This is a genomic window from Myxococcus sp. CA033, from assembly GCF_013336625.1.
Taxonomy (GTDB): domain Bacteria; phylum Myxococcota; class Myxococcia; order Myxococcales; family Myxococcaceae; genus Myxococcus; species Myxococcus llanfairpwllgwyngyllgogerychwyrndrobwllllantysiliogogogochensis.
Genome location: NZ_JABUMU010000023.1, coordinates 1 through 57,671, shown reverse-complemented (window position 1 = coordinate 57,671; position 57,671 = coordinate 1). Strand labels below are relative to the sequence as shown.

Annotated in this window: 40 protein-coding genes (1 of these 40 running past the window's edge); 22 read left to right on the top strand and 18 right to left on the bottom strand. The window is 67.6% G+C overall.

Annotated features, from left to right (window positions below):
- A protein-coding gene (locus tag HUA78_RS35770; protein WP_174478224.1) for a hypothetical protein crosses the window boundary here: on the bottom strand, positions 1-1,642 show its 5' portion. It extends 1,253 nt beyond the left edge of the window; the window shows 1,642 of its 2,895 coding nt (coding positions 1-1,642); its start codon is at positions 1,640-1,642; the stop codon falls past the left edge of the window.
- A 55-nt stretch (positions 1,643-1,697) separates the two neighbouring features.
- Positions 1,698-2,948, bottom strand: a complete 1,251-nt coding sequence (locus HUA78_RS35765; protein WP_174458050.1) for a Tat pathway signal protein — start codon at positions 2,946-2,948, stop codon at positions 1,698-1,700.
- Positions 2,949-3,484: 536 nt separating this feature from the next.
- On the opposite strand from HUA78_RS35765, the gene HUA78_RS35760 reads away from it, so the two are divergent.
- Positions 3,485-5,305 carry a hypothetical protein gene (locus HUA78_RS35760; protein ID WP_174478223.1) on the top strand — a complete coding sequence of 607 codons (1,821 nt, stop codon included), beginning with the start codon at positions 3,485-3,487 and terminating at the stop codon, positions 5,303-5,305.
- A 25-nt stretch (positions 5,306-5,330) separates the two neighbouring features.
- On the opposite strand, the gene HUA78_RS35755 is transcribed toward HUA78_RS35760, so the two are convergent.
- Positions 5,331-5,723 carry a MazG nucleotide pyrophosphohydrolase domain-containing protein gene (locus HUA78_RS35755; protein ID WP_246137410.1) on the bottom strand — a complete coding sequence of 131 codons (393 nt, stop codon included), beginning with the start codon at positions 5,721-5,723 and terminating at the stop codon, positions 5,331-5,333.
- A 103-nt stretch (positions 5,724-5,826) separates the two neighbouring features.
- On the opposite strand from HUA78_RS35755, the gene HUA78_RS35750 reads away from it, so the two are divergent.
- Entirely contained in the window at positions 5,827-6,348 is a 522-nt protein-coding gene (locus tag HUA78_RS35750) for a hypothetical protein (RefSeq protein WP_174466090.1), read from the top strand.
- A gap of 146 nt (positions 6,349-6,494) precedes the next feature.
- On the opposite strand, the gene HUA78_RS35745 is transcribed toward HUA78_RS35750, so the two are convergent.
- The 5 genes from HUA78_RS35745 to HUA78_RS35725 all read right to left on the bottom strand — a co-directional run bounded on the left by HUA78_RS35745 (position 6,495) and on the right by HUA78_RS35725 (position 13,860).
- Positions 6,495-7,292 (bottom strand): zinc-dependent metalloprotease, encoded by a 798-nt coding sequence (locus HUA78_RS35745; RefSeq protein WP_254624091.1) that lies wholly within the window; start codon positions 7,290-7,292, stop codon positions 6,495-6,497.
- 351 nt (positions 7,293-7,643) lie between these two features.
- A complete protein-coding gene (locus HUA78_RS35740) occupies positions 7,644-8,300 on the bottom strand; it encodes a DUF2490 domain-containing protein (RefSeq protein WP_254624082.1) in 657 nt (218 codons plus the stop codon).
- Between the two features lie 207 nt (positions 8,301-8,507).
- On the bottom strand, positions 8,508-10,025 hold the full coding sequence (locus HUA78_RS35735; RefSeq protein WP_174478222.1) for a kelch repeat-containing protein: 1,518 nt from the start codon (positions 10,023-10,025) through the stop codon (positions 8,508-8,510).
- Positions 10,026-10,065: 40 nt separating this feature from the next.
- Positions 10,066-10,932, bottom strand: a complete 867-nt coding sequence (locus HUA78_RS35730; protein ID WP_174466088.1) for a hypothetical protein — start codon at positions 10,930-10,932, stop codon at positions 10,066-10,068.
- A 75-nt stretch (positions 10,933-11,007) separates the two neighbouring features.
- A complete protein-coding gene (locus HUA78_RS35725; protein WP_174463378.1) occupies positions 11,008-13,860 on the bottom strand; it encodes an SBBP repeat-containing protein in 2,853 nt (950 codons plus the stop codon).
- Between the two features lie 517 nt (positions 13,861-14,377).
- On the opposite strand from HUA78_RS35725, the gene HUA78_RS35720 reads away from it, so the two are divergent.
- Positions 14,378-14,647 carry a hypothetical protein gene (locus tag HUA78_RS35720; protein ID WP_246137408.1) on the top strand — a complete coding sequence of 90 codons (270 nt, stop codon included), beginning with the start codon at positions 14,378-14,380 and terminating at the stop codon, positions 14,645-14,647.
- 129 nt (positions 14,648-14,776) lie between these two features.
- On the opposite strand, the gene HUA78_RS35715 is transcribed toward HUA78_RS35720, so the two are convergent.
- Positions 14,777-15,511 (bottom strand): TetR/AcrR family transcriptional regulator, encoded by a 735-nt coding sequence (locus HUA78_RS35715; RefSeq protein ID WP_174478221.1) that lies wholly within the window; start codon positions 15,509-15,511, stop codon positions 14,777-14,779.
- 81 nt (positions 15,512-15,592) lie between these two features.
- Positions 15,593-17,053, bottom strand: a complete 1,461-nt coding sequence (locus HUA78_RS35710; RefSeq protein ID WP_174478220.1) for an amidohydrolase family protein — start codon at positions 17,051-17,053, stop codon at positions 15,593-15,595.
- 263 nt (positions 17,054-17,316) lie between these two features.
- Here HUA78_RS35710 and HUA78_RS35705 point away from each other — a divergent pair, with 263 nt between their 5' ends.
- Positions 17,317-18,780, top strand: a complete 1,464-nt coding sequence (locus HUA78_RS35705; RefSeq protein ID WP_254624081.1) for a hypothetical protein — start codon at positions 17,317-17,319, stop codon at positions 18,778-18,780.
- A 252-nt stretch (positions 18,781-19,032) separates the two neighbouring features.
- Entirely contained in the window at positions 19,033-20,676 is a 1,644-nt protein-coding gene (locus HUA78_RS35700; protein WP_174478219.1) for a serine hydrolase, read from the top strand.
- 33 nt (positions 20,677-20,709) lie between these two features.
- Here the strand turns inward: HUA78_RS35700 and HUA78_RS35695 are convergent, their stop codons facing one another.
- The 5 genes from HUA78_RS35695 to HUA78_RS35675 all read right to left on the bottom strand — a co-directional run bounded on the left by HUA78_RS35695 (position 20,710) and on the right by HUA78_RS35675 (position 27,485).
- Complete coding sequence (locus HUA78_RS35695; RefSeq protein WP_174478218.1) at positions 20,710-21,456, bottom strand: hypothetical protein; 747 nt, start codon at positions 21,454-21,456, stop codon at positions 20,710-20,712.
- Between the two features lie 105 nt (positions 21,457-21,561).
- Positions 21,562-22,515 carry an Ig-like domain-containing protein gene (locus HUA78_RS35690; protein WP_254624080.1) on the bottom strand — a complete coding sequence of 318 codons (954 nt, stop codon included), beginning with the start codon at positions 22,513-22,515 and terminating at the stop codon, positions 21,562-21,564.
- A 205-nt stretch (positions 22,516-22,720) separates the two neighbouring features.
- Complete coding sequence (locus HUA78_RS35685) at positions 22,721-23,560, bottom strand: hypothetical protein (protein ID WP_174478216.1); 840 nt, start codon at positions 23,558-23,560, stop codon at positions 22,721-22,723.
- The gene (locus HUA78_RS35680) at positions 23,557-26,151 is read right to left on the bottom strand and encodes a hypothetical protein (protein ID WP_174463371.1); all 2,595 of its coding nucleotides are present in this window, start codon (positions 26,149-26,151) and stop codon (positions 23,557-23,559) included. The genes HUA78_RS35685 and HUA78_RS35680 overlap by 4 nt, the downstream gene beginning before the upstream one ends.
- Positions 26,152-26,222: 71 nt before the next feature.
- Positions 26,223-27,485, bottom strand: coding sequence for a DEAD/DEAH box helicase (locus HUA78_RS35675; protein ID WP_174463370.1), 1,263 nt, complete (start codon positions 27,483-27,485; stop codon positions 26,223-26,225).
- A 217-nt stretch (positions 27,486-27,702) separates the two neighbouring features.
- Between HUA78_RS35675 and HUA78_RS35670 the strand changes: the two genes are divergently transcribed.
- The 10 genes from HUA78_RS35670 to HUA78_RS35625 all read left to right on the top strand — a co-directional run bounded on the left by HUA78_RS35670 (position 27,703) and on the right by HUA78_RS35625 (position 47,940).
- Positions 27,703-28,227: an RNA polymerase sigma factor gene (locus HUA78_RS35670; protein WP_174458034.1), complete on the top strand. Its 525-nt coding sequence runs from the start codon at positions 27,703-27,705 to the stop codon at positions 28,225-28,227.
- 2 nt (positions 28,228-28,229) lie between these two features.
- A complete protein-coding gene (locus HUA78_RS35665) occupies positions 28,230-28,913 on the top strand; it encodes a hypothetical protein (RefSeq protein ID WP_254624079.1) in 684 nt (227 codons plus the stop codon).
- Positions 28,914-29,036: 123 nt separating this feature from the next.
- On the top strand, positions 29,037-29,687 hold the full coding sequence (locus HUA78_RS35660) for a hypothetical protein (RefSeq protein ID WP_174478215.1): 651 nt from the start codon (positions 29,037-29,039) through the stop codon (positions 29,685-29,687).
- Between the two features lie 95 nt (positions 29,688-29,782).
- Positions 29,783-30,901: a hypothetical protein gene (locus HUA78_RS35655; RefSeq protein ID WP_217442722.1), complete on the top strand. Its 1,119-nt coding sequence runs from the start codon at positions 29,783-29,785 to the stop codon at positions 30,899-30,901.
- Between the two features lie 107 nt (positions 30,902-31,008).
- The gene (locus tag HUA78_RS35650) at positions 31,009-38,103 is read left to right on the top strand and encodes a polymorphic toxin-type HINT domain-containing protein (RefSeq protein ID WP_174478214.1); all 7,095 of its coding nucleotides are present in this window, start codon (positions 31,009-31,011) and stop codon (positions 38,101-38,103) included.
- The gene (locus HUA78_RS35645) at positions 38,096-38,725 is read left to right on the top strand and encodes a hypothetical protein (RefSeq protein WP_174463365.1); all 630 of its coding nucleotides are present in this window, start codon (positions 38,096-38,098) and stop codon (positions 38,723-38,725) included. The genes HUA78_RS35650 and HUA78_RS35645 overlap by 8 nt, the downstream gene beginning before the upstream one ends.
- A 187-nt stretch (positions 38,726-38,912) precedes the next feature.
- Positions 38,913-42,602, top strand: a complete 3,690-nt coding sequence (locus HUA78_RS35640) for a hypothetical protein (protein WP_174478213.1) — start codon at positions 38,913-38,915, stop codon at positions 42,600-42,602.
- Positions 42,599-43,138, top strand: coding sequence for a DUF1318 domain-containing protein (locus HUA78_RS35635; RefSeq protein ID WP_141641522.1), 540 nt, complete (start codon positions 42,599-42,601; stop codon positions 43,136-43,138). The genes HUA78_RS35640 and HUA78_RS35635 overlap by 4 nt, the downstream gene beginning before the upstream one ends.
- Entirely contained in the window at positions 43,132-46,602 is a 3,471-nt protein-coding gene (locus tag HUA78_RS35630; RefSeq protein ID WP_174478212.1) for a PD40 domain-containing protein, read from the top strand. Before HUA78_RS35635 ends, HUA78_RS35630 begins: the two co-directional genes overlap by 7 nt.
- Positions 46,603-46,698: 96 nt before the next feature.
- On the top strand, positions 46,699-47,940 hold the full coding sequence (locus tag HUA78_RS35625) for a hypothetical protein (RefSeq protein ID WP_174463362.1): 1,242 nt from the start codon (positions 46,699-46,701) through the stop codon (positions 47,938-47,940).
- A 46-nt stretch (positions 47,941-47,986) separates the two neighbouring features.
- Here HUA78_RS35625 and HUA78_RS35620 read toward each other — a convergent pair whose 3' ends face one another.
- Positions 47,987-49,600, bottom strand: a complete 1,614-nt coding sequence (locus HUA78_RS35620; protein ID WP_371745740.1) for a cell division protein FtsK — start codon at positions 49,598-49,600, stop codon at positions 47,987-47,989.
- A gap of 245 nt (positions 49,601-49,845) precedes the next feature.
- Positions 49,846-50,916, bottom strand: a complete 1,071-nt coding sequence (locus HUA78_RS35615) for a hypothetical protein (RefSeq protein WP_254624078.1) — start codon at positions 50,914-50,916, stop codon at positions 49,846-49,848.
- 106 nt (positions 50,917-51,022) lie between these two features.
- On the opposite strand from HUA78_RS35615, the gene HUA78_RS35610 reads away from it, so the two are divergent.
- The 7 genes from HUA78_RS35610 (at position 51,023) to HUA78_RS35580 (ending at position 56,943) form a co-directional block, all read left to right on the top strand.
- On the top strand, positions 51,023-51,871 hold the full coding sequence (locus tag HUA78_RS35610; protein WP_254624077.1) for a hypothetical protein: 849 nt from the start codon (positions 51,023-51,025) through the stop codon (positions 51,869-51,871).
- A gap of 20 nt (positions 51,872-51,891) precedes the next feature.
- Positions 51,892-53,151 carry a PKD domain-containing protein gene (locus HUA78_RS35605; protein ID WP_174478210.1) on the top strand — a complete coding sequence of 420 codons (1,260 nt, stop codon included), beginning with the start codon at positions 51,892-51,894 and terminating at the stop codon, positions 53,149-53,151.
- Between the two features lie 193 nt (positions 53,152-53,344).
- Entirely contained in the window at positions 53,345-54,187 is an 843-nt protein-coding gene (locus HUA78_RS35600) for a hypothetical protein (protein ID WP_174478209.1), read from the top strand.
- Between the two features lie 56 nt (positions 54,188-54,243).
- Positions 54,244-54,690, top strand: a complete 447-nt coding sequence (locus HUA78_RS35595) for a lipocalin-like domain-containing protein (protein WP_174478208.1) — start codon at positions 54,244-54,246, stop codon at positions 54,688-54,690.
- Between the two features lie 159 nt (positions 54,691-54,849).
- Entirely contained in the window at positions 54,850-55,131 is a 282-nt protein-coding gene (locus HUA78_RS35590) for a hypothetical protein (protein ID WP_174478207.1), read from the top strand.
- Complete coding sequence (locus tag HUA78_RS35585; protein WP_174478206.1) at positions 55,128-55,559, top strand: hypothetical protein; 432 nt, start codon at positions 55,128-55,130, stop codon at positions 55,557-55,559. The genes HUA78_RS35590 and HUA78_RS35585 overlap by 4 nt, the downstream gene beginning before the upstream one ends.
- Positions 55,560-55,629: 70 nt before the next feature.
- The gene (locus tag HUA78_RS35580) at positions 55,630-56,943 is read left to right on the top strand and encodes a M91 family zinc metallopeptidase (protein WP_254624076.1); all 1,314 of its coding nucleotides are present in this window, start codon (positions 55,630-55,632) and stop codon (positions 56,941-56,943) included.
- 32 nt (positions 56,944-56,975) lie between these two features.
- Here the strand turns inward: HUA78_RS35580 and HUA78_RS35575 are convergent, their stop codons facing one another.
- Positions 56,976-57,278, bottom strand: a complete 303-nt coding sequence (locus HUA78_RS35575; RefSeq protein WP_174478204.1) for a hypothetical protein — start codon at positions 57,276-57,278, stop codon at positions 56,976-56,978.
- Positions 57,279-57,671 lie beyond the last annotated feature (393 nt).

The following is a 57,671-nucleotide window of genomic DNA, read 5'->3' as shown; positions in this document are numbered from 1 at the left end:
CGCCCTTGACCGGTGGCACCGTGGCGAGCGAGGGTTGTTTCAGGGTCGCCGTCTTTCCCTCCTCCGTGAGCTTGGGCCAGAAATAGGTCTCACCTTCGGTGGTGCTCCCCTCGGGGACCTTGTCCGTGAAATAGAGCGGCGCGATGTGCAGTCGCTCCAACGCACGCTCCCGCACCTCCGCATCTGGCAGCCGGGTGTCGGTGTCCACGGCATGCGTCGCGTAGTACTGGAACAGCTCGAACGTCCGACACGCACCCGAGCCGAACGAATACTGGTCTCCCTCCGCGCCCGCGCCGGCGTCCAGGGGGGAAACCACGACCTGGACGACCAGCTTCTCGTTCTTGAGCAGCGCGTCCATGATCCAGTGGCAGACGACGTGGGAGGACCACTTCTTCTTCCACGCGCTCACCAGGTCCATCTGGGACAACCGCAGGATGCTCTTCGCGCCCTGGATCAACTCCTGCTTCATCAGCTCGGACGCCTTCTCGTAGTCCTCCTCCAGGTTCGAGCCCTTCCAGTACTTGCCGAGCGACAAGACGCGGGTCGCCTTCTTGTACTCACCGAGGCTGGCGTAGGAGCTGTACTTCTTCTCCTTGAACACCGGCAGCTCCAGGTCGGCGAGGGTCTGCAGGTCATCCCTCCGGATGTCGTCCTCGATGAGGTCCTCGTCCAGGTCCTCGTTCGACTCCGACAAGAGCTTCTTGCTGGAGTGGCTGGGAGAGGACTTGAAGTCCTCCACGCTTCCACCATGCAGCTGCGCGAGCGCCTCGAAACGCTCGGTCCGGTAATCAATGGCATCCTGCTCGTTCAGCGGGTCCTTGAGCTCCCAAGGCTTGCCGACGTGGTCATCGCCGTTCTTCCAGACGCCGGCATCGACATCCAGATACTCCTTCGTGAACACATCCGTTTTGCACGCCCACATCTGGTTCAAGTACAGCTGCGACCCCAGGGCCGCCTCACCATGCATGACGACCGACACGTCATGCACCGGCGGATAGCTGGTGAACAGGTCCATGTTGAGGTTGTGTCCCCCCACCAGGGACTCAATGCCATCCACGGCGATGATCTTCGAGTGATTCCACGTCATCTTCGTGAAGTCGTCATCACCCTCGGACACCATCCAGCTCGGCAGCGACTCCGCGAGGCGCGCGAGGAGCCCTGACTGGAGTCCTTCCCGGAGCCGGTAGAACTGGCCCATCCAGATCTCCGGCTTCATCTTCCAGTGGCGCGTCCGCGCCCTCACCAGTCGAATCAGCGCGCCCTGGAAGTCGATGAGCGGGGGCGCCGTGCCGTTCATGAGGAGCATGGGCGTCTGCCCGAACAGGAACCGGAACTGGGTCCGCTTCGTCCTGCCCATGTCCTCGCTCAGCGCGGCATCCATGGCCCCCAGAATCACCTTGGCCCATTCGGGGTCCGGGCTGTTGAGCGAGGCCACGTCACAGCGGAACTTCGACTTCTGGATGACCTCGACGAGCGCTCGTTCGAACTCCTTCGTGCGCTTCCGGGCCTGGTCCATGATGCCGGGACCAAAGTCGAGCCCCCAGATGCGAGGCGTGTCCATGATTCGCACATAGCTCGCACCGCTCAGGTGATTGAAATAGCGGGGTTCGACCTTGCTTCGCACCGCGTTGATCTGACTCATCTGCTCCGCACTCCTTGCCTGAGCTGTCCCTGCCCCTCGGAAGCCACGACCTGATTCACAGGAACGTCCAGTCCACCCAGCCACCACCGGTCTGCTCGATGGTGCAGGGATAGGCGAGCCTGTAGGGAGGCGTGCCCACCACGTCCTCGAAGTAGTATTTGTTCCAGCCCAGGACGCCGTGGATGGAGGACACCCGCCGGACGGACTGCCGCGACACATAACGAGACGTCCGGGTCTGCCCGCCCGCCATGGCGTCGAAATGAGAATGCGCTGTATGGATTCTCTTTCGCAGCTGCCTGACGGTATCGCGGACCTGACTTTTCGTGTGGAAGGTCGTTCCCCATCGGGTCAGGTATCCCCGCGCCATCTTGTAGATGAGCCTGGGAACCGCCGCGACGTCGTCGCTGAACTTCTTCGGGTCATACAGGCCATCGGTGGTGCCGATTCCCGCGACGGTGCTGTGGCGCCCTCGGGTCGCGTAGAGCCGATACCCTTCGGGCTTGGGGAGGTCGGAGGCGAGGAGGGGGTCCGCCAACTGGCGGTTGTTGGCGAGCGTCTGCCACGTGCTCCCCAGGCCCCGGCCCTCGATGGCCTCGTGTTCGCGTTGCTGGGTCATCCTCGCATTGGGCCGGGGAATCACCGCGCTGAAGCCCACGTCCAGGTGGTCCCAGGCGTAGACGCCGACGTAGTTGACGACATTGGGAGGCAGCTGGGTCTGGATGCCGTACCACTCGCCGGTGCCCGGAACGGGGTCGATGGCGAAGATGTTGATGGGGATGTTCCGACAGGCCTCGCCCCCATAGGCATACAGGAACCAGGCGGCCATGATGGATTCGACCGCGCCGCGGCTGTGCCCGACGAAGTTGTACTGTTCCGCCCCGCTGGCGGCGGCACGGCTCGCGGCATGCAGTGCGAGCGCCGCATCCGCCCAGCCCGCTATTTGTCCCCCCATGGTCCGCTGGTTGCCTTCCGAGTAGGCCCGCGCGTACTTGCGCAGCTCTTCCGGCGCGCCGGGCAGGGTGGCGTCCAGAGGGTCACACGTGTCCATCTGGTCGTACCAGTCGTTCTCGCCGACACCTCGAACGGTGACGCTCTTCTTCGTGTCCTGGAGGTGGGTGGAGATCTCCGTGTGAAGCCGTACCGGGATGTATCCGGTCCCCTTGTCGAAGATGTCTTTGTGGCTGATGAGGCGCTGGTCGTTCTTGGCGAAGAGGCCGAGAAGCTTGTAGTCCCAATATCGCGTGACTTCGCCCTCGTCTCGCGCGCAGGCGGTTCCACAGAAACACACGGTGTAGACACTCGGCATGCCGGCTTCATCCCAGTTGAATAGGTTCCTTGAGGAGACGCGCGAGCCCAGCCCCCCCGTGAACGGGCCAGCAGGCGGACGTCGCACGTGCCACCTGCCTGCAATCCACATTTCGTGCCGTGGACGCGGCGAGGGCTGATTCGCCCCATTCCATGGGCCCAGGAGGCGGCCCGCCTCGAGCGGCGGACGGACGCGCGACTGTGGCGGGGGGCCGTGACTGCTGCCGGGGCTCGGACCGCGCGCCGACGTGTCCCTTCCGACCCTGGGTGAGCGGCGGGATCGCAACCCGCGCTCAGGCGCGATGTCGGCACTGCGTTTCATGGGGACGCAGCCGCGTTCTTTCGGGCCGCGCGCGACGCTCGCCTCCTCGGTGTCTCTCCGCCGAGGGGCACCCGGCGGTCAGCGGCAGCGCGTCGTACTGACAGTGGAAGCGCGGGATGCTCACGAACTGCCCGGGTCGTCCCGCCCTCACCGACTCCGTGGGTGGAGGACAGACCCGAGTGGCAGGCTTGGGACTCCAGCGCGAGGAGTGTGTCGTGAAGAGCTTCGAGCCGCGGCGTGACGTGCCCATGGTCGAGCAGGTCACCTCTCGGGACGAGCGGATGGAGGGAGTGGCTCATCCCCGGGTGGCTGCCCTGCAAGCGCTCGGGGCGCGGCTCAATCAGGGCCCCCGCGTGGTGGCGCAGGCGAAGCTGGCGGCGAGCCTGGGAGGCCGCTCGCCGAATGCCCCCATCCAGCGCGTGGGCGGCGCGAAGTTCGGGCTCCGTGTGGCGGATGCGGCCCGCGAATCCGCGGGGCACCAGCGGCTCCGCGAAATCCATGCGGCGTACAAAGAGGAGGTCAAGGCTGGCAAGGCCGCCGCCGTCGCCGACTTCGACGGACACGAGGATGAGATTGAAGCCCAGACAGCCTACTCCCATGCGCTGGAGAACGCCGAGCTCACCCCTCAGGGACTGGTGACGCGTCTGGGCGGCGATGAGGACTTCAGCGTGGCGGGAGATGTCATCTCCTACCAGGGCGCTCCATTGGCAAACATCCTCAGGGGGAACGCGGCGTATCTGCTCGCGACTCCGGCCGCGCATGGCGTCGCCAACATCTACAAGAAACACACCCTGGAGGGGCCCAGCGACAGGGACTACGTGCGGGTCCGAGGGCGGATGCTTCGGCGCCAGGCCTGGCGCGGCATCACCCCTCCCGAGCGCAAGGCCCTCAAGGAAGGCCGGGCGCTCACGCCCATGAATCGGGGTCACCTCACGGAAGGGCGACTCGGTTACAACTTCGATGCGAGCACGGGAGCGCCGACGCCGCGGGTCCGGAACGTGGGGGAGGGCAAGGTGAGCGACCTGGAGTGGCTCAACACTCACGCGAACACGCAGTTGGACGAAATCCCCAACGAGCCCCGGTTGCTGTCCTTCCTCCAGACGCGCAAGGGCGTTGGAAAGCTGCTGTCGGCCCGGTCCACGCCTGGAGACATCACCTCCAATCATGGCGTGGGCTTCAGCGGCTATGGCGAGGTGGAGATCGATCTGGCCAGGGTTCCCGTGGCGAACTTCGTCCACCACTACAAGGACGAACCCTTCGATGCGGATGAGCTGGCCGGGCAGGTGGGGAGGAACCACCCATCCGGGCCCCTCAGGTGGGAGACAGACCGCGCCAACGAAACGGTCCTGCGCAACCGGGAGATTGTCCTGAGCGAGATTCCCCGCGCCGCGGTGACGAACCTCACGGATACGCCCGCCCGGCAGGCCTATGAGGCGGAGTTCGCCCTCACCTATACCCGATACTTCCAGGAGAAGTATCGGGAGGTGGTGTTCGAGGAGACAGAGCTGGATGAGCCCGCTCCCATTCCGGCGCCCGACGCCATTCCCTATATCGAGGACCACTACACGCAGCTGCAGGCGCGGACGGATGGTGCCCACCTCATCAGAGAGGCATCGACTCGCGGGAGCGCGGACGCCGCCGAGCGTGTCGCCTATATCAATGCCTGGCGGAAGTCCTACGTCATCGCCTGGAAGCGGGCCTACGAGGAGGCTGCCTGGGAATCCGCCGTGTATGACGACGAGGGGAACACCGCCGAAATCGTGGTCCCCGAGCCCCGGCTGCCGGACCATGTGGGCGATGGGCTCGGCGAGGCCGCGGGGCTGTCCGCTGGCGGCGCGGATGGAATTCTCGACGGAGCCGCCGCGACTCGGAGCGGTCCGGCCTCCTCCAGCTCCAGCGAGCAGAAGCAACAGTCGCGTGGGGGCCAGGGGGAAGACGACAGCGATACCGACGAGCCCAAGGTGGTCGACAAGCGGTCCACGCGCAAATCGAAGGGTGGCAAGCGCGAAAAGAAGAAGTCAGTGCGCAAGACTTGAGGGGCCCTGGACCGGGGCGCCTGGCTCAGCTCCAGGTGCGCTGCTGGTTTCGCGCGTTCTTCTCGCGGAAGGCCTGCTCCAGGTCCACACCGACGCGGTTGGCGATGGCCAGCAGGTAGTTGAACACGTCCACCAGCTCCTCGCCGACATGGGCACGGGCCTGTTCGGTGGGCGTGCCGCGTCCCTCGTCATAGAGCTTCTCGTGGCGGCGCACCGCCTTGAACACCTCGCCCACCTCCTCTCCCATGAGGAAGCAGTTGTGGACCAGGTCCAGCTTCAACCAGCCATGCAGGGCCTCCAGCTCGTGGATGTAGTGCTGGTAGTCCTTCATGGAGGCACCCGGGGGCAGTTCAATCATCCCCCCGTCCTCGACCATGACGGGGTGGACGTCAACCGCCGCCACGCGCTCGCGGGCCATGACGGCGTCACGAGCCTTGTCCCCTCGATGGAGGTGTGGCCCCAGGGCCGCACGAGCCTGTGCACGTGGCTTGCAATCGGGCTTCCCCAGGAGGCATCGATACGTGATTCAGCGACCTTGGACCTGCATCTGGGCGTCTGTGCTGTCAGTGGCCGTGGGGTGCGCGGAGGCGCCACTGCGCGGCGAGGAGACGCCGTCGCGCGTGGAGATCGCGCTCGCGGATGAGGGCTGTGACACGGAGACGAGCACCCGGTGCTTGTGCGTGGGCACGGTCGGCGACGCGGCGCCTCGACTGGAGGAAGTGGGCGTGGACCTGGACGTCCTGCGAAAGGACGGATGGCCGTGCGTGCGGGGTGACTTCGACCAGGACGGAGCGCCGGACTACGCCTTCCCGGGCGAAGGCTACTCGTGCAACCAGTCTGTCCCCGTGCGGGTGCTCTTCACGCGCGGCGGGCACGTGCGGGAGGTCCTGGCGCTGCCGCGCGAGGTGAGCTGCCTTCAGCGCTACGTCCCGATGGGTTCGAGTCAGGGGCTGGTCGACCGGGGCGAGGGCAACGCCACCTGGTTCTACCAGTTCGACGGCAAGGGCTGGCTCGTGACGTCCCAGCGCTCCGAAGAGAATTGATTCGATACACGGGGACCACACCGCATGAAGCCGCGAACCTCCAGCCCGGACGTGAGTCGCGGACTGGAGGCTCGGGCGGTGAGGGCGGAGCCCTCGAGGAGCACCCCCACGGCGTCAGGATTGAATCCGTGGGGAGCGCGCCAGCACTAGTACAGGGTGGTCAGCGCGGTGCGGTCGGAGGCGGTGAAGTTGCCCGTCTCCGTCGAGCGGAAGCAGGAGTTCATGAGCGAGCCACCCGTGGACGCCGTGGTCGGCGTGCCGGCGATGTGGATGGCGCCGACGCCCGCGGCGCCCTCGTTGCCACCCGAGCCGCAGCTGATGGCGCGGTTGTAGTAGTCAGAGTGACGGAAGCCGACAGTGTGGCCCAGCTCGTGGGTGATGACGTGCTCGTTCACGCCCACGCTGTAGGTGTTGAGGCCGGTGCCGATGTTGATGGTGCCGTAGGGACGGCCGCCGGAGGGGAAGCCCGCGGAGCCGCCCGTGCCGGACGTGGTCCGCGCGGAGATGGTCGCGCTGCACGTGCCCGTGCTGCCACGCGCCATGGTGAAGCTCAGGCCCAGCGCGTTGTAGTTCGCGATGGCCAGATCCAGGCCCTGGCTCAGCCGCGCGTAGCCGTTGAACGCGGCCGTCGGAACGATGCAGATGCGCGTGATGCTGGAGGCGACCAGGTTGGTCGTGCGGTACTGCTCCGGGCCGGCCTCGACGGGCCGCAGCATCTCGCGGGACGCCTCGAGCGTCACATGGGCGTCGCGGCCCACGTACACGTCGCCATCCGCCACCATGATGTCGTTCGCCGGGAAGCCGGCCTCGACCAGGTTGGCGATGATTTCCTGCTCGTGCTGTGCGTCATCGACCTGCGTGTCGGTGCCGCAGCCAGTCAGCAGCGCGCTACCGGTCATCGCGAGGACAGCAGCTCCCTTGAACATCTTCTGGAACACGGGCATCGGAGATTCCTCGTCCATTCAGACTACGGGGGGACGCGTCATCCGCCTGGTGTCCACCAGCTGCGGCCTGACGCGCTCCGGGCCTTGAGCAATCGATGGGCCAAGCAATCTCGTAGGGTGAGAAACCCGCAAATGGCGTATAACATGGACTACGGGTGCTCCAGGTGTTCCGCTCCAGCGCGTAAAGGGTATTGACGGCGCTTCGCACAGCTCCGCGTAATTGCTGCGGATTGTGGGGAAATTACGAAGTGTTTCGGAAACACACAGTGATGTCTGTTTATCGGTCATCTGCCCCCTGGGGCAAAGACACCCCAGGCACGGGGACTGGGGGCCGGAGCACCGATCGCCTTGCTACAAGTAGTTGAAGGGCATGGAGACGGAGAGCGCGTGAATGAGTTGATCCGTCTCGGAGGAGGGCCGGCGGATGAAGGCGTTGAGGTAGCCCACCTCCACGGAAGAGTGGTCTGCGTACTTCCAGCCCACGCCGAGGAACGCGCGGTTCGTGTCGAAGCCCGCGCTGGGACCGCCCTCCACCGAGTTGAGATGGTAGAAGACCTCGTCCCAGAGAATCAGTGACAGGCGCCCCTCCGCGGCCACGGGCTGGGCACCGCGGAGCATGACGCGCGCGCGGAGGGAGACCTCCGTCGTCCCGGAGAGGAAGCGCTGCTCGAAGCGCGCCCGGAGCGTCCCTCGCACGGACCCCAGCTTCGGCGTGTAGAGGTACTGCTGATAGAGGCGGCTCTCACCCCGCTGTAGCGCAGGGTCTCCATCCCAGACCCAGAGCGGAATCCAGCCCTGGCCCAGCCACAGGGACATGTCCTGGAACAGCCGCACGCCTCCCGCCGAGCGGAGGATGGCGCGGCCGTCGTCCTTGCTGAAGCGCGGCTGCGCCTCCAGGTAGTAGAGGAAGTGCTCTCCGATGTGGCCCTGTGCCGACACGGTGTACCAGAGCTGGGCTTCCGCCTGGACGGGCCGGGCCTCCACGGTGCGGAAGGGAATGACAAGCATCAGTCCGAGGAGGGACCGCAACATCTGCGAGCGCATGGTGCGGATGCCTAGACCACGACTCGGACACGGGCTCAATCCGGTGAGAGACGCGACTGCGGCTTGTGTGACGAAGCCGCAGCGGTCCTGGCGCGGCGTGGGCCTTGTCTCCCGGAGGCGCCACGTTCCGGCAGCGGGTTGGCTGATGAACAACTCCCGCCCCACGCGGGCCTACTGGATGTTGAGCGCGTAGTTGCCGCAGTGGACGCTGTATCCCTCGACCTTGACGGTGATTTTCTGTCCCGCGACGAGTGAGAGTGTCAGCGAGGACTGGGACGTCGAACTGTTCGCCTCATCGTTGCAGCCGAGCGACTGGCTCGTGGTGCTGTCGACAATTTCGAGGACGGTGTCGAAGTCGGAGCCGGCGGTGGTGAAGGTGAAGAGGCCGGTGGAGGGCGCCGTCCAGGCATAGGTGGCGTCCGGGGACACGCTGTAGGCGCAGCTCGGGGTGAAGGTGTCGGCCGCGCCGCACGTGTAGCCCTGCGCGACCCTGCCCATGGGGGCGGAGGAGAGGGTGTACAGCTCGGAGGTCCGCCCTCCATTCGTGACGAGCATGTTTCCATCGACGAGCGTGATGGCGCTGTGCCAGGAGCGGCCGGTCGCCATGGGGGCCGTGAGGGACCAGGTGTTGGTCGCGGGGTCGTACAGCTCCGCGGACTGCCGTGTGTTCCGGTTGTTGCTGGTGTGGCCGCCGGTGACCAGGACCTTGCCATCCACCAGCGCGGCGGTGTGGAACGCACGGGGCGTGCTCATCGTTCCGGCGGGGGACCAGGTGTTGGTCGTGGAGTCGTACAGCTCCGCGGCCGCCACATCTTCCCAACCGCCCACGACCAACACCTTTCCGTTGGGCAGGCGCGTCGCCGTGTGGTCCCAACGCGCCGTGGCCATGGACGCGGTCGCGGACCAGGAGTTCGTGGCGGGGTCATACAGGCGCGCCGTGGCGTGGGTCGCTCCATCCCATCCCCCGACGTGCAGCACCTTCCCGTTGGGCAACAAGGTCGACGTCGAGCCCAACCGGGTCGGGCTCTGGGCTCCCGCGAGAGACCAGGTGTTGGTCGCCGGGTCATACACTTCAGGGGTGGAGACGTAGCCGCCAGTCACCACCACCTTGCCGTTGGTGAGCAGCGTCGCGGTGCAGTCCTCCTGGGCCGTGTGCATCGCGCCGGCGGCGGACCAGGAGTTGGTCGCCGGGTCATAGACTTCCGCGGTCGCCGTCCTGCCCGTGCTGGTGTAGCCGCCCACGACGAACACCTTTCCGTTCGCGAGCAAGGTGGCCACGGGCCCGTCGCGATTGACGGCCATGGACGCGGCCATGGACCAGGTCCGGGTGGCCGGGTCATAGAGCTCCGCGCTGGCCAGGTAGTTGTTGGAGCTGCTGTTGTACGAGTACCCACCCGCCACCAGCACCTTGCCCGAGTTCAGTCGCACGCTGGCGGCCCTGTGTCGGTCGATGCTCAGGGAGCCGGTGGCCTCCCAACGGGGCGCAAGCGAGGCCAGCGAGGCCTCCGAGGCCATGGGAGAGACAACGGCCGTCAGGTCCGTGGAGGCCTCGGGTGAGCCCACTTCGTGTGAGAGGCGGGTCTCCTCCCCATCACAAGCCAGGCCCCCCACGAGCCCGACGAATGCGGCGAGAAGCGTGGGGGCGACACCTCTGGGGAACAAGCACCGGCCTTGAAAGAATGCATTCATGATGACTCCCTGACTCGATTTGGAGGGGCTGGCTTCATGGCTACGGGACGTACAGGACGGAGACTGGGGAGTAGCTGGAGTAGCTGCCATTGGGCTTGAGCCGGCCCTTCGACCTGAACTCGTAGACGCCCGCCGAGGCCACGGTCACCTCGAACGCGAGGTAGTCGCCGCGAGTGATGGTGGACCACGGGGTGGTGCCGGTGCGGCGGTACTCGAAGACGTGCTCGGGAGTGGGCCCCAAGGCCGGTTTGTGACACTCGGAACACGAGGTCACGGATGGAATGGCCACGAACTTGTGGGCCCCTGCGTTGCTGGCACTGGAGACGATGAAGGGATAGACCGCGTACGTCTTGGGAGTGAGCGAGTCGGTCTGCGGCGGGGAGCGAATCGTCGGCAGCTCGGGGCAATGGGTGGCGAGCTGGTAGGCGGCCGAGAAGGTGGCATGCCGGCAGTACTCGGACTCGACCAGGGTGTAGCTGATGGAGATCCGATAGCGCGTTATCGGCACGCCCCAGGGATTCACGAAGGTGTCGAGCTTGACGAGATGCAACGGCGCGCGCTGCGCGAGCTTGTCGTCCAGCCCGAACTTCCCGAAGCTGTTTGCCTGGAACAGGTCGAGGGTGATGCCCGCTGGGACTTCGTGAAGGAAGTTCACGAAGACGGTGGACGTCTCTCCACTGCACGCCTTGCGCTCGGTGGTGATTCCTTCGTAGAGCACCGGCGTGTTGTGGTCGGAATAGTCCTGCTCGCAGCCAGGGTAGTCGAGCGTCGTGAAGGCGGCGTCCTCGACACTCGCGGAGGCGCGCGTGGTGGCAGGTCCTTCCAGGAGGACCTCCTCGGAAGCACCACAGCCTGCGGCGAGGGCCATGCAAGTCCCCGCGAGCAACAGCCCGAGATGGTTTTTCATGGGATTGGCTCCAGGCAAGGGGCCCCTCCACCCGGAGCCACGGGGTGGAAGGGCCGCGTGTTGCCTTGGTGGGCGCTACTGGAGCTGTATCTCGACGTTGTCCAGACCCCAGGCCTCTTCATTGATGCCGGAGAGGTCCGCCGCGGCAAAGGACAGCGTCAGGTTCGTGGCCGAGTGGTTGAACGTGTACTTGAGCCGGTAGACCGAGTCCCCCATGGGATACAGGAGGGTGTTTCGCTCGAAAGCACCTGCTCCGGCCGCGTTCACCGTGGGGTAGTTCCCTGGATACGACTGGCTGCTCCGCGTGTTGGAGAAGGTGGTGTCGAGCAGGAGGGGAAGTCCCGATGCCGTCAGCCGGAAGCGGCTGGGGCCGAAGGCTCCGTTGCCATCCCAGCCATTGATGACATACAGGTCGAAGCTGACGGTGGCCGTGGTGTGCGGGGGCAGGGACGGGAGCGTGAGACTGACGGTCTCGTTGCTGAACTCGCCGAGGAAGGTGCGGCCTCCCGCGGGCACCGTGCTCCTGAGCTGTGAGCTCCACTCACCGGCGCCCGCTCCCGCTTCGAAGTTGACCAGGTAGACGGACTGGGGGGCGGGCTGGGGAGGAGGCGGAGTGCCCTGGGTCTGGGCACTGGTCTGGACGGCCGCGGCGCCGCTGGCGAACGAGGTGTCATTGGTGACGAACACGTCCGTGATGCAGGCCCACAACGTGGCGATCTGGGTGACCCCCGCGTTCTGGCAGACCTGCTGGGCCTGCTGCCGCTGGGCGGGGGTTGGTGACGGCGGTGCGACAGGGAAGTTGAGGTTGGTGAACGTGGCGGTGGACTCGCCCGCGGCATAGTCGAACAGTGACTCCGCCTGGGAGATTCGCCAGCTGTTCACGTAGGCCTGTGGGCCGACATACATCTGCGCGAACGAAGGAGGCGCGGCGAGTGGCGTGTTGTCGCGCAGGACGAAATCGTCGGCGCGGTTGCCATTGAAGTTGCCCAGGGGCCCCCGGACGTTGCCTCGGCGCGCCGGGGACAGCAGCACGTCGACATTCATGTAGGAGCCGACGGGAGTGATGACCAGGTGGTCTCCGGTTGGCCACTCGACGACGTATCCGCTCCCTCGAGGGATGATGCGCCCTCCGTCGCGCAGCGGGGTCTCCTTGGTGATGGGAACCGCGAGGCCGTTGATCTTGAAGGGAGGCGAAGCCCCCAGGTAGTAGGCCACGCGCTCGGTGCCAAGCCTGGCGGCGACGGCCTTGAAGACGCTGACATGGGAAGAGCCGTTCCAGGGGAGCTGGCGGGCCTGGATGTGAAGGTCGCCGACGGTCGACTCGGCGAGGATGAACTCTCCGTGCCCCTGGAAGTCATAGGCATAGCCGTCGAAGGTCACGTAGTGCGGGTCTCCCCAGCCATAGCTGAGGTGGCACTGGCCTGGCGTCGTGATGGTGCAGCCTTCCAGGTACCTGAACACGAGCAGGTCGGTGCTGCCTTGAGACGTGGCGCGAAGGGTGGGGAAGGCCGCGTCGGTGTGGCCCACGATGTAGACCCCAGCGCCCGTGTCGACGGCGATGCCCGCGCCGATGTCGAACTCGGCGTTGGGGAGCGTCGGGTGGGTCGAGCCGATCTGCCGGCTCTTCAACGGGGCTCCGGTCGCGCTGAAGCTCCTCATGAAGACATCGGTTTCCGCCAGGTCGCCGCTGTCGAGCGGGGCGCCGGTCTTGATGTCGTGGTTGCTGATGCCCGTCACGTACACCGTACCGCCGCCGTCGGAGGTGACTCCGTACAGCATGTCCCGTCCGGCCGTTCCGAACTGCTGCTGCCATTGGACCGTGCCGTCCGGCCGGAACTTCAGGAGCAGGGCATCGTACTCGGCGCTGGGATTGGTTCCCGCGTAGCTCCCGATGGTGTAGCCGACCAGATAGATATCAATCTCGCCGGTGAGTCGTCGCGAGGTGGCCAGGTCCTCCATCACATCCTGGGTGGTGGTTCCAAACTGCTTCGCCCATATCTGGGTGCCCGTGGGGCCCAGCTTGACCATGAAGACGTCGCTGGTCAGGCTGCTGCTGTCCGTATTGTTTCCCCCGAGATTGCCGTGGGTGTGGCCGCCCACGTAGATGTCGCCATTGGCGTCCGTGGCGACGCCCCGGGCCTGGTCGTTCTTGTTGTTGCTGCTGACGAGTGGCTTCGACCATTGCAGGGTCCCCGCCGCATCGTATTTCACGACGAAGGCATCGGTCCCCGAAGAGGCCGTGGCTGAATACCCGACGATGTAGATGTTGCCGCTCTTGTCGGTGGCGACCGAGGTCGCGCGGTCAGCGGTCGGGGTGCCGAACAGCCGGGTCCAGATGCGGGTCCCCTTTTTGTCATACTTCGTCAGGAAGGCATCGGAGCTGCCCGAGTTCGTGTTCCCGTCGAGGTTGCCCGAGGTGTAGCCGGCGACATAGATGACGGGGTCGTTGCATCGACCGCCGACGTCGAAGGTGGCGATGGATTCGGCGAAGTCCGCGGGGTTGGGGTTGGCGGAGGTGGCGGGCGCGCCATGCTGGCGGGCCCATTGAAACGCGCCCGCCAGATTGTACTTGGCCAGGAACCAGTCACTCCCGACGGCGGTGGTGCTCCCGTCGAAGCTGCCCGTGGTGTAGCCCACCGCATAGACGCCTTCGCAGGACGCCGCGACATCTGTTCCCTGGTCCAGGCCGCTGGTGCCGCGCATCTGGAGCCAGTTGGGCGCGTCTTCCGGAAGCATCGTGCGAGCGGGCCCGGCGGCTTCAGTCTTTGTCGCGGAGGGCGGCGCCGAGACGCGTGGAGAGACGGGGAGCAGGGAGAACGGGCTGTCTGGCGATTCGGTTTGTTGCGTCGCGGTGTCTCCAGGTGTGACGGACTTTGCTGGCAGGCTGGTGAGCAGGCATAGCGACAGCAGACTCATGCTTTGAAGCATGTCGTGTCTCCCTTGTGGTTTGCCCCCGTGCCCCTGGAGATGGACAGTCGCTGTATGGACGGAGTTCTTCGTCGCGGATGAGCGTGACGGGTGGAGCGAACTTCGGGCTGCGTGTGGACGGCTGGTTTTGGGTGGAGGGCTTCGTGGCCGTGGAGGCCGCTGTGAGACTTCGTTGGGTTTAGCACTCTTCCGCCTCGGCCCGCACCCCCTGGACTGTCACTTCATCGAAGTGGAGTTGTCACAGTCCTGTGGATTTCCCTTAGTCGTGTGATGTCTTTTGGGACTGGATGGCCCCGTCTTCGTGGACCTGTCTCTCGGGCGACTTCGCGCTTCCCCGACAGTGAAGGAGGCGTGTAAAGGAAGCGTCGTGAGACGATTCGCCATGCCTTTCCTGTTGCTCGCCGCGCTGTCGGCCTGCGCTACACCTCCGCCACGCGCGCGGCCTTCCGGTGCCCCCTCGGTCCAGGGCGAGGCCTGCCCGACACACAAGCTCAGGTTCAGCCGAGAGACAGGGTGCATGAATGATGGCTCAGTAGAGTTCTGCCTGCCGACGGGGGACGAAGCCCTGCTCGCCCGCGTGAAAGCGCTCGCCCCCTCCATCGAGGCAAACCCCTCCCGAGGCCGCGCCGGCTGCGACCTGCCGAAGGAGACGCTCTACTTCATCCCCACCGGCGAAACCGAATGCGAGGCACGCCACGGTGCGCTCACGCCCGCCGCGTGGACCATGGTTTGTGACGTCGCCGCGCTTCCGGAGGTCCGGAAGCTCGTGCCGACCTGGTACGAATGACCCGGCACCACTCGCCCCGGTTGATGACAGGCGCTGCCCGCGAGGTGCCCACCGAATCCTCGCGGTGTTGCCTTCACGAGTCGCTGGCTTCCGCCGGGTGCGTCCAATCGCTCTCCCGTGGCGCGGCGCTCACGCCTTCCGGCGAGGCTTCTTCGCGGGCGGGGCCTCATCCTGATGACGCTGGATGCGTCGGCCGATTCCTTCCAGCATGAAGTCGAGGCTGTTCTGGAACTCCGCGTCGACATCCAGCGCTCGCATGCGTTCCAGGGTGTGCTTCACACCGGGGTAGTCCTTGGAAGGAAGGGCGAGGGCGGCGGCGTGGAAGCGTTGGAGGGGAGCGGGCGCGTCTTCGGCCCTGCCGGCCCACTGCTCCTGGCGGCGAATGGTGCCCGCGAGCCAGGAGAAGAACGTGTTGTGCAGGTCCCCGGCCTCGCTCCAGGGCACGCCCACCTCGTGGAGCTTGCTGACGGTGCGCTCCAATACGAGGAGCGCGCCGCGGACGGCCGGGCCCTCCTCTAGAAGAAAGTCCATCACTCCCCGGTGTGCCAGGCCGAGCACGCGGACGCGCAGCGCCACCTCCCGCAGCCAGTCCAGGGGCGCGAGCGAGTCATCCGGCAGCGAGAGCTGCTCGAAGACGTGCTCCACGACCCGCGATACGAGCTCCTCGCGGTCTCCGACGTGCTTGTAGACGGCCATGGGCGTTGCGCCGATTCGCTCCGCCAGCACGCGCATCGAGAGGTTCTTCAGCCCACTCTCCCGCACGAGCTTCGCGGCGGCCTCGATGACGAGAGGGAGGGACAGCCGAGGGGGGCGTCCCAATGTCTTCCGCGCCTTCTTTCCCGCAGCCCCTTCGCGACCGGCCATCCCGCTCCTCGCATCGCCGCGCGAGTCCCTCCGCGGCGGCGTCCAACCTAGTGGGCTCCGCGAGGCGCGCAAACGGGTACTTCACGCCATGTCGTCAGCGCGTCCCTGAAGTGGCGCTTGCACGCCCGTTCCCAGGTCCCAGTGCTCCTCCAGCTTCGCGTGGTCGGCGAGGAGCGCGGACAACCCTCCGACGCGCTCCAGCACCGCATCGCGCGCTCGCAGGACCTTCTGGCGGACGGCGGCCACGTCCGTCCCGATGAGGCGCCCCTGGTGCTTCACGAGCTCGCCGCGAACCATCACCGACTCGACGTTCCCCGCGTGGGCCTGCAGCACCACCGCATCGCGCGGATGGCCCAGCGGAGTCATGTTCAGGGCGTCGGCGGCGAGGACAATCAGGTCCGCCTGTTTCCCGGGACGCAGGGAGCCCGTGACGGCCCCGAGCCCGATGGCATCGGCCGCGTCCTGCGTCACCATGCGGAGCATCTGGCCCGCCCTGAGGTCGAGCCTCCTGGGCAGGCCCGCCAGTGCATTCGCGCGGCCCCGCTCGGACTGGAGCGCGAGCCGCATGGCGGTGAACAGCTCGCCTCCGTTGCTCGCCACGACATCACAGCCAAGCGTCGTCCGAACCCCCACGCGCAGGGCACGCCCGATGACAGGGAACCCCATGCCCATCTGAAGCTCCGACTCCGGGGTGGCGCAGATGGAGCCGCCACTGCCCGCGATTCGTGCCAGGTCGTCGTCACCGCTGAATGTGCAGTGCACGAAGAGGAGGTCCGGGCCGAGCAGGCCCTCACGCTCCAGTTGCTCGACTTCGCTCGGCCCCGTCACGGGCCATGCCGAGCAATGCAGGGTGATGGGCACGCCGAGCTCACGCGCCGAGCGGACCTCCGCTCGACTCTGCTCCCACGGAATCTGCATCTCCGTGAGCGCGATGCCCAGGCGCACCCGTCCGCTGTCGGAGGAGAGCGGGCCTTCGCGGAGCCGTCGTGCATCGGCGAAGCGGTGCTCAGGGGTGGGGAAGGAGGGACTCGGCTCGGAGCCCGCAGCGTAGCCATAGGCGAAGAGTGCCTGGATGCCCGACTCCTGGAGCCCCTGGAGCGCTGCGTCCGCATGTGCCGGTGACGCGATGCAGTGGGCGTGGTCGACGAGCGTCGTGATGCCCGCGTCGAGCGCCTCGAGCGCACCCGCGAGCGTGCCCGCATGGACATCCTCCGGGCGGAAGGCGGGGGAGAGCTTCACACGGACGGCCGCGAGGTAGTCGAGCACCGTCCAGTCACCCCCCAACCCACGCAACGGCGTCTGCCACGTGTGCCGATGGGTATCGATGAGCCCCGGCATCACGAGCTTCCCCGCGAGAGGGAGCACGCGGCAGCCCTCCACGCGCAGCTCCCGGCCCATCGCGGTGATGCGCCCGTCCTCGATGAGGATATCGCCGCACGGAAGGTCTTCGTGCTCCCGGTCTCCCGTCACCACGGTGGCGCCCTGGAGAAGCCAACGCTCCGCCATCTGTCGCTCCTTCTTGTCCGGACGTGCAGCGCTCACGCTCCGCCGGAATCAAGGCCTGCCTGATTAGTGTACGGTGTATATTAAGTCAAGCCAGCCGCCTCGCGCGGTGCGTCCAATCCGTGTCAGGGCGCGCGCGCCGGGGATGCGAGGTGCGTAGCCTTCGTGACAGTGATGTCGCGGTGTGCAGCGCGCTACACCCCCAGTCGTGGTGGTAACCACTGGAAACACCTGGAGTCCCGGTTGGCCCATGCATTGCTCAAGAGGGGGCACGCACTCACACCCTTTCCAAGGAGCAGCTCATGAGAAACGCCAGGTCCTGGCTTGCCGGCGTCGCGGTGTTCGCCCTGGTCGCCACCGGATGCGACAGCGAGAACCCGCCCGATGCGCAGAAGGTCGCGGATGTCACCGCCAGCCGTTCGGCGGAGATGGTGCGCGGTGTCAGCGCGAGCGTGCGGACGATGAACGGCCTGCCCGCGGTCGACAGCCTGGAGGAGGCCCTCTCCGTCTTCAGCGCGGGCTTTGACGGCGTGCCCCTGCCGGCGCTCCCGAGTCAGGAGGATGAGGAGGGTGGCTCGTCGCTTCCCGACTTCTCCGACGAGGCCAAGACGAATGCCCAGTCCGCGCGACTGGAGAAGTACCTGCGCGAGCGCGTCTTCATCGCGGAGCACGTGGAGTCGACGGAGGGTGACTCCACCATCTTCCTGCTCAAGGGCGAGAAGGTCTGCACCGATGGCAGCGTGCTGGCGGACGCCGACTGCGTGAAGTTCGTGAACCAGTCCGAGCTGCGCGTGCGCGCGACGACCCTGGATGATGACGGGCTGGAGCTGACGTTCCTCATCGGGTCCAAGCGTGCCCAGCCCGTGTCGCTGCGCTTCCTGCCGAAGGCCACCTCCCTGGTGGTGGACCTGGGGGGCGTGAAGAGCGCGGTGCAGCAGCTCGACGCGGAGGCGGCCGCGGCGCTGCCCACGGTGATGGTGGGGCAGGTGGAGCTGAAGGTGACGAAGGCGGGGGAACAGCACTGGATTGTCAGCGGCTCCATCCTCCAGGCGCTGCGTCTGGAGCTGACGGGCGAGGATGGCACCATCGCCATCTCTTCGGAGCGCGCCGCTCCGCTGGTGGAGCTGGAGGCGGATGGCGCGGCGAAGCGCGCGCGCTTCCTTCTGGACCTGAACACCACCGAGGTGCGCCTGCCGTACGCGGGCCTGGCGCCGGCGCTGCGCGGCAAGGACTGGACGGTGTCCCTGTCGGGCCTGTCGTTCACCCTGGAGGCGACGGAGAACCAGAAGGACTTCACCGTGGCCCACGTGGGGCTCGGTGACGCGCAGAGCTTCTTGAGCCTGGGCACCGACAAGCTCTTCACCCTGGACCTGAACAGCCAGTCCGGCCGCCACTTCGACCTGACGCTGTCGCGTGGGGATGACGGGCTGCCGCTGGTGCGCGTGCAGCCGGAGGTGGACCTGGTGGCGCGCTTCTTCCTGGCGCCGCTCAAGGCGGACGCCGAGATGGAAGTCCCGTCGGCGTACGAGGATGCGACGTATCGCGTGCGCCTCACGGGTGGAACGGGCGGCCCGAGCCTGCGTCCGGTGCGGGCCAACGTCGCCACCGGCTTCAAGGGCGGCGTGCAGGTGGTGACGGGCGAGCTGTCGCTCACCGTGGGTGACTCGAGCGTGACCGTCGGCGCGGGCCAGTGCCTGGTGAGCCGTGAGAACTCGAGCGGCGGTGGTTCGCTGGTCGACTACCTGCAGGCGGGTGGCTGCCAGTAGCCCGCTGTCAGTGTTGATGTCCGAGAGCCGCGCCCCACTCCAAGGGTGGGCGCGGCTCTTTTTCGTGGCGCCAGGACGGTCCGCCGCGATGCGGCTGGCTCCGGCGACGACGCGGGGCCCCTGGGAAACGGGGTGCGTTGACTCGGCGGCACAATGGGACCTGGGTCTCTTGCGCGTGCCTCCACGGGCCTCTCAGTCTGCGCTCCGCGGGTGCGTCGAAACCGTTTCGACGTGGGGCTTCAGGGGGGAGTCATGGCGCACGACGATGGGCAGGGTTCAGCACCGACGGCGGCGACGGGAATGGCACGCAGGACGCTGCTGCGGGGCCTGGGAGCGGCGGGAGTCGGGGCCGCCATCACCGGGACGGGTTCGACGGCGGCCGCGCCAGCACCGGGCCCCAGGGCCGTGGCCTCCGCGACGTCCACGGCCTCCGGGCAGATCACCGCCGAAGGCGTGACGCGAGCCCTGGCGGTGCTCGACGACATCGTCAAGAAGGACAAGGCGGCCACCTCCGTGCCCGGCATCGCGGTCGCCGTGGTGTACGAGGGCCAGGTCCGGTACCTCAAGGGCCTGGGCGAACGCCAGGCGGGAGTGGTGGGGGACGTCGATGTGGACACGGTGTTTCAGCTCGCCTCGGTCTCCAAGCCGCTGAGCTCCACGGTGATTGCCGCCGCGTTGACGCGGCGGTTGGCCAAGGTGGACTGGAACGACACGCTCCAGACCTTCCGTCCGGGCTTCACGCTCGCCGATGCGTGGGTGGGGCAGCACGTCACGGTCGCCGACATGTTCTCGCATCGCAGTGGCTTGCCCGACCATGCGGGAGACCTGCTCGAGGACCTCGGCTACACCGGTGAGCAGATCATCTCGAAGCTGGCGCTGTATCCCCTGGCGCGGTTTCGCGACAACTATGCCTATACCAACTATGGCCTGACGGCTGGAGCGCAGGCGTTCGCCACGGCGACCGGACGCTCCTGGCAGGACCTGGCGCGGGAGATGATTTTCGCGCCGCTCGGCATGAGCAGCACCTCCTATTCCTTCGCGGACCTTCAGGCGAGCAAGAACCGGGCGGCGCTGCACACGCTGGTGAATGGCCAATGGAAGCCGGACCTCGGCGCCAACAATGACGGTCAGGCGCCCGCCGGTGGCGCGAACTCGTCGGTGCGCGACCTGGCCCGGTGGCTGACGATGTTGATTTCGGGGGGCGGCTTCCCGGGGCTTCAGACCCCCGTGGTCGACGTGCCAGGGCTGCAGACCGTCTGGAAGCCCAATAATGTCACCCATGGTCCGGAGGAGCTGGGGGGACGGGCGAGCTTCTACGGGCTGGGCTGGAACGTCGACTACGAGGACACCGGGGAGCTGCGGCTGGGCCACTCGGGAGGCTTCGGGCGCGGAGCGTCCACGGTCATCACCGGCTATCCGTCCAAGAAGCTGGCCATCGCCGTGCTGACGAACTCGGACCCTCGGGGTGTTCCGGAGGCCATCGCCGCCGAGTTCGTGGACATCGTCCGCTACAATGCGTCGACGCGAGACTGGCTGGCCTTCCTCGCGCCCATCGTCGCCGAGCCCATCACCCCGGACCAGACGAAGTACTCCAAGCCCGCGGTGAACCCGACCCCCGCGCGGAACCTTGGCGCCTACGTCGGAACCTATCCGAATCGCGTCTACGGTGACCTCACCGTGTCGCTTCGAGACGGTGCGCTGTCCTTCACCGTCGGCCCCGCCGGCAAGCGATTCCCGCTCACTCACTACAGCGGTGACGAGTTCTACTTCCAGACCACGGGTGAGAACGCGAGCGGGTTCTCAGGGGCGCTCTTCGCGGCTCCACGAACGAAGGTCCTCTCGCTGACCATCAATGCGTGGAACCGCGACAAGCTGGGCGTGTTCACCCGCCGTTAGTCGCTCGGAACAGAGCGTCTTTGTCCTCTCTTCTCATCCATCCTTTCGGATGCACCCCGATTTGTCGGTGAGTGCCGTCGGGCATTTGACCCGACGGAAGGTCATCTCGGGGTTGTCCGCGTTCTGAAACCAATCGAATCGCCAGTTGCAGCCCGGCTGCAGCTGAGTCGGCAATTGGGCGCATTGGGCTTTGGTGCTGATGCCGCCGTATTGTGCCCCCCAACCAGAGCTTGGCGCACCCCATTGAGGCGTACACCCGTTGAAAAGACCCACCCCGCCGCCAGGTATCAGCAGTTCGAAAAAGTTCGACCCGGTACCTGGCCCCTGGCCGACCACCTGGACCACGTGCGTCTTGCCCTTCACGGTCGTGCTGGTGAACTGCAACGCGTAACAGGCGCAGCTCGTGTCACTCTCGGTCTTGCCAGGCAGGTCTGCCCTGGCAAATCCATAGGAGAAGGTCGGGTTCAGGGCCCATGGCTGGTTGTTATTGCACGCATAGCTGGAGCCGCCATTGCAGCCGCTTTGCGTACTCGCATTGATCACTGTTACGCCACTCTTGTCGCAAGACTTGACCGGAGCGTTGACCGCGGCTTTTCCAGTCCATGAACCGCTTGCCTTGCAACAATCCCAGGCGCGGACCGTTTTGCCCGGAGCTGCCGCGGACAAATAAGTCAAGGTGGGCTGCGCCGAAGCATCGGCTGCGGGAATGAGCAAGAAGACGAGTGCGGTCATCGCAATCGTCACTCGCCGAAGAGCAACTCCGTCATGAATGATTGGCATGTTTACAACGAGAACATGACGGCGAGTGTGCGTCAAGGCGCGGCCCACTTCATTGCACCGAGGCGGGCCACGCCTGCGCCCGTGGCCCGCCCCGGTGCGGGCGGCTCAGGGCACCGTGACTGTCGCGGCGTTGCTGCGTCGGCCGTTGCCAGCCCGGTCATAGGCGATGGCGACAATCACATGCGTGCCTGATTTTCCCGTCGTGTCCCACGCCCTCGTGAACGGCGCGGTGGTTGAATAGGGCGTCTGTATGACTCCGTCGATTTCAAAGACAACATAGAGCAAGGCCTGGCTGTCGGAGGCATTGGCGGACAGCGTGACGACGCCACTGACCACCGAGCCGTTGGCCGGCGCGGAGAGGAACGACGAGGGCAGGGCGTTGTCGACGATGAGGGTCCGGGTGTTCGTCTGGACGTTGCCCGCGTGGTCGGTCGCACGCAGGGTCAGGCTGTAGGAGGTGTTGCCCAGCACCCGCGTATCCCACGTGAAGTTGTAGGTGAAGCCCGAGTAGCCGGGCTGTGAGGCCACGAAGTTTCCGTTCAGGAGGAACTCCGCCAGGGCGACGCCCGAGAGGTTCTGGTCCGTCACCGTCCAGCCCAGATTGACGATGCCGCGCACGTAGTTCAGGGTCTGGGGCGTGTACGGGGGGGAGCCGGTCAGGATGATGGGGACGAAGTTGTCCACCAGGACGCTCACCGGGCTGGAGGTGCCCGACTCGTCATTCGCGTCGAAGGCCTGGGCCGTCAGCGTGCGTGGACCCGAGGCCGTCGTCGTATTCCAGCTCACACTGAAGGGGGCCTGGGTGGCGGAGCCGATGAGCGTGGCCCCGTCGAAGAAGTCCACGCGCGTGACGCCCACGTCATCCGAGGCATCCGCCGTGAGCGTGACCGTGCCACGCAGGAAGCTGCCCGGTGCCGGAGCGGTGAGCGCCACGGTGGGGGCCGTGAGGCTGGCGCACGTGTTGGAGGAGGCGCAATCCAGGGGCGCGCGCTCCTGCTGGACCTGTGCCTGGGTATTCTCCGGCAGGTCCTGACCCTCACCACAATTGATGGAAGCCATTGCGCCCACCCCGACCAGTGCGGCGACCAGGCCCCGGCCACTTCTCGAAACGATGCCCATGTGGATTCCCCCTTCGGGGTGTGGCGCTCGCATGGATTGGGAGCAACCACGGCATCGACATATCAAACAGCCCGCCTCGAAGGGGGCCTTGACAAGGAAGGACGGGTGCTGGGGGCTCAAAGCATGCCCCCAGTCCCGGGCTCCCTCACAGCGCGGGGGCAGCCGCTTCGTTCACCAGGACATCATGGAAGTATGCATTCACATACCCCAGCGGACTGGGACTGCCGCTCGCGCAGGTGGGCAGGGCATGGGTCACCACCAACTCCTTGTTCGAGACTCCGGGAGCCTGGGTGTCCGCGACGGTGTACGCGCCATGCACCTCCGGCTGGGTGTCCCGCTGGAACACGAAGCGGTCATTCACCGCGTCCCATTGGACCCGCAGCCTCACCTGTTCGCCCTGGTGAATCAGCCCCAGGTCCGCGGTGAAGAGCGAGCTGCGCTCCGTGCAGGACGCGTCCCTGCACCGCTCGATGGCCGCCTCCACCCGCAGCTCCTGCGAGCCCACGGGGTCTGTCGACCGGGAGACGATGCGGATGGCGGCTGTGATGTCATCGCGTGCACTGCCCCGGCCCGGAGAGGAGGCATTGAAGAAGTGACCGGACAGCTCCGCCGTGCCGTGGGCGACTCCGAGTCTGGAGACCGAGCAACCCGTGCTTCTGGCGTTGTTCACGCGAACCTTCGCCTCGATGGCCGTCACCGCCGACGGCTGGGTGAAGCGCAGTCCGTACCGTCCGGCGCCCGTGTTGGACCGGCTCATCAGCCGCAGGCGGGTGAAGGCCAGCTCACGAAGGGCCTGCTGCCGGCTTCCGCTCTCCTGGCTGGCCCACCGGGCCGGGTCGATGCCGCGCACCTTCGTCGCGCGAGGCGGGTTGGACTCCGTCGGGTTGAAGTTGTCGTAGGGCACCATCGGCTCGACGGCGTGGGCGGTCGCCGTGCCCCCGAGGAGCAGCGCGAGCACCGCGGACTTCAGATTCATTGCGCTCATGGGGACTCGAGCTCCTTCAGTTGGATGTAGTGCCGGACCCGGGCGTTGTCGCCGGTGTCCATGTCCTTGCCTTCGGTCTCCAGGGTCATTCCGTTCTCATAGCCATTGAGGAAGCTCCCCATCAGCTCGAGCCCCATGAACCAATCATTGGGATTCGTCTCACCCTTCACCCGGCGGACCATTCCCGACCCCGCGAAGAAGCTGAAGTGGCCGTCCCGCTCGTCCACCGTCGTCCCGGCGCCCCCCTCGGGGATGGAGTCGTAGTGGTCATTGGGGCCGACATCCTCTTCCCAGATGGCCGACGTCATGTTCACCACCCCCGTGAAGTTCGCCGGCAGGTCAGGGAACTGCGTGGGATTGTCAGGGCCGGTGTGCACCAGCCAGTTCGGGTAGATGGTCTGGTCCTCGACGACGTTCAGGAAGGCGTTCTCCCGGAAGAAGCCATTCGCCGTCATGTGTACGCGGGGCGTGAACCAGTCCGCGCAACAGCCGCTCTCCGTCTCCAAATCCGTGACCTGCTTCACCGCGTACTCCATCCGGTGCGGCTTGGCGGGGTTGTACTTCACGACATCCTTCACCCGCGTCAACGCCACGCTCACGTCCACCATCGCGTGGTCCGACAGGCATTGCTGGAAGAACTGCTGGGGACTCTCCAGGAGGAAGCCGGAGTCGGGGTCGAAGTGCGGCTTCACGTCCGCCGTGGGCTCCTTGAGCAGGGCATAGGCGGGGAACTCCAGCGTGTCCTCGGCGGGGAACACCAACACGTAGTCGAGGCGGTCCTTGGAGCCCAGCTCGTCCGTCACCAGGTCCGTGCATTGGCTGCTCAGCCAAGTCCCGGTCGCCATCGGGTCCGGGCCGGACGAGGTGCGGGCCAGGTCCCGGGCTTCGGAGAACAGGGTGTTTGCCTTCTCGAACTCGGTGCGCTGGTTGATGGCCAGGAAGCTGGGGCCCACCATGTCTTGATAGGCCGGGAAGTTGGAGTCGGCCTGGGTGGCCTTGGGCCCCAGGGTGTTCATGTCCCCGAGCAGGAAGGCGGGGCGGTCCAGGCCGCTCGGCCAGGTGCCCTGGGGGAAGATGTCGTCGTCGCCGAGCAGGTACGGGAAGGTGTTGGCGTGCAGGGGCCCGCCCTTCCGCACCTGCTGAACGTAGGCCTTGATGTCGAAGAGCTGGTCCTCGCGGGCATCGGTGTCGGGGCCGGGGACGTTCTCTCCCGCGTTGACGTGGGTGCAGAACACGTCGACGAACTCGCCGTAGTCCGTCGCGGTGGAGACCCTGGATGCGCCGGTCTCTTCCATGACGATGACCGGCTCGGTCGCGGCGGGGGTGGCGATGCGAGCCCAGATGACGCCCTTGTCCTGGAGGCAGTCATTGCCGGTGCACATGTGCGAGGGGAAGTGGTGCACGCCTCCCTCGAGAATCTGCCGCGAGGACAACAGCACCAGGCCCGTGCTCTCGGTGGCCAGCTTGAGGACGTCGTCGTTCAGCTCCGTGACGGCCTGCATGGGTGGCAGCGACTCGATGGCGCGCAGCGCGTTGACCTTCTCGATGAGCTCGCCGCGCTCATGGGACATCCAGATTTCGGAGATGCAGGCGACCTCCTTCCTGAAAATCTTCGCGGCGACGGTGTCGATTTCTCCCGAGCCCCCGTCGCTGACCCAGAAGGTCGCATCGGGCATCTGCCCCACGTTCCACATCGTGAAGCTCAGGGGGATGGAGACGGGCTCCTTGAGTTCGAGCGTCTCCCAGGTGGAGGGCATGAAGTTGACGGGCGGCTGGTTCTTCACGTTGGGGAAGGTGCCGCCTCCCACCTTCTGCGTGGCGCCGGCCACCGAGAAGACGGTGCTCTGGAGGCCGAGGCCCAGCTTGCGGACGAGCGCCGACAGCGGCTCGCTGCCGGCGATGGGCGGCACGCTCGAGCGCAGCTTCACGGCGAACTCGATGTGTACGCGGGACGGCTGCGCGCCCGGGGTCGCCACCGTGACGCTGGTGGCCCAGGCCTGGTTGGGGGCCGTCAGCGCCATCCATCCATTCGCGTTGTTGCCCATCCGCTGCGAGAGCGTGGTGTTTCCGTTCGGGCCGGTGGAGTAGCGAAGCTGGAGGTGACGGTCCTCGGAGCGGGGCATGTTCGCCCCGGCGACCTGGTTGATGGTGGCGTCGCGCTGGGCATCGAGCCAGACGTCGATGATGCCGGAGGCGTCCAGGAAGTTCCCGTTGGCGTCCTTGGGCCGGGGCAGGCGCATGCCGATGAACAGCGTCTGCGAGTGGCAGGGGTTGGTCTGGACCGAGGGAATTCCCCCGGCATTGGGGACTCCGAAGTTGCACTCGTCCGAGGTGTATTCAGCGTTGTCGCTGACGAACAGGTAGAGCTCGCCGTTGGGGCCACCGTTCACGTAGTCCTGCAACGGGAACTTCTTGCCGTCGGCGTACTCCATCGGCGGAACCCAGCCGTCCACCGTGGGCTGGGTACACGTCGCGCCGGGAGCGCAGTGGACCGCGGCGTTCTGGGGAGGAAGCCTCGTGACGTGGGGCGCCGCCAGGGCCCATGTGGGGATGAGACTGGCGAGAGCCAACAGGAATGCACCGCGTTGCATGAAACCTCCGGGTTGTGCCCCAGAGGAACGAAGGCGTTCGCGGATCTTCCCGCCTTCGATTCATGGCCCCGTTATTTGCGGCGCGACGGCGGGCGGCTCGCGGCCTCGGCGGCGGCCTCTCGCAGCTTGTCCTTCTTGCTCTTGCGCTTTCCCTTCACGCCGCCATTCACGTCCAGGGGCGGGGTGGGGACGTCGACGGGCTCGAAGCCGGGGAGCTGCTCGCGCACGAGGCGCAGTTGGTGGCGCCGCTCGATGAGCCGGAAGTGCGCCTGCGTGTCCGCGCTGATGAAGCTGATGGCCATGCCCGGCTCGCCGGCGCGGCCCGTGCGGCCAATCCGGTGCACGTAGTCCACGGGTGAGCGCGGCAGGTCGTAGTTCACGACCGCGGGGAGCTGCACGATGTCGATGCCGCGCGCGGCGACATCCGTGGCGACGAGGACCTGCACGCGCTTCGCCTTGAAGTCCGCGAGCGCGCGCGTGCGTGCTCCCTGGCTGAGCTCTCCGTGAAGCGGCGCCGCGGTGATGCCGGCGCGGTTGAGCTTCATCGCCACGTGCTCCGACCCATAGCGGCTGGCCACGAAGGTCAGGACGTGGGACCAGGCGTGCGTTTCCAGCAGGTGACGCAGCAGCATCGTCCGCCGGCCCGCGTCGACCTCGATGGCGCGCTGGACGACGAGGTCCGCGCCGGGCAGGGCTTCTGGCTGGATGTCGATGCGGGTGGGCTCGTGCAGCAGCTGCTCGGCGAGCTTCCCCACCGCGGGCGGAAAGGTGGCGGAGAACAGTAGATTCTGGCGGCGCTTGGGGAGCAGGGCGAGCAGGCGCGTGAGCTCGTCGGCGAAGCCCAACGAGAGGAGCTGGTCGGCCTCGTCGAGGACCAGGGTCTCCACGGTGGAGAGCCGGAGCGCGTTCTGGTCCACCAGGTCCAGCGCGCGGCCCGGCGTGGCCACGATGAGGTCCGCGCCTCCGCGCAGCGCCAGCATCTGGGGGTTGATGGAGACGCCGCCGACCGCGAGGCACGTCTTCAGGCGCCGGGGCAGATGGCGACCGAGTTGCTCGACGGCATCGGCGATTTGCGCGGCGAGCTCGCGGGTGGGAACGACGATGAGGGCGCGGGTCCGCCGGGGATTGCCGCCAGGGCTCTGGGCCAGGGCCTCCAGGAGCGGCAGTACGAAGGCGGCGGTCTTCCCCGAGCCCGTCGGTGCCGACGCCCACACGTCACCGCCGCGCAGCACCGCCGGGATGGCCGCGCGTTGCACAGGGGTCGGGTCGAGGCAGTCGAGGTCGCTCATCGCGCGGACGAGCGCGTCCGAGAGACCGAGGGTGGAGAAGGTCATGGCGGCGCACCCTATCCCACCGTGGGGAACGCACCCGTCCGAAAGGGCGTCAAAGGAGGCGAGGTGGCACAGCGGCAGCCGCCCTGGCTGGCGGTGCCGGCGTGCCTGGCCCGAGCGGAAAAGAGAGGGGCCGGTGTGAGATTCCGCCTCCTGGCGCGAACCATGGGGTGAAGGCGATGGACGCGTCACTCGCGCCCTCGCAACCTCTGGACCCTCGATGGCCGAACCTGACCGACATTCCCGCTTCCTCGCCCTCCTGGAGGCGCACCGGCGGATCCTCTACAAGGTCGCCCGCGTCTACGGCGGCCCCGGGGTGGAGCCAGACGACCTGGTCCAGGAGACCATCGCCCAGCTCTGGCAGTCGTTTCCCCGCTACGACGACCGGCTCCGGTTCTCGACCTGGATGTACCGGGTGGCGCTCAATGTGGCCATCTCCTTCCAGCGGAGGGAGGGCACCCGGAAGCGGCATCTCGCGCCCGAGAGCCAGGAGATGCTGGAGGTGGCTCGGGACGTGGAGGGGCCTCCGTCGGAGGACCTCGCGCTCCTGTACCAGTGCATCTCCCAGCTGGATGACCTGAGCAAGGCCCTGGCGATGCTGTACCTGGATGGCCACGGCCACGCGGACATCGCCGAGGTGCTCGGCATCAGCACCACCAATGTCTCGACTCGCATCGGCCGCCTGAAGGACCGGCTGCGCGCGGACATGCGCAGCCTCTCAACCGACACGACGAAGGAGACCTGACGATGGAACTCGATGACTTCCAGAAGTGCTGGCAGGCGGATGACGCGCGGTTGGACGAGGTGATTCGCCTCAACCGACGGCTGCTGCGCGCGACGGAGCTGGAGGGGACGCGGACCATGATGGGGCGGCTGCGATGGTCGCTGGGATTCGAGCTGGTGATGGGGCTGGTCAGCCTGGTCGCGCTGGGGGCCTTCATCGCGGCGAACGTGCGCGAGCCCCGGTTCGTCGTCCCCGCGCTCCTGCTTGATGGCGTGGCGCTCGTCCTCACGGCCGTCGCGGCCCGCCAGTGGCTGCGCGTGGGCGCGCTCGACTACGCCGCGCCCATCACCCAGCTCCAGGCCGGCGTGGAGTCGCTGAGGGCGTCCACGGTCCGCACGACACAGTGGGTGCTGTGGCTGTCGCCGCTCCTGTGGACGCCGCTGCTCATCGTCGGGCTGCGAGGACTTGCCGGGGTGGACGCCTATCGGGTGCTGGGGACAGGCTACCTGGCGGCGAACGTGCTCTTCGGGCTCGTGTTCCTGGCCATCATGGTGGTGGGCAGTCGATGGCTCACGAAGCGGCACACGGGGGCCGCGTGGCTCCAGCGACTGGCCCATGCCGTCGCGGGGACGAACCTGAACGTGGCGCGCGAGCAGCTCGCCCGCATCGCGGCCTTCGAGGCGTCGCCGCGAAGCATCGAGAAGTAGCCGGGGCTCCTGTGCGCGCTGCCCACAGGGGCGCCAGGTCGCATGGAGAGCGCTCCTCCTTTTCCACAGGCGCCCGGGGAGTGGATTATCGTCCCGCGCGCACGGGTCGTCGGTCGACCCGGAATGGGGGTCCTCGTGGTGCGCAAGGTGCAGATCATCGCCGTGGTGGTCGTGGTCGTCGGGTTCGTCGGCGCGGGCCTCGCGTCCGTGCTCAACCAGGCGCTCGGCGTCGGCAGGCTGCACGTCTTGACGGTGGCAGACAGCGCCGTGGAGCTCGCCGTGGACGGGAAGCCGATGCCGGAGCTGAGCAAGGACAACGACCACCTCGTCTTCGAGGTCAGTCGCGGCCCTCACAAGGTGAAGCTGACGGACCCCACGTCCGGCACTGTCATCTACTACTCCGTCGACGTCCCCTACGGCTTCGACGAACTCCTCCTGCCGACACGCGAGGACCAGTGCTTCCTCCGCTTCGACATGACCGAGGCCGCCTACGGCCGGAGGAGCGCTGATTCCGAGCGAGTGTTGCCGCGGGTGACGGAGCGGTATCAGAACACCAACGAACCCATCCGCATCCCCAGCCACACGTACTACACCCACGGCGAGCTGCCCGAAACGGTCAGGTCCTCCGAGAAGGCCTTCCTGCTGCGCGACCTGCCCTGTGACTTCGCGGGTGAGGGCGCCAACGAGGGATTGCAGCGCCTGGCGCTGTCGGAGCGCGCCGACGAGCTGTTCACGGACCCTGACGCGCTGCTCGCCAACGACGCCGAGGAATAGCGGTACGGGCTGGAAGGTCTTCGAGTGGCGCTGGAGGTGCGCCGCGCGGGAGGGACGACCAGAAAACCGGGAGCCCTTCGTATGACAGGTACACCATGCGCACCTTCCCATCTCCTGCTGTGAGCGGAGTGCTGCCTCCGTTGTCCCGTGATGCGGTTCCCGGCCCACGCCAGTCTCCCGGGGCCGAGGGCATCCTCCGGCGGTATCTCCCTCTCCTCCTGAGCGGCTTCGCGCTCCTCCTGGGACTGGTCCCCGCCGAGGCGTGGGCTACGTGTTATCCGTCTGGAGCGACCCAGGAGTGCAGCAAGGGGACCTGCCAGGGCACCCGTACCTGTGACGACTACTGGGGGCCGTGCGAATACGACGGTTCGTCCACCACCGCCTGCTCCGTGTGTGGACGCTCGGGCACTCGTTTCTGCTCCGAAACCGGCAATGTCATCGGGACCTCCTGCACGGCCTATCGGGCCCAGGACGACATCTGCAACGGGTGTGACGACGACGGCGACGGACAGATTGACGAGGACTATGTCCCCACCATCCTCTGTGACGCCCAGCAGAACGGGTGCTTCGGCAAGCTCCACTGCGTGAGCGGACAGCTCGTCTGCAAGGTCCAGGTGGGGACCCAGTATCTCTCCTGCGCGGATGACTGCAGCGGCTACTCGGCGAAGCGGTGGTGCCGGGAGAATGGCACCGTGGGGCCCTGTACTCGTGACACGCCCACCACGGAGCTCTGCAACGGATGTGACGATGACCAGGACGGCGTCGTCAACAATGCCCCCGGCCAGGGTACGAACACCCTCACGCGTGAATGTGTGGGCCCCGGAGGCGCGTGCCCTGGTTCCACGGAGGCCTGTGCGACGGGCTCCTGGTCCGGCGTCTGCAATGCCCCTCCCGAGGCGTGCAACGGCCTGGACGATGACTGTGATGGGACCATCGACGAGAGCAACATCTGCCGCAGTGACCTGGGCTCCTGCTCCTGCACGCCGACGAGCTGCGCGGCCCAGGGCAGGAACTGCGGCTCCATCCCGGATGGCTGCGGCGGGACGCTGAGCTGCGGTGCCTGCGGCGCCGGGCAGATCTGCAACAACAACGTGTGCGTGGGGGCGTGCGCGCCCAGGACGTGTGCTCAGCAGGCCGTGGACTGCGGCGTCATCACGGACACTTGCGGTGGGACGCTGGATTGCGGCCCCTGCGGGATGAGCCAGGGCGGGTAGCGGAACCCGCGTCGGAAGACGCGCGGATTCAGGCTGCCTTCAACGTGTTCCAGACCATTCAGGCCGTAGGTCCAATCCGGGTCCAAAGGACTCGCAAGGAAGTGGCAATGAAGCGCTTCACGTCGATGCTTGTGTTGAGCGTCTCCCTGCTCCACGGCTCGGGAGGTTGTGGGTCATCCCAGCAGAGCCCTGCCCCAGAATCCGAGCTGGGACAGTCGCGAGAGCGGGTGCTCAATGATGACCCGCTCGTCATTCCTCCCTTCTCCATGATGCACACGGAGACGAAGTCCACCGGCACCACGCCAGGGCAGGTGGACGCGAACTTCAACGTCACCTCGGACGGCGCGGCGTCCTATGGCTTCCCGCTCTGGGTGCCTCAGGGCCGCGCGGGCCTGGAGCCGAAGCTGTCGCTCGGCTACCACAGCCGCGCGGGCAATGGGCTGGTGGGCGTGGGCTGGGCGGTCAATGGCTTCTCGCAGGTCATGCGCTGCCGGAAGACCTTTGCCCAGGACGGGCTGACGGCCCCGGTGCGCTTCCTCCCGGAGGACGCCTTCTGTCTGGATGGCAAGCGACTGGTGGTTGTCGCCAGCAGCGGCTCGCTCATCGAGTACCGGACGGAGGTGGAGTCGTTCTCCAAGGTGCTCGCCCACATCGACGGCACGGGGGCTCCCGACTACTTCGAGGTGTACTCGAAGGACGGTCGCATCCTGTCCTACGGCAAGCACGCCACCACCCTCTCCCGTCTGGAGGGGCAGCGGATGAGCTTCACGACGGACCCGGCGACCGGGGTGGTGTCTCAGGGCCCCGACACCACCGTCCGGTTGAGCTGGGCGTTGTCCGAGGTCCGTGACCGCGCCGGCAATGATTTGCGCATCCGCTACGTGCTGGATGGCAACGCGAGCAGTGGCTACGAGCACGTGCCCGACCGCATCGACTACACGGGCCACGCGAGCGACACCACGGACAACCTCCGCCGTCGCAGCGTGCGCTTCGTCTATCCGGTGGCGGCCCGTCCGGACTCGGAGGTGCGCTTCGTGTCGGGCTTGAAGCTGCGCGCGTCCAAGCGGCTGTCGCGCATCGAGATGTATGGACCTGGCCTGGCCTCGACGCCCACGACGCGCAATGACGTGCTGCTTCGCGCCTACGAGCTGAGCTACCGCGTCGCCCGCGTCACCCGCAGGAGCTTGCTTGATCGCGTGTTCGAATGTGACGGCCAGGGCATCTGCCGGGACCCGGTGGAGCTCAGCTACACGGAGGGCGTGGACTGCAGCGCCAGCCCGGACAACGACTGTGATGACCCCGTCGTCCAGTTGCGTGACTTCCAGGCCGTGACGGCCACGGAGCTCGTGGGTGGCAACTACGTCCCCATCCGCGACGTCAAGACGCTGGGGGCTCCGGACGCCACCCTGGGTGGGCAGATCATTCCGGGCGTCCAGGACTTCTGGACGCTCCACACGCTGGATATCAACGGCGACGGACGGGATGACCTGCTCTACCGCCGCAACGACCAGGCCCGCATCATCTCCGACCCCGTCTATGGCAACACGGTCAGCCTGGGTGACTCTGTCTGGTACTACCGTCTGGCCGCCAGCGCGGGCGTCTTCGGCCCCCCCATCAACGCCCAGCTCCCCCTGTCCAAGACGGGCAATGGCGACGACGACCTGCGCATCGTCGACATGAACGGCGACGGCGTGTCGGAGGTCGTCGCGCTCCAGCGCGCGGACGCCAGCGGACAGAACGGCTACTACCAGTTGTATCGCTTCAACGGCTCGGCGTTCGAGGCGGCCAACATCCAGGCGGCGGAGACGTTCCAGTTCTGGTGGGAGGCCGCGACGTCCACGACCCCCGTCCGCGTCCCGGTGATGCAGGTCGCGGACATGAACGGTGACGGCCTGCCGGAGCTGTTCCGCTCCACCAAGTCCCCGCAGCCCTATGACTGGGGCTACCGGATGAACCAGGGCGGGTTCGCGCTGTCGGCGTATACGCAGGTGCCGCTGCGCTCGGGCGTGGACCACGCGGGCTACACCGTCGACGTGGACGGCGATGGCAGCACCGAGGTGCTGGTGCGCACCGCCGACACCCGCACGGACGACGACTTCTCCGCGCAGTACCTCGCGGTGGGCGTGGGGGCGGCGGCTGCATACCGGTACGCCGACGCCGGGCTGTCCGCGGTGCCGGTGGCGTCCTCGCCTTCGCTCAACTGGCGCTGGCACTACAACAGGACCTGGTTCGTGGACATCAACGGCGACGGCCTCGCGGATGCGGTGAGCAGCCGGAGGGACCGCGACACCGACTCGCACGGGACGCTCTACGGCGACCTGCTCATCTCCATCAACACGGGCAACGGCTTCATGCCGCCCGTGGCGCAGAACCTGGACGCGAGGCACGAGCTGAGCCCCTCGTGGATTCGCCCCAATCCTCGCGGCCTGGACCCCGGCGTGCGGGTGATGGACTTCGACCGCGATGGTCGGCAGGACCTGCTGGTGACGGACGCGGGGGACTACAGCGGCCGAACGGAGACCCGCGCGAAGGTGTGGGTGCTGCTGGGCCGGGATGACCACTTCGAGCCGCGGGAGCTGGACATCCCCGTGGGCCACTCGACGGGAGGCACCTCCGTCGCGAAGCCCTTCGGCTACGGGCAGCGCTTCTCCCAGGTCTTCGACGCGAACGGAGACGGCCTCGCCGACATCATCCAGGTGGAGGACGACCTCTCGGTCCCCGTGGCGCAGCAGAAGGCCTACGGCGTGCTCCGCGTGTACCTGCGCCAGGGCGAGCTGCCGGACGCGCTGACGGCCGTCCGGGTGGGCAAGCATGGCAAGGCCGTGACGGCGCGCTACCAGCACTTCCTGCAGCAGCCGGCCGCGTCGGGACAGCCGCGCATCCACACCCCCGGCACCTGCGTCTACCCGCAGCAGTGTCCGCGCAACATGTGGGTCGTCGTCGAATCGGGCGTCGACGACGGGACGCGCACCAGCAACTTCAACAAGTTCTTCTACGCCTATGAGGCCGCTCGCACGGACGTCCAGGGCCATGGCTGGCAGGGCTTCGGCAAGCGCACGCTCATCAACCGGCAGACGAACGCCACGACGGTGACCACCTATGACAACCAGTCGCGGACCAGCGGCCTGTACCTGCGCTCGTTCATTCCCGCGACGGAGGCGACGGCGCTGACGCTCGCCACGGGCGTCCGGCACGAGCACCAGCGCGGCCACCTCTACACGGTGGCGACCAGCGCGGGAGGCCGGCCCTTCCTCTACGCGAACCAGGTGACGGACGAGTATCGGGAAGGCACGGGGACGACGCTGCCCCTGACGCGACGCAGCCGGCAGCTGCAAGCGCAGGACGCGCACGGCAACGCCACCACGACCGACCAGTTCGATGACGAGGTGCTGGCGGGGGCGCTCACCGGGCGCTCCTGGCACACCAAGACGGAGGTGCCCATCATCGACAACCTCGTGGCGAACTGGCTCATGGGCCTGCCTCGCCGGGTGGTGGTGACGAGCACCACCGCCGACCTGCGCACCCAGACGCGGGTGCTGACACACGAGTACGACAGCCGGGGCCTGCTGCAGCAGACCGTGATGGAACCGACGGGCGGCGCGGACGTGACGTTGACCACCCTGTACGGACGGGATGCCTTCGGACTGGTGGAGCAGGTGTCGCGCACCGGTTCGGGCACGACGCGTGTGGAGCGCACGCATTACGACGCGGTGGAGCACCTGCTTCCGGCCACCACCTTCAACGCCCAGGGGCACCGCAATCGCATGGCCTATCACCCCGGGCTTGGGATTCCGCTGGTCATCGAGGACTCCAACGGGTTGCTCACCCATCACCGCTACGACGGCTTCGGACGGCTTCGCAGCACCGTCGCGCCGTCGGGTGAGACGGAGCTCGTCAACTACGGCGCGGACTCCCTGGGCTGGCTGAAGGTCACCACGCAGGTGGTGGGCGGTCAGCAGACGGCCGTCACCGCCGACAACCTCGGCCGCGAGATTCGCCGTGACACGCGGGGCTTCGACAACCGCATCGTCACCGTGCTGAGCAGCTACGACGCGCTGGGCCGCAAGGTGAACGTGTCGAGGCCGTACTCCGGGGTGGCCCCGGTGCGCTACTCGGTGGCCACGTATGACCTGATGGACCGTCCGCTGAGCCTCACCGCGCCGGAAGGGGGCGCCGTCACCTATACGTACGACGGCCGCAAGACGACGCGCCTGGACGAGCGAAACAACAAGACGACCACGGAGTCCAACGCCATCGGTCAGCTCGTGGCCAGCAGTGCCTATGAGGCCACCGGACGGGAGCTGCGGACGACGTATGCCTTCGGCCCCTTCGGCGTGCTTCGCCAGGTGACCGACTCCGCGGGCAACTCGGTCGTGCTCGAGCACGACGTGCTTGGCCGCAGGACGCAGGTGACGGACCCAGACTCGGGCGTGAGCACCACCCTCTACAACGCCTTCGGCGACCCTCGTCTGGAGACGGATGGGAAGGGCGGACAGACGGTCTATGACGAGTACGACGCGCTGGGCCGCCAGAAGCGGGTGACGACGCCGGATGGCCAGTACGCCCTGGAGTGGGACACCTCGCTCAAGGGGGCGATTACCAGCTCCACCAGCCCGGACGGTGTCACCGTCGCGCACCTCTACAACATCAAGGGCCAACTGGAGCAGAGCACCTGGAACATCGAGGGCTCCGCCTACGCCGTCAACCGCACCTATGACGCGAACGGGCGGCTGGCCACGGTGCAGTACCCGCAGGCGGGCGCCCGGCGCCTCTCCGTGGTCCATTCCTATTCGGACTACGGCTTCCTGAAGGAGGTCCGTTCCCCCACCGAGCCCAAGGCGTACTGGACGGCGCAGGGGTACGACGACCTGGGGCAGCTCACGCAGGAGCAGTTGGGCAACGACGTGGTGACGCACCTCCGTCACGACCCCAGGGGCCGGCTGCGCTTCATCGACTCGAAGCGTGGCGCCACCGCGCTCCAGGGCCTGGCCTACGAGTGGGACCTGGAGGGCAACCTCCTCAACCGCAACGACGTGCTCTCCCGGACGACGGAGGACTTCGAGTACGACACCCTGGACCGGCTCAAGAAGTGGACCGTGTTCCAGAACTGCCGCCGGTCCGCCCTGGAGTACCACTACGACGACCTGGGCAACCTGCTGGAGCGCCGCGTGCTGGAAGGCACCGGGACGGCGACCACCAGCACGTATACCGGCCCGGGAGCGGGGCCCCACGCGGTGAAGCAGACGCAGGCGGGAGCCTACGGCTACGACGCGAACGGCAACCAGGTGAGCGCGCCGAGCCGGGCGGTGACCTACACCGCGTTCGACCTGCCCCGGCGCATCACTGGCACGGGCCGCGAGGTGAGCTTCAAGTACGACGGTGGCCAGGGGCGCGTGCTCAAGCGCAGCAGCCTGGGCGGTGTCACGACGTACGTGGGGGGCCTCTACGAGAAGCGTCAGCAGGGCGGCCAGACGCAGCACGTCTTCCATGTGTCGGGCGGCCCGCGCACCGTCGCGCAGGTCGTCTGGACGGACGGCGGCGCGGACCAGACGCTGTACCTGCTGGGCGACCACCTGGGCTCCACCGAGCGCGTGGTGGATGCCCTGGGCAACGTGCTCGACGGGGAGCGGATGAAGTTCGAGCCCTTTGGCGCCGGACGGATGCCGCACGCGCTGCCCGTGGCGGCGTCGGTGGGAACCAGCTCGGTGAAGAAGGGCTTCACGGGACACGAGGCCGATGACGAGTTCGGCCTGGTGAACATGGGCGGGCGTATCTACGACCCGGAGACGGCGCGCTTCCTCACGCCGGACCCCTTCGTCCAGTTCCCGCATGACGGTCAGTCCTACAACCGCTACGCCTACACGTTGAACAACCCGCTCCGGTGGACGGACCCGACGGGCTTCCAGGCGCAGGGGGATGACCTGCCGGATGGAGGCGAGACGATTGTCCGGGCGCCGCGATACCAGCCGCCGAACCTGGAGGCGGGCGCGGGCGCGGCGGAGTGGGGGGGGCCTCCGGCGGAGCTGTCTCGCTCCGCGGACCAGAACGGCACCAGCAGCCTGGAGGCACAGCACAAGGCCCTGGTCCGGCAGCAGCCCGGCAACCTGCCGCGCTACATGGCCCAGCACGGTCTGTCCCAGCCCACGCTGGGGACGTACTACGGCACCGAGCACGAATGGCAGATGGCGCGGTTCGAGCACTACCGGCGCATGACAGGCGAGGTGGTGAAGGTCGGCCTGGAGTTCGTGGCCGTGGACCTGCTGACGCGCGGCGTGGGTCGGGTGGCGAAGTTCGCCTTCCGGGCCGCCATCGTCGACGGAGCCATGGCGCTGCGGATGGCTGGCTCCAGCACGACCTCCTATGCCCGGGCCATCATGTTGGGCGGAGGCTGCTTCGTCGCGGGCACACCGGTGCTCGCGCTCGCGGGGCCGGTGTCCATCGAGGAGGTCCGAGAGGGAGACTGGGTCTGGGCATGGGACGAGGAGACGCAGGAGCCCGGCTGGCACCAGGTGTCACGCACCTTCGTCAAGCCGGACCGGGCCGTGCTGCTGCTGGAGCTCATCTCCGAGGACGCCGGGTCGCTGGAGGCGCTGGGCGTCACCGCCGAGCACCCCTTCTGGGTCCAGGGCCGGGGCTGGACCCAGGCGCAGATGCTGGCGCCGGGGGACGCGCTGCAGACGGTGGCGGGCAATCCCATCCGGGTCCATTCGCTCCAGTCGCTGCCGGGGCCGGAGACCGTCTACAACTTCGAGGTCGAGCACGCGCACACCTACTTCGTGGGCGAGCTGTCCACCTGGGTCCACAACATCTCGTCGATTGCCGCCAGCCGGGTGGCCCTCAACGAGCTGCCCGAGAGCGTCCTGTACCGCATCTCCAAGGGCGGTTTCGGCAGCCCCAGGAATCCGCGCCCGCCCACGCTCGCGGAGTTCAATCCCCGAATCTACGAGCTGTCCGCCGGGGAGCTGTCGGGGCGCATCGCCACGCGACTGCACCCGACGAATGACATCCAGCGCGGGGGCATCCTGAAGATGAGCAACGACGACCTGATCATGTTCCGGCTCGACGACCCCATCAGCGCCAGCGGGGCGAAGGGGGGATTGAGCCTGTCGGGTGGCCACCACCGGACGGAGGAAATCATCCGGCGCGTGCAGAGTGGTGAAATGGACCCTGGAACCATGGTCAAAGTCCTGCTTCATGACTGACCTCGCCTCACTGAAGAACGGCGCGGAGGCCGAGCTGCTGGGGGCCCGTGATTCGGGCCACCTGGACGACCTCCGCGCGCGGATCGCTGATTGGCCGCCCGCGCTCAGGGCGGCCTATGGCCCGGTTCTGGTCGCACTGGGAAGCCCGCCCCTGTCCGAGGAAGGTGGGGTGCGGGGCCTTCCCGGGGCGTCGGAGCGCCAGGGCGCGTGCAGGTTGGCGTTGCTGGCGATGTACGTGGACACGGGCACTCCGCGCTGGTCCAGCGGGATGCTCGACAAGGTCCTCGACGCGGTGCTCGCCGTTCCCGGGGGCACCTGCGATGACTTCCTGCTGGCGCTGTGGCGGATGTGTGACGTGCCCTCGTTTCCGCTCACCGTGGTGGGCGTCCGGTTCATCCGTGATGTCGTCCGCGCCCTGCTGACCCGACAGCGCCGAGGGATGCCCGTCGACCTGCGGTGGCTGACGCCGCTCGGAACGGGGCTGACGCCGGCGCGGGCGTGCTTCAGCTACCTGGTGCTCGCCCTGAAGCCGGAGTGGTTCACGGATGCGCTGGAGCAGTCCTTCCGGGGCGCGGTGAAGGACCCAGAGGTCCTGGAGGAAGTCTTCCCTCCGGGGCCCTGAATCCCTCGCGGCAGGGGCTCTTCCACGAAGGTGCGGGACCGTACGGCCGTGCACCATCTCCGCGCTCCGCCCCTGGGGCCCGCCAGCGGCCCTCCCTGCCTCCCCGCGCCCGCTCGCCTGCCCGCAACGGGTGCTCGACTTCGCCCAGGCTCCCCGAGATGATGGCCGCTCGCCCTCATCGAGCACCATGGAATCCCCCAGAGCTGAAAGGCCTCGTCGGCGGTGGGCTCGAATCGTCGCGGGCGCGCTCCTGCTGCTCATCGTGCTCCCCGCGCTCGCGCTGCTCACGGCGTGGGTGGTGCTGCACAACCTCGACCGCCCCTGGGTGAAGCAGCGCCTCCTCCCCAGGGTGGAAGCGGCCACGGGGTTGCAACTGGACTACCAGACGGCCCACGTCGCCATCCTGTCGGGGCTGCGACTCGAAGGATTGGTGGTGCGGACGCCGGCGCCGTTTCAAGGCCTGGCGCCCGAGCTGCTGCGCGTCGGCACGCTGGAGGCGCGGTGGTCGCCGGGCTCGCTCCTCGGTGGGAAGACCCTGGTGGAGCGGGTGGCCCTGCGGGACGTGACCGTCGTCCTGGTGGCTGACGACGCGGGCCCTACGTCCCTCACGCTCCTGACGCAGCCCGAGGCAACCCCGGAGCCACTGCCCACTGAAGCACCTCTTGGAACCTCGCGGCAGCTCGCTTCCTTCCTGGCTTCGGCGCCTCCCGTCGGGAAGGTCGAGGTATCGGGCGTGTCGGTGACCTACGTCCGCGTCCGGAGCGGCGAGGTCGTGGACCGCTGGTCCTTGCGCGGGCTCGCGGCCGTGCTCGACCTGAAGGAGCAGGACGGCAGATGGAAGGTCTTCGCGAAGCTGGGCGAGACCGGTGCTCCGCTTCCCCTGGAGTTGAGCCGTGAAGGCCCCGCCGCTCCCACGGGTGTGGCCGCGCTGGAGCTGGCCCTGTCGGTGGAGGCAGGGGCCGAGGCCGCTCGCGCCCAGGTGGACCTGGATGTCACGCGGCAGACCTTCGATTCGCGGTTCACCGTTCGCACCCTGCTGCATGGCGCGGTGTCGGCGCGGTTCGATGCCGAGAAGCGGCACAGCATCATCGAGCTGGAGCGCACCCGACTGACCGACAGCGCACAGGTGGAAGTCCTGGCGGTGCTTCCGGATGCGGCGGACCTGCCCGTGGTCGTGACGCGGGCCCTGGCGGATGTGGACCTCGGACGGTTGTCGCAGGCGGTTCCCTCCGAGTGGCGACCCGCCACCCTCGAACGCGGCAAGGCGCACCTGGATGCGCGGGACGTCACGCTGGGCGCGATGCCGACCCTGGGCACCCAGGGCAAGCTCGGGCTCGATGTCGACGTCACCTCGCTCCGGATGGCCCAGGACGCGCTTCACGTGGCGCTCGGAGATGGACGCGTCTCCCTGGTCGCGACGCCCGATTCGAAGCAGGGGCTGTCCGCTCAACTGACCTTCGCGCTGCGGGGGCTGGCGGTCGACGGGCCCACCACGTTGCGAGTCCCGAAGGCCCAGGGCGAGCTGAAGGGACACCAACTGCGGCCGGAGCCCTCGTCTCCGCTCATGGTCGCGGGGGACGCGACGCTGTCCGCCACGGTGGATGCGCTGGACGTCCGTGCCTCGGGTGTCCACGCGAAGGCCGAACGGATGGGCTTCCAGCTCCGAGCCCCGTTGGCCAAAGAGCCGCCCTTCGCGTTGAGCGCGGACCTGCCCGTGGGCGCGCTCCAGGTCGTCATGGCGGATGGCCGCGAGGTGCTGAACGGCCCCGTGCACCTGAAGCTGGACGCGTCGGAGGTGTTCCCGCTGCCCGACGACCCGGGGCGCAGCCGTGCCCATGCCCGCGTGACGCTCGATGTCGGCGCGGTGCATGCGTCCCTGGATGCCACCAAGGGAACGGACGACGTGGCGTACACCCTGGCCCTCAAGACGCCGGACCTCGTCATCGCGCGGCCCTTCATCCCCAACGACATCGCCGCGCGTCTGGGGTGGAAGGAGCTGGGCGTGGACCTGACGTCCAAGGGCACGGTGACGGCGCTCTTTTCTCCCTCGCCTCGCCTGGACCACCGGACGGAGCTGCGCGTGCAGCGGCCGGTCTGGGACGACGTGACGGCCAGCAACATCGCCCTCGTGCTCAACTCACGGGGAGATGCGTGGCGACACAAGGGCGAACTGGACGCGCGGGTCGAAGGGCTGCGCGCCGGTGAGCTCGAGGTGGGGACCCAGCACCAGTTCATGACCCTGGAACTGGACCGCCGGAAGCCGGCGCTCCGGTTGGTCGTCACCAGCAAGGAAGGGCTCAAGGGCGGGGCGGATGTCGCGCTGTCCTTCGACCGGAAGGCCCGTGCGCTTCGCGGCGATGTGACGGCGGACCTTCCGCCCCTGGGTCCCCTGTCAAAGCTCCTGGCCCGGTTCCATGTGCCCGCGGCGGTGGATGCCTCGAAGTTCGCGCTGAAGCTCGACGTGCACGGCACCCTGTTCGGCGTCTTCAAGGACATCACCTCCGAGGGAGAGGTGCGGCTGATGCCTCCTCCGCTGCGGGGCGTGGGCTTCGAGGGGAAGGCCGTGGTGGACGCGCTCGGCATCCGCTGGCGAGAGGATGCCCTCTCCATCAACCTTCCCGCGGTGCGCTGGGTCGTCGAGTCGCGCATCGATGGACCTCGCCGGAGCGTCCACGGCGACCTGACCGCGGAGAAGCTCACGGTCGGCTTGCGGGACCGTCGGTTCACCTTCGCGGACCTGTCCCACGACGCCACCTTCACCTTCTCCGACCAGTGGGAGGCGGACGAAATCGAGGTGAAGCAGAACCTGAAGGCGCGCACGCTCGAGCAGAAGCCGGCGCTGCCCTATCCGGTGCAGGACCTGACGTTGTCGTTCACCGCGCGCCGCAAGGCCTCGGGCGTCATCCATGTCCCCGACCTGTTCCTGTCCAATGGTGGGACGAGCACCGAGCTCAAGGTGAGAGGCAGGCTGGACCTCAGCGAGGAGCGCCGACGCCTGGCGCTGCGGGGACAACTGTCGCAGGACCTGTCCAAGCTCGCGCAGCCCGGTCGCCTGGAGAGCAGCGGCAAGGTCGCGGTCGAGTTCCGGGTGGCGTCTCCCGACCTCGTGGCCTTCCGGACCTTCTCCAGCCTGCTGTTCCAGAACGTGAACGTCCGATTGCCCGAGCAGGGAATCGCCGTCGAGGCGCTCGACGGCAACGTCCCGCTCACGGAGAACTTCCAGTTCACCGAGGGCCAGGTGCGGCTCCTGGACGACATCGACGTGAACCCGTACCCGATGCTGCGGTTCGCCGACCAGCACCCCTTGCTGTCGCGCAGCGGGTTCGTGTCGGTGGCCCGCATCACCACGCCGCAGGTCTCCATCTCACCGCTGGCGGGCAACCTGGCCATCAACCAGCACGTGGTCTCCATGACCCAATTGGAGATGGGCGTGCGCGGCGGGCGCATCACCGGACAGTGGCTCCTGGACTGGCAGGGAAAGCAGTCGACGCTGGAGGCGCGCGTGCGGGCCACCGGCGTGAAGTCCTCGCACGGCGAGCCCTTCGACGGAAATGCCGCCATGGTCATCTCCGCCAAGGACCGCAGCATCAACGGCCGCGCGGAAATCCTGCGCATCGGCAACCGGCACCTGCTCGACCTGCTCGACCTGGAGGACCCTCGCCACGTGGACCCCGCCACCAACCGGGTCCGCTATGCCTTGAGCCTGGGCTATCCGGAGCACGTGCGAGTGAGCTTCAACCACGGCTTTGGCAGCCTGAGCATCACCATGGGCGGTCTGGCCAAGCTGCTCAGCATCAACGACATCCGGGGCATTCCCATGGGGCCCATCGTCGATCAGCTCATCAAATCCGTTCCCTCCCTGGAGGCCGCGCCATGAAACACCGCGGGTTGCTGCTGGTGGCCGCGCTGGCCGCTCCCGGGTGCATCAGCGCCCCGGAAATCGTCATGGTGGACCGCGCGACGGCGCTCGAGGAGCAGGCCTCGGGCTCGTTCAAGGACGTGGAGCAGCGGCTCGCGCGCGCGGGCATGAGTCCGACGCCGGTGCCGCTCACGCCCAACCAACTGGAGGAGCTGGGCATCCAGCCCACGCCCCTGGTGGAGAACCTGGGCAGGACGCAGGCGGACCGCGTCGACGAGCTGCTGCGGCGCCACTGCGTGGGTGAGGGGAAGGACGGGCTCCTCGTCGACACCCGTCGTCGCTGTCAGGCGGGGCGTCTGACGTCCGACGACGTCGCGCTGATGGAGCGGGTGAACCGGTCCCGGCTCCAGCTCTGGAAGTGGATGCGGACCGTGCGCCCGGCGGTGACAGAAGAGGCGCTGCGCCAGAGCTGGCATCAGATGCACGCGGAGGGCGTGGTCTGTGGTGGCTGGGTGGAGGCCGCTGACGGTACCTGGGGAGAGAAGAAGTGCTGACGCCCCAGGGGCGGTGCTTGCTGGTGCTGGCCCTGCTCGTCGCGAGCGGCGCGAGCGCGCAGGATGACGAGAACGACGGCGGTGTGCGCATGCCGACACGGCTCACCGTGGGCGTGGGTGACCAGTTCCTCGGGCAGTTGGGGCCCGATGAGAACACGTTGATCTTCGCGTCCAACCGCAACATCGCGACCGAGCTCTACACGCAAGACCTGGAGAAGGGCCGCGAGCGCCGCCTCTTCGACGAAGGCGCCGAGGTGACGTGGCCGCGCGTCAGCCCCGACGGGAAACAGCTGCTCTACATCTCGTTCCGGAATCAGGCCGGCGGCCAGTTGTGTGTGAGGGATTTGCCCGGCACGGAGGAGCGCCGCTGCCTCGACGAGGAGGCCAACGCGCTGCAGGCGGAGTGGATTGATTCGTCACACATCGCGCTGGTGAGCCGGGCCACCATCCAGGGGGACCTGCGGTTGTCGCGGGTGGAGCTGGGGCGCGAGTGGAGCGTGAAGACGCTGCTCGAGCGCAACCTGACCAGTCCCACGCTCACGCCCGATGGGCGCTGGCTGGTGTACGTCCCCGTCGAGCGCTCCGTGACGCAGGTGGGCCCTGGCTTCGCCGCGCGCGCCGCCACCCACCTGGAGGCGCTGCGGTTGGACGTCCCAGGCGCGACTCCCATCGCGATGGACCTGGACCTGCCGGGGCAGACCGGGCAGCCGGTGTTCTCGCGCGATGGGCGCTTCCTGTACGTGGTGCAGTTCTTCACCGACTCCACCGGGGACGGGATGATTGATGCCAGCGACACCGGGGTGCTGTTCCGGGTGCCGTTCGAGGTGGAGCGCGACGACGCGCCCGCGCTGGCCGCCGCCGCCAGTCCGACCCAGCTCACCAGCGCGTCCTGGAACTGCCAGTACCCCGCGCCCGCGTCCGCGTCCCTCATCGCGACCTGTTCACGCGCGCAGTCGCTGGATGTGTATCAACTGCCACTGGATGGGCAGGTCCCCAGCACGTGGGAGGTGCCTCAGCTCAACGAGGAGCTGAAGATGGTCGGCAGGCGCGCCGACCAGCTCCTGCTCTACCGCCACCGCCTGTTGCTCGAGGCTCGGCCCAAGGTGCGCCGTTTGTTGATGATGCGCTTGAGCCGGCTCCATCTGGACTCCGAGGACTTTGGCGCGGCGGAGTTCTACGCCGACCAGATGCGGCGGGTGAGTGACCCCGCCACCACGGGCCTGGAGGAGCCGCTGCGAATCCTCATCGACCATCGGCGCGCGCTGAAGGAGCGCGAGCGCGGTCGCATGGTGGAGGAGCTGAGCGACGCGGAACGCAAACGCATGGCCGCGCTGGCGCCCGCCGTCGCGCCCAGTCCGCCCACCGAGGTCCTCCAGCACGTCGTGCGCAGTGAGCTGGCGGAGTCCGCGGGGGACTTCTCGCTGGCCCGTCAGGAGCTGGAGTCGGCCCAGGCGCGGATTGTCGACACCACGCCCCGCGGGGTGCTGGAGGCCTGGTACGCCCAGGCGGACGCGCTGTACCGCAAGCTCGATGACCGGGAGGCCCTGGTCGAAGCGGGACGCCGGCTCTCCATGCACAAGGTCTTCCCGGCGGATGACCAACTGGACTTCGCACGCGCCGCCGTCAGCGCTATGTACCGGGGGCGCCCCTATGCGGAGGCGGATGCCGCCATGGCCCAGGCCCTGGCCTCCGCCCCGGCTGGCTCCGCCTACGCGTTCGCCCTGGAGCTGGGGCGACACGTCAACGCGGTGCACGACGAGCGGCCTCCTCGCCCCGTGAGGGATGCGTTGATGGCGTTCTACCGTCAGCAGCAGGACCCCTTGCGCCGACGCGCGGTGGTGCAGGACGCGGTCGAGCGTGCGTCGGGGCTCGGCGCGGACGGCGTGCTGGAGGCCCTCGCGACGGTGTACGTCGACGACGCCCCGCCCGGCACCGAGGAGCGTCGCCGGGCCGAGCGGTTGTTCCGCCGCGCGCTGATGGGCCGCGCCTATCGCCGGTTGGCGAGGCAGCGAAAGGACGAGGCCCGCGCTGACTTCGACCTCGTGACGAAGCGGACGGGCTTTCTGGAGAGCGCTGTCGAATCGGTGAGCTTGCGCCTGCGCGCCGACGTCAGCCCCGAGGTCGTGGAGAAGGAGGTCACCACCACGTCCCCAAGCATGGCCAGGCCGCTCACGCACTTCGTGAAGGCCTACGTCATGGCGCGCCAGCTCCCCAAGCTGGATGACAAGGCCCATTCCCTGGCGGTGAAGGCGGCCGTGCAGGAGCTGCGCCTGGCGTGGCCGGAGCTCAAGAACCAGCGCGCGGTGCAGGCCCTCCTGGGCGCCATTCACCACGAGGACTTCCTGCGCAGCCGCGCCCCCGCCGCCGCCGAGCGCGCCAACCGGCACTACATGGTCGCCCTGGACCTGATGCGCAACAACGTCCGCTACAAGGCGATGATTCTCGGGGCGTTGGGGATGCTGCACACCCAGGTGGGCAACTACCACATCGCCCTGGGCTACCTCGACCAGCGGGACAAGCTGCCCTACGTGGACAACTGGGCGGGGCTGGCCGTCTCCCTGGCGCGGGCGCGAGTGCTCCTGCATGTCGGGCGTGACGAAGAGGCCGCGAAGGCGGCGGACCAGGCCCTGGCCATGGTGGACGCCACCCCGAGGCTGGCCCGGTTCACCCCGCTCGCGGTGGACCGCGCGGCGCTCTACAACCTCGCTGCTGGCAAGTTCGAGCGTGCGTTGGCGCTCTATGACCGAGAGCTGCCCATCGTTGAAGCGAGCGCTCGTGACGAGGAAGGGCTGCGCAACCGGCTGGTGGTGAGGCTGGCCCGCTGCGCCTCGTCGCTGGGGATGGGCCAGCCCGAGCGGACGTTGGCGGACCTGGACCAGGTGGAGCGCGACCTGTCAGCTCCGGAGGTGAGGGCCTCGCTGAAGTGGGCACGCTCCACGCCGGAGCACGTGCTGCGCACCTATCGCATCATCGTCGCGGGCCTGCGTGCGAACGCGGAGACCCGGCTCGGGCGACTGGATGCCGCCGCCCGTTCGCTCGAACAGCGGCGAGAGCTGTTCCTGGAGCAGTTCGACCAGTTGGATCGGGATGAGGACGTCCGCGCGGTGACGCTGGCGGAGATGCGGCTGGCCGAGAATGCCGTGGACCGACAGGACCCGGCGCTGGCGGCCCGGTGGCTGGGCAAGGCGCTGGAGCACGCGGATGCGCTGGTGGCGCGCACCCATGCACCCGTCGATGCGGGTCAACTGGACGTGCTCTGGTTCGCGGCGCAGTTGCAGGCGAATGGGAGCACACGGATGCCCTTCGATGTGCCCGAGCGCCTGGGCAAGGCGCGGCGCTCCCTCATCGACCAGCGCGACCCGTCCTGGCGCGCGTATCTGGCGTGGTTCGAAATCTACATGGCGCTCAACGCCCACCCGCCCACGGAGGTCCGCGACGCACAGGTGGTGCCCGCCCAGCCGTAATCGGCGCCCCCATGCGAGACTGAAGGCATGACTCGTCATGGCACCTCTCCGGCACCGCCATCCGACAGTGAATGGAGCGAGCTCGAGCAGTCACTCGTGACGTCCTGGCGCCTGGAGACCCTGGCCGTCCATGCCGACCTCCTCCAGCAACGGGGAGACCCCCGTGGCGAGCTGATGGCCCTGGACCTGAACCCCACGCCCGAGGACCGGGGCTGGCGGCACCGACGACAGGCGCTGCTCGCGGAATGGCTGGGCGAGCCGCTCGCGGCCCGCGCGGGACACCTCGTCCAGCATGGCTTCATCCACGCGCTTCGCGATGACCGCTTCCATCCTCCGGGCCTGCTCGACAGTCCGCTGGGGGCGTTCGTGCGGCGCTACACGGTGCGCGGTGATGAACAGGCGCTGGCGCGACTGGCGAGCCGTCCACGGCCCTGGCTGGTTCAGCTCACCTTCATCCCTAGCGGCCCCGGTGTGCAGGTCAGCGACACGGTGCGGGATGCACTCATCGCCGCGACGCCCCATCTCCAGGAGCTTCACCTGCTGGGGGCACGTCCTGTGTTCGACGCCTTTCCCCATCCCTCCGTGCGCCGCGTGTCCGTGGGACAGGAGAACCTCCCCGCCCGACGAAACACCCTCGCCGTTCCGGAAGGGGTCGAAGTGCGTGGCTGTCCTCACGCGGAAGGTCGTCGCGGCCCCTGGGTGGAGGACGCGGAGGTGGAGCTCGCACTCGACGCGGTCCACGAGCAACCTGACTGCGGCCGGCTCCAGGAGTCCTATGACGGGCTCTTCACCGAGGTCGAGTCTGTGTCCGCGCTGCTTGCGCGCCTGCGCTCCGCTGGACTCGTCACGATGGACGGCCCTCTTGTCCGGCTGACGACGGCGGGGCGTGTCCAGCGCAACCTGGAGCCCCTCCGTTCTCCTCGGCTCCCCGCCGCGCAGCTCGACTTCGGCCGTTGGTTTCTCTGGGCCGAGGCGCGTCGGCGGACAGGGGAACATGACCAGGTGCTTATCGGCAGCCTGCGCAGCCATATCCCCTGGCTCGAACAGTGTCTCTCGCGCGTCCCTCTCGACAAGCGCGTCCAGGATACGCTGGTGAGCTATCGCCGCTTCCTCATCGACACGCTGGTTCCAGCCGATGAGCATGAGGTCCGCGCGTTCGACTCACCTGATGCTCTCGCCGAGGCCGTGGAGACGCTGTTGGAGCTGGAGGACCTGGACCTGGGGTTCATCCACCAGGAGGACCCCTTCGCCGAGGAGGCGCTCCTTCCACTGGAAGCCGCGCTCGACTCCACGCGGGCTCCTCGCCAGGCTCTCTTCCACCTGGTGTGGGGCTCTTGATTCGGACGTGACGGCGGGTTGGAGGAACGCCTGGAGCTTTCATTGCTCAAGGCACGGAGTAGAGCCCGACGATGTTCGGGTCCAGCGTGGCGCTGGAGAGCCGCAGGCCCGTGGCGGCGCTGACGCTCGTGACGTCACTCACGCCCAGGTCCGTCAGGGAGAACGACACCGCTCCCAGCTTGGACTGCACCGTGCCGGGCGGGGTGCCGGTGATGCTGCCCACGCCGCTCGTGTACGAGACAGTCGCCAGGGCGGTGGACGTGGTGCCCGCGGCGGAAGGGGTGAAGTCGCTCGCGAGCAGCGCCAGTGAGTAGCCGCCCACGGGCTGGTTGGACGCGTTGACCAGCGTGACGGTGACGCTGTCGCCCAGGGTGGTGGAAGTCGTCGTGCTGTCGACGATGAAGAAGCGCGTCTTCGCGGTGAACGCGGTGCCGAACTGGAAGTGGCCCGTGCCCACGTTGTTCGCGCCGTCGTGGATGCCCAGTCCGGAGGCGGCCACGTTGGCGTTGGCGGGCGCGGTGCCCACGGCGCTCGGCGTGTTGCCGCCGGTGATTCCCTGGGCCGTCGCACCCACGAGCTGGGTGAAGGTGCCCTCCGCCGTGGTGAGCGACGCCAACTGGGCCACGCCGGTGAGGACGGCCGGAGTGCCCGCCGTCACCGCGCCCGTGAAGGTGGCGCGGGTAGCGGGAAGGCGCGTGGGGCCTCCTCCGACGGGAGGCTCGGCCTGGGTCGTGATTTCATGGGCGATGCGGTGGAGGTTGCCCGCGTCGGTGGCGCTGATGCCCAGCTCGGCCGCCGCGCTGCCCGCGCCCGTGGCCAGACTTCGGGGGTCGTTCTGCGTCACCCTGGCGAACAGCACCGCCGCGGACAGGTAGCTGCCGTACTTGCTCGAGTGACGGCTGTCCTGCGCGCTCCACAGATTGAACATGCCCGGGGAGATGCCATCCGCGGGGTTCGGGTCGGCCAGCCCCTGGTCCACCGCGCGCAGGAAGCCTTCCCCCACGCGGGCGACCCCCGTGAAGCCCAGGTCCCGGGAGGCCTTGAAGTAGGAATCACGCAGGTCCGTCTGCATCGCCTGCAGCCCCGAGGTGCCGCTCGGGTAGCCCTGCGTGCCCACGCCCGTGGGCGAGGCCCAGGTCTCATACAGGAACAGGTTCGCGGCCGGGTTCTTGGAGAGCACCAGTGAGAGCAGGGTGCGCGCGGCGTCCGTGAAGGCCGTGGGGGCGCCGCCTCGCGCCGTGGGCAGCGGCGTCGTGCTCTGCTCCTGCAAAACGACGGCGGTCCAGATCGGCTGGCCGATGATGGCGGCCCTGTTGGAGGCATGCCAGCCGAGCGTCTGGCCACTGGCCGTTTCAAGGCTGACATTGAACGAGAGGCCCGCCTGCACGGTCAGCTTCTTGAAGATGCCAGGGATTCCTCCCACGCCGGAGCCGTTCGTGTCGGTGACCGCGGCCTTGTTGTACGAATAGGCCGGCTCCTCGTGCCCGTGGGTGAAGCTGTTGCCCACGAAGAGGATGGTGTCGCCCGCGATGGCGGCGCTGGAGTCGTCCAGGGCGCCGTCCTCCTCGGTGGCCGCGAGGGCGGAGCATCCCACGCCGATGGAGAGCAGGCTCCAGGTCATCAGTCCCAGCAAAGTCACCTCGATTGGAGAACGGCGCACGACGCCTCCCTCACGACTTCGAGCCCGACGCCCCTCGGAACACCTGGGCCTTGCTCCGGGCCCTACACCTTACGCCTCGATGGTTACCCGTGCAGCTGGTGCCGCGACGGTGTGTGCCAGCACCGTCGCCAACGCGGTGAAGACGCCCAGGATGATGGGAATTCACGAGGCGCGGCCATGAGGGCAGTGCAGGGAACAGCGGTCCTCCTGTCAAGTCGCCGGGACCCGGTGCGCGAGGCGGCGACTCAGGGGATGCGTGCGTCGAGCCACGTCAGGTGCGCGTCGATGGTCTCCGATACGACTTGTGCTTGCTCGGATGCACCAGGCTCGGTGTATGGGTTGCCAATCTCCTTGTGCTTCCACTTCACCCAGGTCTGCTTGTACCAACCCCAATCGAGGTTCGTTCCCGTTGACGGCGGCGTGGCGCCGGCATACCCGGAGAAGGCGCGAATGCCCGTGGCGGGGGCGACCTCCTGGCCTCCCACCACATGGAAGATGTGGAGCCGGTCGCGACGAGGGAACTGGGCGGTCAGGTTCGTGGCCCACGCTCCATAGAAGGTGCCCCAGGGCCGCACGGGGTTGTTGATCTTGCTGTCGAAGGTCCCCAGTTCGTCCTGGCTGTTGCGACACACGCCGTCGAACGACGACACATAGATGTTGATGCCGTCGAGCGCCGTGTTCGCGCGAAGCGCCTGGGCCAGGCGCATCACCAGACATCCACCCCGCGAGCTGCCCGCGAGATAGATGGAGCGCGTCTCCGGACGGACCTGGGCCTGCAGCCAGCCCACGAACCCGTTGACGATGCGCTGCTTCGTGTCGCTGTCGTCCAGGTGGTTGAAGTTGCTGTCATTGACCAGGGCCAGCCAGGTCTTCCCTCGAGGAAACCATCCCAGGGTGTCCAGCTTCATCGCCAGTGAGCGGCCGTCCAGACTCACGTTGGGGCAGGAGACGCTGTCGCAGGACGCATCCCAGTTCGACGACTGCCCCGTGACGCCACTGGAGTGGCCGCTGCTCGAAATCTTCTGGCCCGCCGACATGACGACGAGCGCTTCTCGCACGCCAGGTGCATCCGCCTCCGCGATGCGGATGTCGTGGAGCGTGCCGTCTGAGGCGCCCGCCGCGCGGAAGTGCTCGAAGCCGGCCGCCGCCTGATAGGCACCCGAGGCGTTCTTGTAGACGACGCGCCGCGACACCACCGTCCTGCTGGCGCCGCTGGGATAGGCCAGTGCCTGGGCCTGGGCCTCCAATGCGCCATCCGACTCCAGAGTGCCGCCACAGCCCGTGAGGATGCCTCCGAGCAGCAGGCCCCGATTCATCCATGAGAAGACACGACGAGAAATCCCTGGGGTGAGAACCATGTGTTGCACCGCCTCCTGGAAGGGTATGAAGTGAGTCTTTCATATCTTTCCAGGTGGGCAGAGAATGCTTCGAAGTCCTTCGAGAGAACGACGTGGGGCGGGGCGCCCGGGTGCTCGCGCAGCGCGCTGCGTCGCCGTGTCGTTGGGCCTGCTGCTCGCCTTCGCGTCCACGGGGGCGCGCGCGGATGGGTTGTCCGTCATCCCCTACGGCGACAACTGCTGGGGCACGGGGACGGACGCGGACCGGGACGGCCTGAATGACGACTGTGAGCAGCAGGTCGCGCGCTGGTTCATGCCGCTGTTCTGGTTCGACACGGGAGAGAGTGGCTACGAGCGCCGTCCCTACTTCGCGGTGAAGAGCGAGGGCTTCGCGACGCGGACGCTGCGCATCTTCTATCTGGACACCTTCTTCGAGGACACGGGCGTCACCACCGGCCACGACGGCGACCCCGAGTTCCAGATCTTCGAGGTCCATTACTCCGGGGGCCGCTGGTATCTCGACTGGGTCTATCTGTCGGCGCACCGCAAGAGCGTGTGTGAGTCGTCCGCCTGGTATTCGTACGAGCAGCTCGAATACGACACGCGCGACGCGCGCAATGCCTACCGTGGCTGGCCCGTGCTGTACGTCGCCGAGGACAAACACGCGACGTACAACAACCTCGCCACCTGTGACAGCGGGTGCTTCGCCCAGGATTACTGCAGTCGTCACGTGGCCCAGTACCTGGACACGGCGTCCGCGCCGCTGGTGTCCCGCAACGTGGGGTCGACAGGGGTTCCGCTCATCAACTCCGTGGTGTTGAACGGAAAGACGGAGCGGTTGCTCGACGACGTCGACTTCAAGGGCTGGGATGACCAGTGGTACCGGCCGAACTCGAAGGGGTACTTCCGGCACCTCAACGACTTCGGCTTCTAGCGCCACCGGGAAGTCGACGCATGTCGCTCGAACCTCCTCGAGTCCGCTCTCGGACGCGCGTGGCCGTCGTCACGGGCGTCGCCGTGCTGCTGCTGGTCCTGGCGGTGGTGCTCCCCGCGCGTGACGGTGGGGTGGAGAAGGTCCGGCGCCCGGAGACGGCGGTGCCGGAGGTTCCGAGCGCGCCGGTGGTGGCACCTCGGGCTCCCGAGGTCCGCGAAGCGCGTGCGGCTTCGGCGCCCATTCCCGCCAATGTCTCCGGAGAGGCCCTGTCGGCGGCGCTGAACGAGGAGCGGGTGGTGCTCGCCTCCAGCACCTTCATCGAGCGCCTGGAGATGGACCGGCCCTGGGCTTGTGCGGGTGGGCAGGTCTCCCTGGCGGGCAGGGTGGGGGGCGCGCCGGAGTCAGGTGCCCTCTACCGCTGGGTGTGGCCGGGAAGGGAGGCGGCGGCGGAGCTGCATCCAGGGGCTCGACTCCAGTGGCGCGCGCCCGCCGAGCCGGGCACCTATTTCGTACGCTTCCAGGTGTGCAAGGACCTGGGCGGACGGCGTGTGGGCGTCCTGGCCGAGGAGCTGCTCCGAATCGAGGTCCGTGACTGTGACGACGACGGCGCCGCGCGAGAGGAGGGCCAGCTGCGGGTCGACATCATCCAGCGCGCCAATGGGGCCTTCCTCTTCCGTGCCGTCTCAGCGGAGTCCGAGTCGCTGTCCGGTCATGCCTGGGACTTCGGTGACGGCAGCACCGCGTTCACGTCGGGGCCCGAAGTCACTCATGCCTATGACACCCGTGCGCTGGACGTCCGGACCTTCACGGTGAGGCTCCTGGCCGGGCGGGGCGAAGGGGCCGCGCTGAGCGCCACCGCCTTTGTGAGTGTGCGCGGGCAGCCGCCTTCCGATGAGCCGCTGCCGGCGACGCTCGCGTTGTCACGCGCTCGTGTGGGCGCGGAGGAGTGGCGGAGCGAGGTGTCCGTCGAAGTCCCGGAGCCAGGCGTCGTCACCTGGGAGCATGTGGAGCGCTCGATGATTCACTGGAACGACCAGGTGGACGCCTACACGCTCCCGTGGCGAGAGGTCATCACGGTGGAGGCGGAGACGGGCCGTGGCGGCCTCCGGGGCTTCGTCACGGTGCGCCCATCCGAGCTGGCGGTGACCGTGAAACGGGTCGTCGATGTCCTCCACGGACGCGACGAAGCCGGTAAGGCGGTCTCCTTGTCGTGGGCCTCCTTCAAAAGAGAGGCCGCGCCCATGGCGCCCTCCGTCGAGGCGCGGCTTCCCCTCAAGTAGCGGACAGCATACGCGTTGTCCCGTAGGCGTGTTTGTCGATGCGGGCCAATGCGTGGCATTCGCTTGCCCGCAGAGTGCGGGCGGTGGGCTTGTCTGGGAATGATGTCGCATTCGACCTGAGTCCAATTGGCTTGAGATGCACCTCCTGGACATGTTGCCAATGACAGGGTGTGAACACGAAAGGCTGGACTCGATGGCGAATCTACTCGACCTCATTGGGGAATCCGCGCCGTATGTCCATGTCTACGACCTGGTCGTGGACAATGGCGTGCTGCACAGTCGCTTCAAGCCGGAGCAGCAGCGATACGGCGAAACGACGTTGATGAGCTGTTCGGAGGCGCTTCGCACTCTGGCGGTCCACGGGGTGCTGACCTGTGCCGCGGCGAATCCCAGTCAGGGCAGGCACTACTATCTCGCCGCCAGGGCGGACCTCCAGGTGTTCCCCATCCAGGCGACCACGTCGGGCTCCTTTCACTGTGTGGGGCGCGTGGAGCGGATTGAACAGCGCAAGCAGTTCCCCTACTTCAAGGCGACCACGACGTGCTTCACGGAGAATGGCGAGCGCTACGCGGTCATGGATGGGGAGTGCATTGCCCTCCCCGAGTCGGCGTTCGTGGCCATCAAGGGGGCTGATGCGGCACCGGTGGCCGCGCGGGCCCCTGGTCAGCCCAGTCCCTACAGGGACCCCGTGAGGCCGATGAAGTTGGAATGGACGAAGCCCGGTGAGGTGCTGCGGGCCTGGCTGGAGGGGTTTCCCCGCGAGGACTTCGCTGGCCACTTCGATGTGCGGGCGCTCTGTCCCTTGTCCCTCCTGGCGGGGAATGCGTTCTCACTGCTGCGTCACTTCCCTGGCTTCGACGCCTATCGAATCAGCAAGTGTCTGGCCACCTGCAAGGACGTGCCGCTCCCGGGGGAGCCCATGCTGTTCAACTGCATCGCCGAAGCGGCCGGCCAGTTCAAGCTCACCGCGGAGAATGGCCAGGGCAAGCACCTGGCTGCATTTCATCTCGAGGCGCGACCCGACTCGCATGGATGAGGCGCCGCTGAATCAGCCCGCATGGCCGTTCAACCTTCCCCGCAGGAGATGAACCGATGCTCAAGGATGGACTTGTCGGCACCTGGCAGCTCGTATCCCTGGCGAGCCTCCTCCCCGATGGCAGCAGGGCCCATCCTTTCGGGCATCAGCTCCTGGGGATGTTGATGTATGACAAACATGGAAACATGTCGGTGCAGTTGATGCGGGGCGACCGCGCCCGCTTCCAGTCCGCGGACCTGCTGGGGAGCCAGGAGAAGGAAGCGAAGGCCGCGCTGGACGGAGCCGCCGTGTACTTCGGGACCTACGAGGTCGACGAGGAGACGGACACGGTCTCTCACCACATCCAGGGCAGCCTCTTTCCGAACTGGATGGGGACTGTGCAGCGACGCAAGGCCGTCCTGGATGGCCATCGGCTCTTCCTTCGCACCGAGCCTCTCGCGTTTGGGGGCAGCCATGCCGTGGTCGTCCTGGAATGGCGCAGGTTGACGCCCTCGTCCACCTGAGCCCCGTGGCGGCGGAGCCCCAGGGATTCTTGCCCTGGCGGCTTTGTCGTCGCGTGAGCCTGGATATGTTTCACGCGGGGAGAACAAGACTGGCTCGAAATCCAGTTGCTCCTGTGATAGATGCGTTCGGCGATACCTTCACTGGATGGGAGCCGAAAAATGTTCAAGCAGCCCGCGAAGTTGGCTTGTGTCGTCGCGCTGGTCCTGAGTGGTTGTGGTGGTGCACCCGAGGAGTTGTCCGTGGACGGGGCGGAGGTCATCGAGTCGACCGAGCAGGCCCTCATCTGGGCGTGTGACGGGACGCGCGCCTTCAACCGCTACTGGTACGTGAACAACATCGAGGTCGGCCGCGAGTACTGCGACTGCCCCGATATCCTCAACAAGTTCGGCGAGCAGCGGGGCCGCTACACCCAGGAGCGCATCGCCTACTGCGCTCCTTGAGCCGGCGCGCCGCGCTCCTTCCGCTGTGCCTGCTCCTGCTCGCGTGTCACGCCGAGCAGGAGCCCGTCACGCCGCCCCTCGCGGGAGACTCCTGCTACGAGCACGTCCGGCGTCTCGCCGCGCATGACCCGTGCTCTCCAGCCGGGTACGCTTGCGGGATGACTCGCGCCTGGGTCACCGAGGTGTTTGAGGGCCTCGAACGACAGTCTTCCGAATACAAGTTCGACGACGGTATCGACGGCTCCAGGGCCGGCTACCGGGTCGTCCATGGCGACGAACTCCAAGGGGTCTTCCAGCACCACGCGGGACGCGACGAGACGGTCATCTACCGCGCGCGTCACACGGGCACGGAGGACCATGTCGTCACCATCGAGCATCTTCCGCGCGGGCAGGGCTATCGCATCTACCCCTGGACCCGCCAGCCCTGAAGTGCGTGGGTGTAACCGCTTTCATGCTCGCGCCGTAGGAGAGGTCTCTCCGTCCCTGAGGAGCACCTCCATGTCCGGTACCAAGGTCGCCGCGAAGGTCCTCGCCAAGCCGTTCTTGTCCTCGCCGAAGGCCGAGTTGGCGAAGCCGAAGCCGGTCCTCCCTCAGGCCGCGAAGCCGGCGAGTTCCTTCGCGCGAGACTCCTTTGATGCGGCGCAGCGGAGGCCTGGCCCGGACCTGACGGGCGCGCCTCGCGCGAAATCGAGCGCGACCCCGCCGACCGTCAGCGAGGACAGGTCCGGACGGACGGTGGTGAACCTTGGCGCGGGGGACGACACGGCGACCGTCTCCCAGGGCCCCAAGGGCGGGCTGACCATCACCAGCGGGAGCTCGACCATCCAGCTCACGGCGGAGCAGGCCGGGAATGTGGTCATCAAGGGCGGCGACGGAAACGACAAGATTACCGTGGACGTCAACGTGACGACGGGCGTGGCCATCCATGGCGGAAAGGGAGATGACTATCTCCAGGGTGGTTCGGGTGATGACTCCATCCGGGGCGGAGATGGCCGGGACGTGGTGTATGGCCTGGGCGGCAATGATGCCGTGAGCGGCGGGGCGGGGCGGGACTACCTGGATGGCGGCCGTGGCGATGACAGCCTCAAGGGCGACTCTGGCAAGGACCAGGTGATTGGCGGGCGGGGCAATGACACGCTGGCCGGCGGTTCGGGGAGCGATGTGCTCGCGGGAGGGGCCGGCAAGGATGCCATTGACGGCGGCTCCGGGCGCGATGAGGTCTATTCGCAGAAGAACGACACCGTGGCGCGCTCGCGCCAGGACACCGTCACCACGGTGGACCTGAGCGAGGACGTGGGCACGTCGGTGACGGTGAAGGGGGATGCGAACTTCCAGGCGCGTGTGCAGTCGGACCTGGAGGCGTTGGAATCCCTCCCGGTGGGACGGGAGCTGCTCTCGGGGCTGGATGCCAGTGGCAGGTCGACCACCATCCGGGAGACCTCGGGTGGAGACTCGGCCTCTCCGACCAACGACGACGACTCGTGGTTGAGGCCCGATGGGACGCCGGGGCCGGGCTCGGACGCGACCATCAAATACAATCCCACCGACACGGAGTACTACGAGGGGGACGAGTCCTGGCAGGTGAAGCCCCCCGTCACCACGCTCTTCCACGAGCTGGTGCATGGCTACAACTACGCCACGGGGACGCGCGCACCGGGAGAGACGGACGGCGTGAACAACCGCGAGCTGGCCGCGGTGGGGCTGCCCTATGACCACGACGGCGACGCCAGCACGCCCGACATCCGGCCCTCGCACCCCACCGAGAACAAGCTCAGGGAGCAGCTCGGGCTGACGCCCCGCCCGGAGTACTGACGGGCGAGGCGTCACGCGGAGGAGGCCGTGGCTCAGGGCACGAGGCTGACCTCGTAGCCCACGTCCACGTTGAAGATCTCCGGTTGGCACGAGAAGTTCGGACTGCGAACCGTCGCCTTCCAGCAGAGCTGAGCTCCTCTGGAGGGCGAGAGGTCCACCACCGTCTCGCTCTGCCCGACCGCGAACGGCACGCCCAGCCAGGTGGGCGCGGGATTCGATTGGCAGCCCCCTTCACCGCACAGCCTGCAGTCCGAGGCGACGGAGTAGGAGATCTCCGCTCCCGATGGAGAGGACTGGCGCTCCGTGGGGAAGCGGTCGTCCTTGCGAACGCGCACGCGTGAAATGGCGCAGTGGGGCGCCGCGGTCTCGCTGATGACCGTCGAGCGTGGCGGGGAGCACGGGGCCGGGCTCGGGGACCGGCCCGGAGCAACTCATCAGCAACACCAGACACAACAGCCCATTTCAAGGACGCAACGCACCTGGCTGCCACGCATCATGGACTCCCCCTGTGGGGCGCACGGGCGACCCGGGCCGCAACGAATCATCATTGGGCCATCCCTGACAACTGGCCCCAGGGGCCTGTCCGTTCAACTGCCTCCTTAGAGCCTCTATCAAATGTGAGGATAGAGGCTTCGGAAGAGCATGACGCAGCAGCCGAGGACGAGGAAGCCGAAGTGGACGTCGTCCCTGCGCTCGTCACGGACACGGAGCCGACGAAGTTGATTTTT

Coding starts and splice junctions, on each gene's coding strand:
- HUA78_RS35740 (WP_254624082.1), bottom strand. CDS start 8,300: ATGCTTGTCATTCCCTTCCGCACCGTGGAGGCCCGGCCCGTCCAGGCG.
- HUA78_RS35745 (WP_254624091.1), bottom strand. CDS start 7,292: ATGCCCGTGTTCCAGAAGATGTTCAAGGGAGCTGCTGTCCTCGCGATG.
- HUA78_RS35590 (WP_174478207.1), top strand. CDS start 54,850: ATGTTCAAGCAGCCCGCGAAGTTGGCTTGTGTCGTCGCGCTGGTCCTG.
- HUA78_RS35600 (WP_174478209.1), top strand. CDS start 53,345: ATGGCGAATCTACTCGACCTCATTGGGGAATCCGCGCCGTATGTCCAT.
- HUA78_RS35665 (WP_254624079.1), top strand. CDS start 28,230: ATGGAACTCGATGACTTCCAGAAGTGCTGGCAGGCGGATGACGCGCGG.
- HUA78_RS35720 (WP_246137408.1), top strand. CDS start 14,378: ATGAATGATGGCTCAGTAGAGTTCTGCCTGCCGACGGGGGACGAAGCC.
- HUA78_RS35605 (WP_174478210.1), top strand. CDS start 51,892: ATGTCGCTCGAACCTCCTCGAGTCCGCTCTCGGACGCGCGTGGCCGTC.
- HUA78_RS35705 (WP_254624081.1), top strand. CDS start 17,317: ATGAGAAACGCCAGGTCCTGGCTTGCCGGCGTCGCGGTGTTCGCCCTG.
- HUA78_RS35765 (WP_174458050.1), bottom strand. CDS start 2,948: ATGCCGAGTGTCTACACCGTGTGTTTCTGTGGAACCGCCTGCGCGCGA.
- HUA78_RS35675 (WP_174463370.1), bottom strand. CDS start 27,485: ATGACCTTCTCCACCCTCGGTCTCTCGGACGCGCTCGTCCGCGCGATG.
- HUA78_RS35580 (WP_254624076.1), top strand. CDS start 55,630: ATGTCCGGTACCAAGGTCGCCGCGAAGGTCCTCGCCAAGCCGTTCTTG.
- HUA78_RS35635 (WP_141641522.1), top strand. CDS start 42,599: ATGAAACACCGCGGGTTGCTGCTGGTGGCCGCGCTGGCCGCTCCCGGG.
- HUA78_RS35685 (WP_174478216.1), bottom strand. CDS start 23,560: ATGAGCGCAATGAATCTGAAGTCCGCGGTGCTCGCGCTGCTCCTCGGG.
- HUA78_RS35725 (WP_174463378.1), bottom strand. CDS start 13,860: ATGCTTCAAAGCATGAGTCTGCTGTCGCTATGCCTGCTCACCAGCCTG.
- HUA78_RS35715 (WP_174478221.1), bottom strand. CDS start 15,511: ATGGCCGGTCGCGAAGGGGCTGCGGGAAAGAAGGCGCGGAAGACATTG.
- HUA78_RS35730 (WP_174466088.1), bottom strand. CDS start 10,932: ATGAAAAACCATCTCGGGCTGTTGCTCGCGGGGACTTGCATGGCCCTC.
- HUA78_RS35755 (WP_246137410.1), bottom strand. CDS start 5,723: ATGGCCCGCGAGCGCGTGGCGGCGGTTGACGTCCACCCCGTCATGGTC.
- HUA78_RS35640 (WP_174478213.1), top strand. CDS start 38,913: ATGGAATCCCCCAGAGCTGAAAGGCCTCGTCGGCGGTGGGCTCGAATC.
- HUA78_RS35615 (WP_254624078.1), bottom strand. CDS start 50,916: ATGAATCGGGGCCTGCTGCTCGGAGGCATCCTCACGGGCTGTGGCGGC.
- HUA78_RS35695 (WP_174478218.1), bottom strand. CDS start 21,456: ATGCCAATCATTCATGACGGAGTTGCTCTTCGGCGAGTGACGATTGCG.
- HUA78_RS35680 (WP_174463371.1), bottom strand. CDS start 26,151: ATGCAACGCGGTGCATTCCTGTTGGCTCTCGCCAGTCTCATCCCCACA.
- HUA78_RS35595 (WP_174478208.1), top strand. CDS start 54,244: ATGCTCAAGGATGGACTTGTCGGCACCTGGCAGCTCGTATCCCTGGCG.
- HUA78_RS35655 (WP_217442722.1), top strand. CDS start 29,783: ATGCGCACCTTCCCATCTCCTGCTGTGAGCGGAGTGCTGCCTCCGTTG.
- HUA78_RS35735 (WP_174478222.1), bottom strand. CDS start 10,025: ATGAATGCATTCTTTCAAGGCCGGTGCTTGTTCCCCAGAGGTGTCGCC.
- HUA78_RS35650 (WP_174478214.1), top strand. CDS start 31,009: ATGAAGCGCTTCACGTCGATGCTTGTGTTGAGCGTCTCCCTGCTCCAC.
- HUA78_RS35610 (WP_254624077.1), top strand. CDS start 51,023: ATGCTTCGAAGTCCTTCGAGAGAACGACGTGGGGCGGGGCGCCCGGGT.
- HUA78_RS35690 (WP_254624080.1), bottom strand. CDS start 22,515: ATGGCTTCCATCAATTGTGGTGAGGGTCAGGACCTGCCGGAGAATACC.
- HUA78_RS35670 (WP_174458034.1), top strand. CDS start 27,703: ATGGCCGAACCTGACCGACATTCCCGCTTCCTCGCCCTCCTGGAGGCG.
- HUA78_RS35660 (WP_174478215.1), top strand. CDS start 29,037: ATGGGGGTCCTCGTGGTGCGCAAGGTGCAGATCATCGCCGTGGTGGTC.
- HUA78_RS35700 (WP_174478219.1), top strand. CDS start 19,033: ATGGCGCACGACGATGGGCAGGGTTCAGCACCGACGGCGGCGACGGGA.
- HUA78_RS35645 (WP_174463365.1), top strand. CDS start 38,096: ATGACTGACCTCGCCTCACTGAAGAACGGCGCGGAGGCCGAGCTGCTG.